57 protein-coding genes and 4 tRNA genes (2 of these 61 cut by a window edge) are annotated in these 54004 nt (G+C 72.2%); 22 read left to right on the forward strand and 39 right to left on the reverse strand.

Annotation, left to right across the window (positions count from 1 at the left end; all coding sequences use genetic code 11):
* Together secE and ABD709_RS07965 are read right to left on the reverse strand one after the other, a co-directional pair.
* Positions 1-158 carry the 5' portion of a preprotein translocase subunit SecE gene (gene secE, locus ABD709_RS07960; protein ID WP_344774087.1) on the reverse strand. The gene continues 88 nt to the left of window position 1, outside the view, so 158 of the gene's 246 nt are visible here — the first part of the coding sequence; the start codon lies at positions 156-158; its stop codon lies off the left edge, out of view.
* 39 nt (positions 159-197) lie between these two features.
* A tRNA-Trp gene (locus tag ABD709_RS07965) sits at positions 198-270 on the reverse strand.
* A 213-nt stretch (positions 271-483) separates the two neighbouring features.
* Here ABD709_RS07965 and ABD709_RS07970 point away from each other — a divergent pair.
* On the forward strand, positions 484-1326 hold the full coding sequence (locus tag ABD709_RS07970) for a universal stress protein (RefSeq protein ID WP_344774089.1): 843 nt from the start codon (positions 484-486) through the stop codon (positions 1324-1326).
* A 30-nt stretch (positions 1327-1356) separates the two neighbouring features.
* Positions 1357-2385 (forward strand): adenosine deaminase, encoded by a 1029-nt coding sequence (locus tag ABD709_RS07975; RefSeq protein WP_344774091.1) that lies wholly within the window; start codon positions 1357-1359, stop codon positions 2383-2385.
* Here the strand turns inward: ABD709_RS07975 and ABD709_RS07980 are convergent.
* Together ABD709_RS07980 and ABD709_RS07985 are read right to left on the reverse strand one after the other, a co-directional pair.
* Positions 2363-2698: a DUF4873 domain-containing protein gene (locus tag ABD709_RS07980; protein WP_344774093.1), complete on the reverse strand. Its 336-nt coding sequence runs from the start codon at positions 2696-2698 to the stop codon at positions 2363-2365. The two genes, ABD709_RS07975 and ABD709_RS07980, sit on opposite strands and share 23 nt — an antisense overlap.
* 38 nt (positions 2699-2736) lie before the next feature.
* Positions 2737-3615 (reverse strand): AurF N-oxygenase family protein, encoded by an 879-nt coding sequence (locus ABD709_RS07985; RefSeq protein WP_344774095.1) that lies wholly within the window; start codon positions 3613-3615, stop codon positions 2737-2739.
* 54 nt (positions 3616-3669) lie between these two features.
* On the opposite strand from ABD709_RS07985, the gene ABD709_RS07990 reads away from it, so the two are divergent.
* Both ABD709_RS07990 and ABD709_RS07995 read left to right on the forward strand, forming a co-directional pair.
* The gene (locus ABD709_RS07990) at positions 3670-4290 is read left to right on the forward strand and encodes a TetR/AcrR family transcriptional regulator (protein ID WP_344774097.1); all 621 of its coding nucleotides are present in this window, start codon (positions 3670-3672) and stop codon (positions 4288-4290) included.
* Positions 4291-4318: 28 nt separating this feature from the next.
* Complete coding sequence (locus tag ABD709_RS07995) at positions 4319-4771, forward strand: hypothetical protein (protein WP_344774099.1); 453 nt, start codon at positions 4319-4321, stop codon at positions 4769-4771.
* 1 nt (position 4772) lies between these two features.
* Here the strand turns inward: ABD709_RS07995 and ABD709_RS08000 are convergent, their stop codons facing one another.
* The 14 genes from ABD709_RS08000 to ABD709_RS08065 all read right to left on the reverse strand — a co-directional run bounded on the left by ABD709_RS08000 (position 4773) and on the right by ABD709_RS08065 (position 13963).
* Positions 4773-5825: a UDP-N-acetylmuramate dehydrogenase gene (locus tag ABD709_RS08000; RefSeq protein ID WP_344774101.1), complete on the reverse strand. Its 1053-nt coding sequence runs from the start codon at positions 5823-5825 to the stop codon at positions 4773-4775.
* Positions 5818-6234, reverse strand: a complete 417-nt coding sequence (locus ABD709_RS08005) for a MaoC/PaaZ C-terminal domain-containing protein (protein ID WP_344774103.1) — start codon at positions 6232-6234, stop codon at positions 5818-5820. Before ABD709_RS08005 ends, ABD709_RS08000 begins: the two co-directional genes overlap by 8 nt.
* Positions 6231-6623, reverse strand: a complete 393-nt coding sequence (locus tag ABD709_RS08010; protein ID WP_344774105.1) for an FAS1-like dehydratase domain-containing protein — start codon at positions 6621-6623, stop codon at positions 6231-6233. Before ABD709_RS08010 ends, ABD709_RS08005 begins: the two co-directional genes overlap by 4 nt.
* 115 nt (positions 6624-6738) lie before the next feature.
* Positions 6739-6909, reverse strand: a complete 171-nt coding sequence (gene rpmG, locus ABD709_RS08015; protein WP_344774107.1) for a 50S ribosomal protein L33 — start codon at positions 6907-6909, stop codon at positions 6739-6741.
* A gap of 43 nt (positions 6910-6952) precedes the next feature.
* A tRNA-Met gene (locus ABD709_RS08020) sits at positions 6953-7026 on the reverse strand.
* Between the two features lie 56 nt (positions 7027-7082).
* Positions 7083-7155: transfer RNA gene (locus ABD709_RS08025), tRNA-Thr, on the reverse strand.
* A gap of 50 nt (positions 7156-7205) precedes the next feature.
* Positions 7206-8606 carry an amidase gene (locus ABD709_RS08030; RefSeq protein ID WP_344774109.1) on the reverse strand — a complete coding sequence of 467 codons (1401 nt, stop codon included), beginning with the start codon at positions 8604-8606 and terminating at the stop codon, positions 7206-7208.
* 18 nt (positions 8607-8624) lie between these two features.
* Positions 8625-9752 carry a sensor histidine kinase gene (locus ABD709_RS08035; protein WP_344774111.1) on the reverse strand — a complete coding sequence of 376 codons (1128 nt, stop codon included), beginning with the start codon at positions 9750-9752 and terminating at the stop codon, positions 8625-8627.
* Entirely contained in the window at positions 9752-10432 is a 681-nt protein-coding gene (locus ABD709_RS08040; RefSeq protein ID WP_344774113.1) for a response regulator transcription factor, read from the reverse strand. The genes ABD709_RS08035 and ABD709_RS08040 overlap by 1 nt, the downstream gene beginning before the upstream one ends.
* Complete coding sequence (locus tag ABD709_RS08045) at positions 10407-10841, reverse strand: hypothetical protein (RefSeq protein WP_344774115.1); 435 nt, start codon at positions 10839-10841, stop codon at positions 10407-10409. The genes ABD709_RS08040 and ABD709_RS08045 overlap by 26 nt, the downstream gene beginning before the upstream one ends.
* Positions 10838-12004 (reverse strand): molybdopterin-dependent oxidoreductase, encoded by a 1167-nt coding sequence (locus tag ABD709_RS08050; RefSeq protein WP_344774117.1) that lies wholly within the window; start codon positions 12002-12004, stop codon positions 10838-10840. Before ABD709_RS08050 ends, ABD709_RS08045 begins: the two co-directional genes overlap by 4 nt.
* The gene (locus tag ABD709_RS08055) at positions 12001-12636 is read right to left on the reverse strand and encodes a methyltransferase domain-containing protein (protein ID WP_344774119.1); all 636 of its coding nucleotides are present in this window, start codon (positions 12634-12636) and stop codon (positions 12001-12003) included. Before ABD709_RS08055 ends, ABD709_RS08050 begins: the two co-directional genes overlap by 4 nt.
* Positions 12633-13307 carry a TIGR04282 family arsenosugar biosynthesis glycosyltransferase gene (locus tag ABD709_RS08060; protein ID WP_344774121.1) on the reverse strand — a complete coding sequence of 225 codons (675 nt, stop codon included), beginning with the start codon at positions 13305-13307 and terminating at the stop codon, positions 12633-12635. Before ABD709_RS08060 ends, ABD709_RS08055 begins: the two co-directional genes overlap by 4 nt.
* Positions 13304-13963 (reverse strand): glycosyltransferase family 2 protein, encoded by a 660-nt coding sequence (locus ABD709_RS08065; RefSeq protein WP_344774123.1) that lies wholly within the window; start codon positions 13961-13963, stop codon positions 13304-13306. Before ABD709_RS08065 ends, ABD709_RS08060 begins: the two co-directional genes overlap by 4 nt.
* A gap of 113 nt (positions 13964-14076) precedes the next feature.
* Between ABD709_RS08065 and ABD709_RS08070 the strand changes: the two genes are divergently transcribed.
* A complete protein-coding gene (locus ABD709_RS08070; RefSeq protein WP_344774125.1) occupies positions 14077-15399 on the forward strand; it encodes a hypothetical protein in 1323 nt (440 codons plus the stop codon).
* Here the strand turns inward: ABD709_RS08070 and ABD709_RS08075 are convergent.
* The 5 genes from ABD709_RS08075 to ABD709_RS08095 all read right to left on the reverse strand — a co-directional run bounded on the left by ABD709_RS08075 (position 15384) and on the right by ABD709_RS08095 (position 19708).
* Positions 15384-16451 carry an NAD-dependent epimerase/dehydratase family protein gene (locus tag ABD709_RS08075; RefSeq protein WP_344774127.1) on the reverse strand — a complete coding sequence of 356 codons (1068 nt, stop codon included), beginning with the start codon at positions 16449-16451 and terminating at the stop codon, positions 15384-15386. The genes ABD709_RS08070 and ABD709_RS08075 overlap by 16 nt on opposite strands.
* Positions 16451-17263 (reverse strand): S-methyl-5'-thioadenosine phosphorylase, encoded by an 813-nt coding sequence (locus ABD709_RS08080; RefSeq protein ID WP_344774129.1) that lies wholly within the window; start codon positions 17261-17263, stop codon positions 16451-16453. The genes ABD709_RS08075 and ABD709_RS08080 overlap by 1 nt, the downstream gene beginning before the upstream one ends.
* Before the next feature lie 69 nt (positions 17264-17332).
* Positions 17333-17890: a DNA-3-methyladenine glycosylase I gene (locus ABD709_RS08085; protein ID WP_344774130.1), complete on the reverse strand. Its 558-nt coding sequence runs from the start codon at positions 17888-17890 to the stop codon at positions 17333-17335.
* Between the two features lie 40 nt (positions 17891-17930).
* On the reverse strand, positions 17931-18308 hold the full coding sequence (locus tag ABD709_RS08090; RefSeq protein WP_344774132.1) for a VOC family protein: 378 nt from the start codon (positions 18306-18308) through the stop codon (positions 17931-17933).
* Positions 18305-19708, reverse strand: coding sequence for a DHA2 family efflux MFS transporter permease subunit (locus ABD709_RS08095; RefSeq protein ID WP_344774134.1), 1404 nt, complete (start codon positions 19706-19708; stop codon positions 18305-18307). Before ABD709_RS08095 ends, ABD709_RS08090 begins: the two co-directional genes overlap by 4 nt.
* Before the next feature lie 88 nt (positions 19709-19796).
* Between ABD709_RS08095 and ABD709_RS08100 the strand changes: the two genes are divergently transcribed.
* The gene (locus ABD709_RS08100) at positions 19797-20420 is read left to right on the forward strand and encodes a TetR/AcrR family transcriptional regulator (RefSeq protein WP_344774136.1); all 624 of its coding nucleotides are present in this window, start codon (positions 19797-19799) and stop codon (positions 20418-20420) included.
* Here the strand turns inward: ABD709_RS08100 and ABD709_RS08105 are convergent, their stop codons facing one another.
* Positions 20421-21383 carry a pirin family protein gene (locus ABD709_RS08105; RefSeq protein ID WP_344774138.1) on the reverse strand — a complete coding sequence of 321 codons (963 nt, stop codon included), beginning with the start codon at positions 21381-21383 and terminating at the stop codon, positions 20421-20423.
* 342 nt (positions 21384-21725) lie between these two features.
* Between ABD709_RS08105 and ABD709_RS08110 the strand changes: the two genes are divergently transcribed.
* From ABD709_RS08110 to ABD709_RS08120, 3 genes are all read left to right on the forward strand, one after another.
* Positions 21726-22571 (forward strand): DUF2189 domain-containing protein, encoded by an 846-nt coding sequence (locus tag ABD709_RS08110; RefSeq protein ID WP_344774140.1) that lies wholly within the window; start codon positions 21726-21728, stop codon positions 22569-22571.
* 75 nt (positions 22572-22646) lie between these two features.
* On the forward strand, positions 22647-23114 hold the full coding sequence (locus ABD709_RS08115; RefSeq protein WP_344774142.1) for a nitroreductase family deazaflavin-dependent oxidoreductase: 468 nt from the start codon (positions 22647-22649) through the stop codon (positions 23112-23114).
* 20 nt (positions 23115-23134) lie between these two features.
* Positions 23135-23443 carry an STAS domain-containing protein gene (locus ABD709_RS08120; RefSeq protein ID WP_344774144.1) on the forward strand — a complete coding sequence of 103 codons (309 nt, stop codon included), beginning with the start codon at positions 23135-23137 and terminating at the stop codon, positions 23441-23443.
* A 4-nt stretch (positions 23444-23447) separates the two neighbouring features.
* Here the strand turns inward: ABD709_RS08120 and ABD709_RS08125 are convergent, their stop codons facing one another.
* Positions 23448-24596, reverse strand: coding sequence for a PP2C family protein-serine/threonine phosphatase (locus ABD709_RS08125; RefSeq protein ID WP_344774146.1), 1149 nt, complete (start codon positions 24594-24596; stop codon positions 23448-23450).
* Positions 24597-24739: 143 nt separating this feature from the next.
* Here ABD709_RS08125 and ABD709_RS08130 point away from each other — a divergent pair, with 143 nt between their 5' ends.
* A complete protein-coding gene (locus ABD709_RS08130) occupies positions 24740-26716 on the forward strand; it encodes a PAS domain S-box protein (RefSeq protein ID WP_344774148.1) in 1977 nt (658 codons plus the stop codon).
* Entirely contained in the window at positions 26713-27465 is a 753-nt protein-coding gene (locus tag ABD709_RS08135) for a response regulator (RefSeq protein ID WP_344774150.1), read from the forward strand. The genes ABD709_RS08130 and ABD709_RS08135 overlap by 4 nt, the downstream gene beginning before the upstream one ends.
* 88 nt (positions 27466-27553) lie before the next feature.
* Here the strand turns inward: ABD709_RS08135 and ABD709_RS08140 are convergent, their stop codons facing one another.
* Positions 27554-29476, reverse strand: coding sequence for a hypothetical protein (locus ABD709_RS08140; protein ID WP_344774152.1), 1923 nt, complete (start codon positions 29474-29476; stop codon positions 27554-27556).
* A 241-nt stretch (positions 29477-29717) separates the two neighbouring features.
* Here ABD709_RS08140 and ABD709_RS08145 point away from each other — a divergent pair, with 241 nt between their 5' ends.
* Positions 29718-30335, forward strand: coding sequence for a hypothetical protein (locus ABD709_RS08145; RefSeq protein ID WP_344774154.1), 618 nt, complete (start codon positions 29718-29720; stop codon positions 30333-30335).
* Positions 30336-30402: 67 nt separating this feature from the next.
* Here ABD709_RS08145 and ABD709_RS08150 read toward each other — a convergent pair.
* Both ABD709_RS08150 and ABD709_RS08155 read right to left on the reverse strand, forming a co-directional pair.
* Positions 30403-30484: transfer RNA gene (locus tag ABD709_RS08150), tRNA-Tyr, on the reverse strand.
* Positions 30485-30574: 90 nt separating this feature from the next.
* On the reverse strand, positions 30575-30994 hold the full coding sequence (locus ABD709_RS08155) for a globin domain-containing protein (protein WP_344774156.1): 420 nt from the start codon (positions 30992-30994) through the stop codon (positions 30575-30577).
* A 38-nt stretch (positions 30995-31032) separates the two neighbouring features.
* On the opposite strand from ABD709_RS08155, the gene ABD709_RS08160 reads away from it, so the two are divergent.
* Positions 31033-31524, forward strand: coding sequence for a YajQ family cyclic di-GMP-binding protein (locus ABD709_RS08160; RefSeq protein WP_344774158.1), 492 nt, complete (start codon positions 31033-31035; stop codon positions 31522-31524).
* An 89-nt stretch (positions 31525-31613) separates the two neighbouring features.
* The gene (locus tag ABD709_RS08165) at positions 31614-31934 is read left to right on the forward strand and encodes a nucleotidyltransferase family protein (RefSeq protein WP_344774160.1); all 321 of its coding nucleotides are present in this window, start codon (positions 31614-31616) and stop codon (positions 31932-31934) included.
* Here the strand turns inward: ABD709_RS08165 and ABD709_RS08170 are convergent, their stop codons facing one another.
* The gene (locus tag ABD709_RS08170; RefSeq protein ID WP_344774162.1) at positions 31935-32558 is read right to left on the reverse strand and encodes a TMEM165/GDT1 family protein; all 624 of its coding nucleotides are present in this window, start codon (positions 32556-32558) and stop codon (positions 31935-31937) included.
* Positions 32559-32575: 17 nt separating this feature from the next.
* Here ABD709_RS08170 and ABD709_RS08175 point away from each other — a divergent pair, with 17 nt between their 5' ends.
* Complete coding sequence (locus tag ABD709_RS08175) at positions 32576-33052, forward strand: SRPBCC domain-containing protein (protein WP_344774164.1); 477 nt, start codon at positions 32576-32578, stop codon at positions 33050-33052.
* Between the two features lie 87 nt (positions 33053-33139).
* Positions 33140-33262, forward strand: a complete 123-nt coding sequence (locus ABD709_RS08180) for a hypothetical protein (RefSeq protein ID WP_344774166.1) — start codon at positions 33140-33142, stop codon at positions 33260-33262.
* A 2-nt stretch (positions 33263-33264) separates the two neighbouring features.
* Here the strand turns inward: ABD709_RS08180 and ABD709_RS08185 are convergent, their stop codons facing one another.
* Positions 33265-33897 carry a TetR/AcrR family transcriptional regulator gene (locus ABD709_RS08185; protein WP_344774168.1) on the reverse strand — a complete coding sequence of 211 codons (633 nt, stop codon included), beginning with the start codon at positions 33895-33897 and terminating at the stop codon, positions 33265-33267.
* Positions 33898-34018: 121 nt separating this feature from the next.
* Here ABD709_RS08185 and ABD709_RS08190 point away from each other — a divergent pair, with 121 nt between their 5' ends.
* Positions 34019-35770 (forward strand): hydroxysqualene dehydroxylase, encoded by a 1752-nt coding sequence (locus ABD709_RS08190; RefSeq protein WP_344774170.1) that lies wholly within the window; start codon positions 34019-34021, stop codon positions 35768-35770.
* Between the two features lie 184 nt (positions 35771-35954).
* Entirely contained in the window at positions 35955-38813 is a 2859-nt protein-coding gene (locus ABD709_RS08195) for a hypothetical protein (protein ID WP_344774172.1), read from the forward strand.
* A gap of 102 nt (positions 38814-38915) precedes the next feature.
* Here ABD709_RS08195 and ABD709_RS08200 read toward each other — a convergent pair whose 3' ends face one another.
* The 4 genes from ABD709_RS08200 to ABD709_RS08215 are packed head-to-tail and all read right to left on the reverse strand — an operon-like array spanning position 38916 to position 42652.
* The gene (locus ABD709_RS08200; RefSeq protein ID WP_344774174.1) at positions 38916-39947 is read right to left on the reverse strand and encodes a sulfate/molybdate ABC transporter ATP-binding protein; all 1032 of its coding nucleotides are present in this window, start codon (positions 39945-39947) and stop codon (positions 38916-38918) included.
* The gene (locus ABD709_RS08205; RefSeq protein ID WP_344774176.1) at positions 39944-40756 is read right to left on the reverse strand and encodes a sulfate ABC transporter permease; all 813 of its coding nucleotides are present in this window, start codon (positions 40754-40756) and stop codon (positions 39944-39946) included. The genes ABD709_RS08200 and ABD709_RS08205 overlap by 4 nt, the downstream gene beginning before the upstream one ends.
* Positions 40749-41597: a sulfate ABC transporter permease subunit CysT gene (gene cysT / locus ABD709_RS08210; RefSeq protein ID WP_344774178.1), complete on the reverse strand. Its 849-nt coding sequence runs from the start codon at positions 41595-41597 to the stop codon at positions 40749-40751. Before cysT ends, ABD709_RS08205 begins: the two co-directional genes overlap by 8 nt.
* Before the next feature lie 2 nt (positions 41598-41599).
* Positions 41600-42652: a sulfate ABC transporter substrate-binding protein gene (locus tag ABD709_RS08215; protein ID WP_344774180.1), complete on the reverse strand. Its 1053-nt coding sequence runs from the start codon at positions 42650-42652 to the stop codon at positions 41600-41602.
* Positions 42653-42897: 245 nt separating this feature from the next.
* On the opposite strand from ABD709_RS08215, the gene ABD709_RS08220 reads away from it, so the two are divergent.
* From ABD709_RS08220 to ABD709_RS08230, 3 genes are read left to right on the forward strand one after another with little or no spacing between them, the layout of a single operon-like run.
* Complete coding sequence (locus ABD709_RS08220) at positions 42898-44913, forward strand: 2-oxoacid:acceptor oxidoreductase subunit alpha (RefSeq protein WP_425575080.1); 2016 nt, start codon at positions 42898-42900, stop codon at positions 44911-44913.
* The gene (locus ABD709_RS08225) at positions 44910-45941 is read left to right on the forward strand and encodes a 2-oxoacid:ferredoxin oxidoreductase subunit beta (RefSeq protein WP_344774184.1); all 1032 of its coding nucleotides are present in this window, start codon (positions 44910-44912) and stop codon (positions 45939-45941) included. The genes ABD709_RS08220 and ABD709_RS08225 overlap by 4 nt, the downstream gene beginning before the upstream one ends.
* Before the next feature lie 7 nt (positions 45942-45948).
* On the forward strand, positions 45949-46971 hold the full coding sequence (locus ABD709_RS08230; RefSeq protein WP_344774186.1) for a hypothetical protein: 1023 nt from the start codon (positions 45949-45951) through the stop codon (positions 46969-46971).
* Here the strand turns inward: ABD709_RS08230 and ABD709_RS08235 are convergent.
* Entirely contained in the window at positions 46968-48392 is a 1425-nt protein-coding gene (locus ABD709_RS08235) for a phytoene desaturase family protein (RefSeq protein ID WP_344774188.1), read from the reverse strand. The two genes, ABD709_RS08230 and ABD709_RS08235, sit on opposite strands and share 4 nt — an antisense overlap.
* Positions 48389-48793 carry a hypothetical protein gene (locus ABD709_RS08240; RefSeq protein WP_344774190.1) on the reverse strand — a complete coding sequence of 135 codons (405 nt, stop codon included), beginning with the start codon at positions 48791-48793 and terminating at the stop codon, positions 48389-48391. Before ABD709_RS08240 ends, ABD709_RS08235 begins: the two co-directional genes overlap by 4 nt.
* Before the next feature lie 103 nt (positions 48794-48896).
* On the opposite strand from ABD709_RS08240, the gene rarD reads away from it, so the two are divergent.
* Positions 48897-49805 carry an EamA family transporter RarD gene (gene rarD, locus ABD709_RS08245; protein WP_344774192.1) on the forward strand — a complete coding sequence of 303 codons (909 nt, stop codon included), beginning with the start codon at positions 48897-48899 and terminating at the stop codon, positions 49803-49805.
* Between the two features lie 64 nt (positions 49806-49869).
* Here the strand turns inward: rarD and ABD709_RS08250 are convergent, their stop codons facing one another.
* The 3 genes in view from ABD709_RS08250 to ABD709_RS08260 are tightly spaced (each overlapping or abutting the next) and all read right to left on the reverse strand, a layout consistent with a single transcriptional unit that may run on beyond the window.
* Positions 49870-50901, reverse strand: a complete 1032-nt coding sequence (locus ABD709_RS08250) for a polyprenyl synthetase family protein (RefSeq protein ID WP_344774194.1) — start codon at positions 50899-50901, stop codon at positions 49870-49872.
* Positions 50898-52499, reverse strand: a complete 1602-nt coding sequence (nuoN, locus tag ABD709_RS08255) for an NADH-quinone oxidoreductase subunit NuoN (RefSeq protein WP_344774196.1) — start codon at positions 52497-52499, stop codon at positions 50898-50900. Before nuoN ends, ABD709_RS08250 begins: the two co-directional genes overlap by 4 nt.
* Positions 52499-54004, reverse strand: partial view of an NADH-quinone oxidoreductase subunit M gene (locus tag ABD709_RS08260; RefSeq protein WP_344774198.1) — the 3' portion only. The gene runs 24 nt beyond the window's last position; the window shows 1506 of its 1530 coding nt (coding positions 25-1530); the start codon falls outside the window, past its right edge; its stop codon occupies positions 52499-52501. Before ABD709_RS08260 ends, nuoN begins: the two co-directional genes overlap by 1 nt.

Here is a 54004-nt window from a genome sequence, read left to right on the forward strand (position 1 = left end):
ACGAAGACCATCACCACGATGAAGTACGTCGACAGCTGCTCGCGGGTCGGCCAGACGACCTTCCGGAGCTCCGCGACGACCTGGCGGTAGAAGGTCACCGGTCCGGTGCGCTTCTCGGCAGGCTTGCGGTCACCCTTGACCGCGGGTGCCTCAGCCACGTCCTTCTCCTCTACCAGTTCGTAGGTTCGGTTCTTCTGCAGGGCACGAGGGACTTGAACCCCCAACCTTCGGTTTTGGAGACCGATGCTCTGCCAGTTGAGCTAGTGCCCTCCGACAGCCTTCCCGGTCTCCGGCCCGGCGCCGGCTGACCGGCACGAGGGCGCGACTCACCATGGGGGAAAGCCACCAAGGTGGGAGTCTACGCACGCCACGCCAGGCGGGCCAAAAGCACCTCGGATCCCGCCCGAGGGAGGACCAATGGCTCTCCCGCGGAAGCTCCGGCGGCGGAACCGTGGTGACCGTCCCGAGCACGAGGAGTGAACGATGATGGTCACCAAGCGCATCCTGGTGGGGTACGACGCGTCGGCGCCTGCCGACGACGCGCTCCGCTGGGCCCTGGAGACGGGGCGCACGCAGCACGTACCGGTCGTCGCGGTCGTCGTCGGCGGCACCCTCGACATGATGGCGACCAACCCGCACGGGGATGCGCTGATGGAGGCCGAGGACCGCCAGCTGTCGGCGCGACGGCTCATGGAGGAAGTGCCGGACGTCGACGGCGAGGTGGACCTGCGCCTGGGCCACCCGGCGGCCGAGCTCGCGCACGCCGCCGGCCCGGGCGACCTGATCGTCGTCGGAGCCGTCGGGCACTCCCGCGGCGCCGGCCTGCTGATGGGCTCGGTGTCGCAGGAGCTGGTGCGGATCGCTGCCGGCACCGTGGTCGTCGTACGGCCGGCCGCGGCACCCGAGGAGCACCGGATCGGCGTCGGCGTCGACGGCTCCTCGGACAGCCTCACCGCCCTGGAGTGGGCGTGCGCACGAGCGGCCGCGACCGGCGAGCACGTGGTGGCCCTGCACGGGTTCCAACCCTCGCTGCACGCCGACCACCCCGGGGCGAGCGTCCGCGACCTGCTGGTCCACGACCTGCACCTGCACGAGCAGCGGCTCGCCGGCTGGACCGCGGACGTCCGGGCGGCGTATCCCGGCGTCGAGGTGACGCTGGAGGCCGCGGCCGTCCCGGCGAGAGGCCTGCTCACCGGCTTCAGCGAGCACGCGTCCCTGGTGGTGGTCGGAGCCCACGGGCACGGCGTTCTTGGCGGCCTGCTGGTCGGATCCATCAGCCAGCACGTCCTCAACCACGCACGCTGCCCGGTCGTCGCCGTCCGCTGAGCAGGGGTCGGGTCCTACGATGACCCGACCATGGCTGAGGTCGGCGAGCGCGGGACGCTGGAGTCCCTTCCGAAGGCACACCTGCACCTGCACTTCACCGGGTCGATGCGGCACCGCACCCTGCTGGAGCTGGCCGCGCGCGACGGCATCGCGCTGCCCGACCAGCTGGTGACCGAGTGGCCGCCCCAGCTCTCGGCCGCCGACGAGAAGGGCTGGTTCCGCTTCCAGCGGCTCTACGACGTCGCGAGGTCGGTGCTGCGCACCGAGGCCGACGTACGCCGGCTCGTGCTCGAGGCGGCCGAGGACGACGTCGCCGACGGCGGCCGGTGGCTGGAGATCCAGGTCGACCCGAGCGGGTACGCCGCGCGGTTCGGTGGCATCACCGCGTTCACCGACCTGGTGCTCGACGCCGTCGCGGACGCCTCGGCACGGACCGGCCTCGGCATCGCGGTCGTCGTCGCGGCCAACCGCACCCGGCACCCGCTCGACGCGCGCACGCTCGCCCGCCTGGCGGCGCAGTACGCCGGCCGCGGCGTCGTCGGGTTCGGGCTGTCCAACGACGAGCGGCGCGGCTCGACCGCCGACTTCGCCAAGGCCTTCGAGATCGCCGAGCGGGCGGGGCTGCTGCTGGCACCGCACGGCGGCGAGCTGCGCGGCCCGGACCACGTCCGCACCTGCCTCGACGCGCTGCACGCCGACCGCCTCGGCCACGGCGTGCGCTCGGCCGAGGACCCCGCGCTGCTGGACCGGATCGTCGAGGCCGGCGTCGCGCTCGAGGTCTGCCCGGTGTCCAACGTCGCGCTGGGCGTCTACTCCGACCTCACCTCGGTGCCGCTGCCCGTGCTCCTCGACGCCGGCGCGACCGTCGCCCTCGGCGCCGACGACCCGCTGCTGTTCGGCTCCCGGCTGAACGCGCAGTACGCCTGCATGCGCGCCGCGCACGACCTGCCCGACGAGCGGCTCGCCGACCTCGCCCGGATGTCCTTCCGTGCCAGCCGCGCGCCCTCCGACGTCGTCGCCGAGGCGGAGGCCGACATCAGCGCATGGCTGGGACGCTGACCTCCACCGGCTCGAGCGGATAGGGCGGCGCGCCCACGCCCGTGACCAGGACGTGGCCCCAGGCGTCGTACTCCGCGAGCCGCACGGCCGCGGGACCGCGGTCGCCGATCGCCAGCTCGCCGGTGACGGCACCGCCGTCCTTGAGCGCGACGACGTCGGCTGTGCGCTCGATCCGGCCGTACCAGTGGAACCGGCCGTCCAGGGGCTCGAGGTGCCCGGCCAGCCGGACCGTCACGTCCAGCTGGTCGCCGCCGAGGACCAGCCGCGCCGGGCCGGCGTACCCGCTCTCCTCCTCCGGCGGCAGCCACGCCATGCTGCGCGGGTGACGGCGCGGACGGCGGCGCGAGCGACTCACGCCAGGAACCCCGCCCTCTTCCAGAGCAGCCGGCTGAGCCGGCTCATCAGGCCGTTCTCCTCGAGGAACGCCGCCAGCGGCGCGAAGCCGATCACCGCCATCTCCCGGTGGTGCTCGTTGGCCCGGGCCTCGCGGAGCGCTCGGTCCACGTCGAGCCCCGCGCGGTGGTAGATGCCCTTGTGCACCAGGGCGCGCGCCATCACCGGGCCGCCGAGGCCGTTGAGGTTCGCGACCAGGAACCGCTCCAGGCGGGAGACGCTCTGCATCCGGTGCACGACGCCCTCGCGGGCGAAGCGGATGTGCCGCGCCTCCTCGGTGACGTGGATCTTCATCAGCTGGGCGACGACGGGCTGCAGGTCGGGGTCGCCCATGATCCGGCGCTGCTGGGCGTCGAAGATCTCCTCGCCGATCAGCGCGCCGACCCAGAGCAACGAGCCGTGCAGGAAGTGCGGAAGCACGGCCGCGAGGGCGCGGTCGACCCGCCCCATCCGGTAGGGACGGGCGCCGGCGTGGGCGATGACCTTGCCGAACATCGTCATGTGGCGGCACTCGTCGCCCATCTCGGTCAGCACGTAGTGGGCGTAGGGCGACGCGGGGTCTTCGCGCATCAGCTGCAGGAGCAGCCCGCGGTTGAGGATGTTCTCGAACCAGATGCCGACGGAGAGGACGTTGGCCATCTCCTCCCGGGACAGCGCGACCCGCTGCTCCTCGGTCAGCTCGTCCCAGTACGGCGTCCCGTAGAGCGAGAGCACCTCCTTGGGCAGGAAGTACTTGCCCTCCACCAGCGGCGCCTCCCAGGCGATCGCGACCTCGGGCTCGTAGGAGCGCCGGACGGATCCTCGGTTCAGGCGGGTGGCCACCACGTCCATAGTCATTTACACATCGTGACAGTTCGTCAACAACCGGTCAAGGGGTCGTAGCATTCCTCCATGACCGCCGCTCCGCTCCGCCCCGGCCCCGCGGCGCCCGACGCCGCCGCGCGGATCAGGGACCGGATCCTCGACGCGGCGACGGCCTGCATGCTCGAGGAGGGGCTGACCGGCCGGGTGCACGCGCAGATCGCCGAGCGCGCGGGAGTCTCGCGGCCGACCGTCTACAAGTACGTCGGCGACCAGGACGCGATCGTGGCGGCGATCTTCGACCGGGAGTTCGACAAGTTCGTCGACGCGGTGCTGCCCGTCCTCCGCACCAGCGACGACCTCCGGGCGCACCTCGTGGACGGCGTCGTGTTCATCGTCGACTACGCCCGCGGTCACGAGCTGCTCCAGAAGGCGCTCGCCGACCACCCCGAGCTCGTGCTGCCCGCGCTGACGACCGGGGCGGGTCCGTTGATCGAGCGGGCAACCGGCATCTTCGAGGCGCAGCTGGCCCGGGCCCTGGACCTCGCGGGCGCGACCGGGATCAGCGCCCGGGAAGCCGTCGAGTGGCTGTTCCGGATCATCGTCGCCCTGATCATCGCGCCCGGGACCGCCGGCGGGAGCTCGGAGGACACCCGGCGCTCGGTCCGCGCGCTGGCGCAGCTCGTCGCACTCAGCGGGGAGCGCGTTTGAGCCGAGCGGCGGACGGCAGACTGACGCCATGAGCGACCAGCAGCCGCCGTACGGCGACCAGACGCCGCCCTACCCGCCCTACAGCCAGCCGTGGGGCCGGCCCGCCGGCGAGGGCCAGCCCTACGGGACACCGCCGAACCCGGCGTACGGCTACGGCTACGGCTACGGCACCGCCCACGGCGGCGCCACGACGTCGCTCGTCGTCGGCATCATCAGCATCGCCGCCTCGGTCCTCGGCGCCTGCCTGTGCCTGTTCGTCGGCGCGCTGGGCGTGGTGATCGGCCCGGTGGGGATCGCTCTCGCCGTCAAGGCGCGCAAGGAGATCGACGCGGCGCCGCAGCTCTACACCAACCGCGCGAACGCGGTCGGCGGCCTGGTCTGCAGCATCATCGGCACCGTCCTCGGCGCGCTGGTGCTGGTCGGGTCGATCCTCGTGCTGGTGTTCTACGGGTTCGTGTTCAGCACCGTCGGCGGCTACTGATTCAGAGGGAGCAGCCGACGAGCACCGGCTCGTTCACCAGCTCGATCCCGTACGCCGACCGCACGCCCGCGCGGATCTCGCGGGCCAGCGCGAGCAGCTCCTCGGTGGTCGCGCCGCCGCGGTTGGTCAGCGCCAGGGTGTGCTTGGTCGAGAGCGTGACCCGGCCCGCGCCGTAGCCCTTCGCGAAGCCGGCGTGGTCGATCAGCCAGGCCGCGCTGGTCTTCACGCGGCCGTCCGCCTGGGGATAGGCGGGCGCCCCGTCGGGGACGGCGCCGGGCTCGACGAACGGGTTGGTGAAGAAGGACCCGGCGCTCCACGTGTCGTGGTCGTCGGCGTCGAGGACCATGCCCTTGCCCCGGCGGAGCCCGAGGACCGCCTCACGCACGTCGCGGAGCGGGGCGCGCTCGCCCTCGGCCACGCCGAGCGCGCGGGCCAGCTCGGCGTACGCCACCGGCGCGGCGAGCGTCGCCTGGCGGAGGAGGTAGGTCACCTCGAGCACGACGTAGCGGCCGGGCTCCTCCTTGAACCGGCTGGTGCGGTAGCCGAAGCCGCAGTCGGCCGCCGCGAAGGTGCGCAGCTCGCGGGTCCCGCGGTCCCAGGTGCGGACCCGGGCGACCGTCTGCGCGACCTCCTGGCCGTAGGCGCCGACGTTCTGGATCGGCGTCGCGCCGACCTGACCCGGGATGCCCGAGAGCGCCTCGATGCCGACCCAGCCCTTGTCGACGGCGAGCGCGACCAGGCCGTCCCAGCCCTCGCCGGCGGCGACCGTGACGGTGACGGCGCCCAGGCAGGAGAGGTCATCGGAACCCCCCGCGTGATCCGGGTCGGAGCTCACGCCGGCGGTGGCGACCTCGACCACGGTGCCGTCGAAGCCGGCGTCCGCGACGACCAGGTTGCTGCCGCCGCCGAGCACCAGGACGGGCTCGCCGCGCTGGTCGGCCTCGTCGACCGCCGCGACGAGCTCCCGCTCGGTGGTCGCGCGCACCCAGCGGCGCGCCGGTCCCCCGAGGCGGAGCGTGGTGTGGTCGGCCAGCCGCTCCCGGGCGTCAGGCACGGACCACCGCCGCCGGGCGGCCGAGGACCTTCGCGCCGGCGCAGGTGGCGGTCAGGGCGATGGTCACGGTGTCGTCGGTGGTGGCGGTGACCTCGCCGCCGAACTCGACCCGGGTGCCCTCCTCGGGCACCACGACCATCCCGGTGAACCGGCCGCCGAGCTCGACGACCTCGGCGTCGCCGGTCCAGTCGGAGACCGCCCGGGCGGCCAGCGCCAGGGTGAGCATCCCGTGCGCGATCGTGTCCGGCAGGCCGACCGCTCGCGCCACCTCGGGGTCGAGGTGGATCGGGTTCGGGTCGCCACTCGCCTCGGCGTACTCCCTGAGGTCCGCGCGGGTGACGTCGAAGCCGACCGCGGGGAGGACGGTGCCCACCGTCAGCCGCTCGGCGCCCGTGCGGGGTGTCTTCATGCCGCGGCCCGGTGCACGAGGGTGGCGCGGGCGGTGCAGACCAGGTCGCCTGCCTCGTCGGTGATCCGCGTCGTGGTCGAGTAGAAGCCGTTGCCGCTCACGTCGCGGACGTTGTCGACGGTCAGGGTGGCACTGAGCGTGTCGCCGATCCGGAGCGGCCGCTCGTAGGCGAAGTGCTCGTCGCCGTGCACCACCCGGCTGAGGTCGAGCCCGCCGGCCACGATGAACTCGGCCATCGCGTGGAAGGCCACCACGATGGGGAACGTCGCCGGCACGCGGTCGCCGCTCGCCCGGGTCGCGGCCGCGAAGGCCCGGACGGCCCGCTCGGTCACCTCGTAGGGCCGGGCCGCGGAGAACTCGCGGCCCGCGATGGACTCGTCGATCGGCATGCGCTCACCCTAGAGCTCGGTTGAATCGAGGGTCTTTCGAGGTTGAAATCGGGATCGCCGCCGTGGACCACGGCGGCGATCCCGATTTCAACCTCGAAAGACCCTCGATTCAACCTCAGCGGGTCTCGCGGTGCTCGGTGTGCTTGCGGCAGCGCGGGCAGAACTTCTGCAGCGACAACCGGTCGGGGTCGTTGCGGCGGTTCTTCTTCGTGATGTAGTTGCGCTCCTTGCAATCCACGCACGCGAGCGTGATCTTGGGGCGAACGTCGGAGCTCTTGCTGGCCACGGGAAGGTCCTTCTGCTGACTGTGTGCTGCTGGTCGTCTGGCGTAGCGGGGGCGGGACTTGAACCCGCGACACCACGATTATGAGCCGTGTGCTCTAACCACCTGAGCTACCCCGCCAGGGGGTCGAGGGCTCCAACGTCCGTCAACACGGCCGGCGGCTCCCTTGTTCCCAGAGCCCCTTTACGGAATCGAACCGTAGACCTTCTCCTTACCATGGAGACGCTCTGCCGACTGAGCTAAAGGGGCAACGACGGAGAACAGTACACGCGCGCCCAGCCGGACGAGAAATCGGTGGATCAGTCCTGGATCCGGGCGAAAGGACGGGCCTCCTCGAGCTCGTAGGCGAGCTCGATCAGGACCGACTCGTGGCCCGGAGGGGCGCCGATCATCATGCCCTGCGGGAGCCCGTTCGCGGTGGTCGCGAGGGGCAGCGAGACGGCCGGCGCACCGGTCACGTTCTGCCACGGCGTGAACGCCACCCAGTCCTGGAGGCGGTCGATGATCGTCTCGTAGGGAAGGGTCGGGTCGAGGTGGCCGACCCGCGGCGTCTCCGTCGCCAGGACGGGGGTGAGCGCGACGTCGTAGCGGTCGTAGAGGTGCTCGGCCTGGCCCTCGGCGCGCTTGAGCCGCGCGATCGCAGACGGGATCCGGTGGGCGTTGCGCAGCGCGTGCCGCGCGAGGCCGAGGCTGAGGTTGTCGTGGTGCGCCCGGCGCCAGCTGCGGCCGCGGGTGAGCCGGCCCGGACCGACCATCGCCAGCGCGAGGGTCCCCCAGTAGAGGACGAAGTCGTCGGCGAACGACGCCTTCACCGGCACCTCGGCCTCCACGACCGTGTGGCCGAGGTCCTCCAGCAGCCGCGCGACGTCCTCGGTGAGCGCGGTGACCTCCTTGTCGGCGCCGCGCCCGACGCCGGTGGTGTTGAGCGCCACCCGCAGCCGCTTGCGGCCCGGTCGGGTCAGGTCCCCGATCGGCTTCAGGTGCAGCGGCCGGTAGATCTTCTCGGCCTCGCGGTAGAACGCGGCGGTGTCGCGGACGCTGCGGGTCACCACGCCGTCGGAGACGATCCGGATCGGCATGTCCCGGAAGGTCTTGTCCTGCGCGAGCCGGCCACGGGTGGGCTTGAGGCCGACCAGGCCGTTGACCGAGGCCGGGATGCGGATCGACCCGCCACCGTCGTTCGCGTGGGCGAGCGGTACGGCGCCCGCGGCCACGAGGGCCGCGGAGCCCGAGCTCGAGGCGCCCGCCGTCCGCTCGGGGTCCCACGGACAGCGCACCGCACCGAGCCGCGGGTGCTCGGCGGAGGCGCTGAAGCCGTACTCGGAGAGCTGGGACTTGCCGAGCGGGATGAGGCCGGTGGCGAGGTACATCCGCGCGAAGTCGCCATCGGCCTTCGCCGGCCGCGGGTCCCAGGCGTCGGTGCCGTGCATCGTCGGCATCCCGGCGACGTCGACGTTGTCCTTGATCATCGTGGGCACGCCGGCGAACCATCCGGGGCGGGGGTCCCGCGCCTCGGCGCGGGCCCGCTCGTAGGCCGGGAACGCCACCGGGTTCAGCTCGGCGGCGACCTTCTCGACCCGGGCGATCGCCGCATCGACGACCTCCTCGACGCCGACCTCCCCCGCGTGGAGGCGCTCCACCAGACCGACCGCGTCGTCATCTCCCAGGGCGTCGTCGCCGAACGCGTGCACGTGGACCATGAGAGCGCAGGGTAGCGGTCAGGCGGGGAGCGTCACGAGGAAGCGGCAGCCGTTGCCGCCGTCCCTGTTCTCCACCCAGACCCGGCCGCGGTGCGCCTCCACGATCCCCTTCACGATCGCCAGCCCGAGCCCGGCGCCGCCGCCGAGCCCGGCCTCCCCAGGAGTGCGGGCGGCGCCGCCCTGCCAGGCGACGTCGAAGACCCGCGCCATCTCCTCGGGCCCGAGTCCGCCGCACCCGTCGGTCACGCTCAGCTCGACGCCGTCGTCCACCGTCCGTCCCGCCACCTCGACCACGCCGTCGGCCGGGGTGTGCCGGATCGCGTTGATGAGGAGGTTGGAGACCACCCGGGAGAGGCCGGTCGGGTCGGCCAGCAGCTCGATGCCGTCCTCGACCCGGCCGCCGAGCCGGACGCGGCGGGCCCGGGCGACCGCGTCGGCGCCGGCGACCACGTCGCTGACCAGGTCGCCGAGCAGCACCGGCTCCGGTGCGAGCCGCAGCACGCCCGCGTGGATCCGGGAGAGCTCGAAGAGGTCGTCGACCATCTCGCTCATCCGGTCGACCTCCGCCCGGATCTGGCGGTGGTAGCGCTGCGGGTCGGTGGCCAGGCCGTCCTCGAGCGCCTCCGTCATCGCCCGCAACCCGCTGAGCGGCGTGCGCAGGTCGTGGGAGACCCACGAGACGAGCTCGCGGCGCGACTCCTCCAAGCGCCGCTCGCGGGCTCGCGCCTGCTGCAGGTCGTGCTGGGTGCTCGCCAGCTCGTCGGAGAGATCGCGGATCTCGGAGGGCCCGCGCCCGGCGGCGGGCAGCGGCGCGGGCTCACCGAACCCCCGCACCTGGGCGCGGAGCGCCTCGGACCACCGTGCGGTCGCCATCCCCACGACCAGGGCGACCCCGATCGCGACCACCGCGGACACCGAGGTCACGACCGTCATCACGAGGAGGTCGTGGTGCGAGAGGAACATCATCCGGGCGACGGCGGTGGCGCCGGCGATCGCTCCGGCCAGCGGCACGATCGCGACGACCGCGAGCTGCCAGCGGAACGAGCGCCGTCGGACCAGCCACACGAGCGCGAGGCCGACCGCACCGACGACGAGCGCGGCGAACGCGGCGACGCCGACGATCACGAGCAGGTCGTGCGACTTCATCAGGCACTCTCCCAGCGGTAGCCCACGCCCCAGACGGTCAGCAGCCGCGACGGCTGCCGCGGGTCACGCTCGACCTTCTCGCGGAGCCGTCGCACGTGGACGGTCACCGTCGACTGGTCGCCGATGCTCCAGCCCCACACGTGCTGGAGCAGGTCGTCCCGCGTGAACGCGGTGCCGGGATTGGCGACGAGGAACCTCAGCAGCGCGAACTCCCGGACGGTCAGCGCCAGCGGGGCGCCGCTGCGGGTCGCCACGTGCCGGCGGCCGTCGATGACGAGGTCGCCGTCCTCGATCACGGCCGGCAGGCCGGCGGTGTCGCCGGTGGCCCGGCGCAGCACCGAGTCGACCCGGAGCACGAGCTCCCGGGGGCTGAACGGCTTGCCGACGTAGTCGTCGGCGCCGATCTCCAGCCCGAGCACCCGGTCGGCCTCGCGCCCGAGCGCGGTCAGCATGATCACGGGGACGTCCCCCATCGTGCGCAGCCGACGACAGACCTCGAGGCCGTCGATGCCGGGGAGCATGACGTCGAGGACGACCAGGTCCGCGGCGGCGTCGCGCATCTCGCGCAGCGCCTGCTCGCCGTCGCCCGCCTCGACGACGTCGTGGCCGCGGGCGCGCAGGTAGGACGCGAGCACCTCGCGCACGGTGAGGTCGTCATCGACGACCAGGATCCGCGCCATTCCGCCTCCTTGCCTCGTCCGAGCGTAGGACCGCCGCCGTCACGACCGCGGCGAGCACCAGGGACGCGCCGGCGAGCTCGAGCCAGCCCAGCGGGTAGTCGCGCACCAGGAGGGTCGGGTTGGTCTGCGGCCCGGCACTGTTCACGAGCACGGGCACCGCGACCAGCGACGCCGACCCGAGCACGACCAGGACGACGACGGCGCCGGCCGCGACCGGGTCCGGCAGCCGGCGGGCCACCGCCCAGCCGAGGACGATCGTGAGCGGCGCGAGGACGGCGTCGTGGAGGACGACCCCGGCGCCCAGCCAGACCCCGATCGTGAGCACCTCGCCGGTGTCCTGCGTGCGGAGCAGCAGCCAGCCGCCGTACGCCGCCAGTGCCACACCGAGCACGCCGAGCGCGACCCTCATGACAGCACCTCGATCCTGGCGACCCACTTGACCTGCTCGACCCCCGGCCGGTCGGGCGCGATGAGGCGCGCAGGGAACCCGTGGTCGAGCGACAGCGGGTCGCCGTCGAGCGCCAGGGCGAGCAACGTCTTCGGGTCGTCCGCGAAGCTCGCCGGCAGCACGGTGTCGTGGGGCGACTGCAGCGAGCTGACCCGCACCTCCTTGCCGGCCGGCGCGCCGACGAGGTCCAGCAGGTCGCGCATCCGAACGCCGGTCCACGAGCCCGACGCGCTCCACCCCTCCACGCAGGCGATCGGCAGCGTCGCGGTGCGTTGCGGCAGGGCCAGGAGCTGCTGGCGGGACAGGACCACCTGCCGCGAGCCGGCCGTCACCACGCAGCGGTAGGACTCGGCCGCTGCCGCCCCCACGACGCCCGCCTCCCGGGCGGTCCGGTTGATCGGGATCCCGCCTCCGGCCAGGTCGCGGGGCGCGAGCACGGCCAGCCGCCGGAGCGCCGGGACCGTCCCGGCCGCGGCCGCGACCGTGACGACACCCGCGGCGAGCCAGGTGACGCGGAGCAGGCCGCGACGGGTCAGCGGACCGGGGCGGACCGCCCCCGGGCGGTCGTGGGTCGTGTCGTCGACGTCCGCCGTGAGGACCGCGCGCACCACAGGCAGCTTGACCGCGACGTGCAGGAGGAGCGCGCCCGTCGCCACCCACGCGACGGCGTAGTGGGCGCTGCGGAAGCTGAAGTCCCAGACATACCACTGCGCGACGTTCGCGACGCCGGTCGCCAGCTCGAAGACCGCGGCCGCCACGAGCACGGCGATCGACCCGCGCTCGAGGACCGCCCGGACCAGCTCTCCGGCGCGGCGCGGCACGGCCTGGAACAGCCGCGGGAAGACGGTCCACAGCTTGACCAGCAGCAGCGGCACGGCCGCGGTGCCCGCGACCACGTGCAGACCCTGCGTCACCTGGTAGCCCCAGACCGGGCGGGTCGGCAGCGGGACCGGCTGGTGGTCGAGCTGCGCGTAGTGGCTGAGGACGCCGGTCACGAAGGCGACCGCGAAGCAGACCCCGAGCCACAGGCCCACCCGGGCCGTGACGGCGGCACTGCGCAACCGGGACGTGAAGGAGTCCTCGGTCGGGATCGGGAGACGTCGCAGGACCGGGGGCGTCCTCACCAGGTCTCCCCCAGGACCGCCCACCAGCGCACGCCGTGCTGGTAGCAGCCCAGCAGGGCGAGCCCGGCGCTCGCCGCCAGCGCGGCGACCCCGTCGACCCCCACCACCGACCACCGGAACCACCCGGTCTGCGCGCAGGAGCACTGCAGCCGGACGGGCACGGTGCGGGTCGGTACGCCGGGCCCGGCCACCTCGACCACGACGTGGCCGCGCGGGTCCAGCAGCTGCCGGACCCGCTCGAGCAGGCCGGAGGGATCACCGCCGATCCCGATGTTGCCGTCCGCGAGGAGCACGGTCTGCCACCGCCCCTCTCCCGGCACCCGGTCGAAGACGTCGCGCACCAGCGCCGAACCCCCGCGACTGCGCGCCTGCCCGACCGCCTCGCCGACCACGTCGATCCCGAGCACCACCTGGCCGCGTGCGGCGAGCTCGGCGGTCAGCCGCCCCGGCCCGCAGCCGATGTCGAGGGTGGCGCCGGAGCAGTGCGCGAGCAGCGCGAGGTCGGACCGGTCCGGTGTGGCCGTCCAGTCCTCGACGGGGAGGCGCAGCGGCCGCCCGTCCGGAGGGACGAGGTGGCACTCCTCGCCGCGGAGCGCGTGGCCGAAGACGAGCTCGAACGACGCGATGCTCACGAGCCACCACCGGGGAGGTCGACCAGGCCCGGCGCCGCGAACCGCGCCGCGGGCGCGAGCCGGCGTACGGCGAGCAGGTCGTCGAGGTGGTCGATGTCGCGCAGCCGGGGCGCGGTCGCCACGGTCAGCCCGGCCGCGAGCAGGGCGTCGCGGGTGTCGGTGCCGGTCGTCGGCGTCGACATCGGCACGTCGGCGATCGCGGCGGCGTGGGCCGGCTCGCGCAGGCCGAGCACCCACCACCCGCCGTCGACGGCGGGACCGAGCACGGCGTCCGTCTCGTCGAGCGCTGCCGCGACCTCCGCGAGGAGGCGTACGCCGACCTGGGGCGTGTCCATGCCGACCTGCACGACGGGCCCACCGGCCCCGGCGCACGCGTGCGCGATCCGCGCGCCCAGCGTGTCGCCGTGCTGCGGCACGACGGTCCAGCCCGCCAGCGCCGCGAGCAGGTCCTCGCCACCGACGGCGTCCTCGAGACGGCCGTTCAGGGCGAGCCGGCAACGGGCCGGCCCGAACGCGGCCGCCATCGCGTCGAGCGTGTCGAGGAGCGCGGCAGCGGCCAGCCGAGCCGCCGCGGCCGGTCCCACGGACGCGGCGAGCCGGGTCTTCACCCTCCCGGCGACCGGCGCCTTCGCCAGCACCAGGCCGGTGACACCTGCGCACGGCGGGGTCACCGGGCGAGGACCTTCCAGAAGTCGTGCGCCGCTCGCAGGGTCCCGCGCACCGAGCCCGACACCTTGGAGCGGGTGCCGGCCGCGCGGGGCAGGTAGGCGACGTCCCGCTCGACGATGTGCCAGCCGGCGCGGGTCGCCCGGTCCAGCAGCTCCACCGGGTAGCCCGACCGGCGGTCCTCGACGCTCAGGGCGATCAGGTCGGCGCGCCGCGCCACCCGCAGCGGCGCGATGTCGTGGACGACGACGCCGATCCGGCGCCGGAGCCACGCGAGCACCAGCGCGTTGCCGAGCCGGGCATGCCAGGGCCAGATCCCGCGTCGTACGGCGACCCGGCGGCCCACCGCGAGGTCCGCCTCGCCGGCGCGCACCAGCTCCAGCAGCGGCAGCACGTCGGCCGGGTCGAAGGAGCCGTCGCCGTCCATCACCGCGACGTAGGGGGCGGTGGAGGCGACCAGCCCGGCGTGCACGGCGGCGCCGTAGCCGGGGCGGGCCTCGCTGACCACCGTCGCCCCTGCCGAGCTCGCCACCCGGGCCGTCCCGTCGGTCGACCCGTTGTCGACGACGATCACCCCGAGCGAGGCCGGGACCTTCGGAAGCAGCGCGCGCAGCGCGGCCTCCTCGTCCCGGCAGGGCAGCACCAGCTGGCAGTCGTGCACGTCCTCAACGCTAGGGACGGCGGAGGCCGCACCGGCCTGCGAAATCCTTACGGTCGGGTGACGACGGCGGCACGCCGGCCGACGGCCGAGCGCGTCGCCCCTACGGTCGGGACATGTCCGACGCCCGGCAGGAGCGCGCCGCGGCGTACGGCCTCGCCAGCGCGCTGGTCCTGGTCGCGCTGGCCTGGCTGGTGCCGACCGTCACCGGGTGGCAGGTGCACCCGCGCGCCGACCGCGACGGTGGCGTTCCCCCGCTGCACGGCCTGTGGGACCCGAAGGTCGCTCCGGCCTCCGTCGCCGCGCTCGCGCTGGCCGTCGTGGTCACCTGGCGCGGGGCCGCGTGGGCAGCCGCCCTCCGGTGGCGACCGCTCCTGGCCGGGTCCTTCGCCGTCGGCGCCGCCTGGATGCTCGCGCTCGCCCTCGTGGACGGCACCGCGGGGATCTCGCGGGTGCTCGGCAACCCCGACGAGTACCTCCGCACGGCGCGGAGCGTCACGTCGGTGCACGCCCTCCTGTCCGGGTACGTCGACCGGATCCCGCTCTCCGCCCCGGACAACTGGCCGATCCACGTGGCCGGGCACCCGCCCGGGATGCTCCTCTTCTTCGTCGCCCTCGTGCGGCTCGGCCTCGGCGGCGACCTGGCAGCCGGCGTGGTGGTCACCCTCGTCGCCGCGACCCTCCCGGCCGCGGTGCTCACTACGCTCCGCGCGCTCGACCGCGAGCAGCTGGCGCGCCGCGCGGCGCCGTACCTGGTGCTCACGCCGGCCGCCGTGTTCCTCGCGGTGTCGGCGGACGCCGTGATGGCGGCGACCGCGGCCTGGGGGGTGGCCGCGCTCGCCGTCGCCACCCGCCGCGGGGCGGGCCGCGGCTGGCCGTGGGCGGTGGGGGCCGGGCTGCTGCTCGGCTCCGCGTGCCTGATGTCCTACGGCCTGCCGCTGATGGGCGTCCTGGCGCTGGCCGTCCTGGCGGCCGGACGGTCGTGGTGGCCGCTGCCGGTGGCCGCCCTGGCCGCCATCGCGGTCGTCGCCCTGTTCGCGCTCCTGGGGTTCTCGCTGCTCGAGGCCTACCCGGTGCTGCGCGACCGCTACTGGGCCGGCGTCGCGCGCGAGCGGCCGGCGGCGTACTGGGTGTGGGGAGACCTCGCGGCGCTCGCGCTGAGTGCGGGACCGATGGTCGGCGCCGGGCTGGCCCTGGTCGCGCGGACCGGCCCTCGCGACCGCGTGCTCACGCTGCTCGTGGGGGCGGGTACGGCGATGGTCGTCGCGGCGGATCTCTCGCAGATGAGCAAGGGCGAGGTCGAGCGGATCTGGCTGCCGTTCGTGCCGTGGCTGACGCTCGGCCTGGTGCTGCTGCCCGAGCGCTGGCGGCGGCCGGCGCTCGCTGTCCAGGCGGTGACCGCGCTGCTCCTGCAGCACCTGCTCTACACGAGCTGGTGAGCGCCGCCGTCGCGCAGCGGAGCGGTCGCGAACGCCGGCAGCCCGTCCTCCGGCGGCACCGCCGCGGTGAAGCCCAGCTCCGCGGTGGCGCGGGCCGGTGAGGCGACCACGTGGCGGACGTCGCCGGCCCGGTAGCGGCCCGTCACCGCGGGCGGCACCGGCCGCTCGGCGCCCGAGGACACCAGCTGGGCGACGCGCAGGATCGTCACGGGCCGTCCGGACGCGACGTTGTAGGCGGCGAACGGCGCGGCCGCGGACCCGCTGACGGCGTCCACCGCCAGCACGTTGGCCCGCGCGACGTCGTCGACGTGCACGAAGTCACGCACCTGCGCACCGTCCTCGTAGACCTGCGGCGGCTCGCCGCGCTCGACCGAGGAGCGGAACATCGCCGCCACCCCGGAGTACGGCGTGTCCCGCGGCATGTGCGGGCCGTAGACGTTGTGGTAGCGCAGCGCGACCACCGCCGAGCCGCTCTGCCGCGCCCACGCCGACGCGTAGTGCTCCTGGGCGACCTTGCTCGCGGCGTAGCCGCTGCGCGGGTCCAGGCGGGCGGTCTCGTCGACCGGCGCCCACGCGAGGTCCTGCCCGCAGTCGGGGCAGTGGTTGTCGAACTCGCCCGCCTCGAGGGCCTCGGGCGCGCGCGGAGGTGGCACCCGGTCGCCGTGCACCGGACACGCGTAGCGGCCCTCGCCGTACACGACCATCGACGAGGCAAGCACCAGGCGAGCGACGCCCTCGGCACTCATCGCAGCGAGCAGGGCGGCGGTGCCCACGTCGTTGTGGGACGCGTACGCCGGGAGGTCGGCGACCGTGACCCCGGCCCCCACCACCGCGGCCTGGTGGCACACGACGTCCACGCCGCGGAGCAGCCCGCGCCACCGGTCGGCGTCCCGCACGTCGAGCCGGTGGGTCCCCGGCGGGGCGGCCGCGTCCGGCCCGTGCGCCGCCGGCGTCAGCAGGTCCACCCGCACGACCTCGTGGGCGGCCGCGGCCAGCGCTCGGTCGACGGCACCGCCGATGAAGCCTGCCGACCCGGTGAGCAGGACGCGCATCAGAGCGCCGCGACCCTGGGGCGCGGCACCTGGTAGGTGAGCTCGATCCCGTCGGCCCAGGTGGCGCAGGCGCACCCGCTCGGCTCCCCGGGCAGCCTTGCGATCGTCGCCGCCAGCAGCCCGGTCAGCCGCTCGAGGTTGGCGCGGAAGAGGCGGAACACCTCCTCCTGGCCGACGCCCTCGCCCTCCGAGGCCCCCGCGTCGAGGTCGGTCACGAGCGCGATCGGCGCGTAGCAGAGGAGCAGCTCGCGGGCGAGGACCGCCTCGGGGTGCCCGGTCATGTTGACGAGGGTCCAGCCGGCGGCGGCGTAGGACTGCGACTCGGCGCGGGTCGAGAAGCGCGGTCCCTCGATCACCACCATCGTCCCGCCGCGGCGCACGGAGGGATCCGCCGCGACGACCGACCCGGCGAGCCGGGAGCAGTACGGGTCGGCGAACGGGACGTGGGAGGCCCCGGTCTCGACGTAGGTCTGGACGCGACCCTGCGTGCGGTCGACCAGCTGGTCGGGCACGACCACGTCGCCGGGGCGTACGTCGCGCAGGCCACCGACGGCACACGGCGCGAGGACCTGCCGGACCCCGAGGGATGCGAGAGCCCACAGGTTCGCGCGGTAGGGGATCGCGTGCGGCGGGTGCTCGTGGCGCGGTCCGTGGCGCGGGAGGAAGGCGACCCGGCGCCCGGACACCGTACCCACCGTCACCGGACCGGACGGCGCACCGAAGGGTGTCTCGACCACGGTCGGCTCGCCGTCGTCGAGGAACTCGTAGAAGCCGGTGCCGCCGATGACGCCGATCGTCGGGGTCTGGTCCATCCCGCCACTGTTGCAGCGCGACCGCCGGCATCCGTCCCCCGGCGGCGATCCGTCATCGCTCGGTAAGAACTAGGACAGCGCTCGGTGGCAGCCGGGCACGTGCGGGTCGAAGATCCCCAGCGCCTGCATCAGCGCGAACATCGTGGTCGGCCCGACGAAGGCGAACCCGTGCTTCTTGAGCGCCCTGGAGAGGGCGACGGACTCCGGCGACGTCGTGGCGGCGGGATCCGGCGGCCGGTCGGGCGCGAACCCGAGCACGAGCTGCTCGAGGCCGCCGTCGGCTCGCAGGTCGACCGTGGCCCGGGCGTTCGTGATGGCGGCCTCGACCTTGCGCCGGTTGCGGACGATGCCCGCGTCCGCCATCAGCCGCGCCACGTCGCGGTCGTCGTACTTCGCGACGCGGTCGGCGTCGAAGCCGGCGAAGGCCGCGCGGAAAGCCGACCGCTTGGCGAGGATCGTGCTCCACGAGAGGCCGGACTGGAAGGCCTCGAGGGTGAGCCGCTCGAGGTAGGCGCTCTCGCCGCTGACGCGGACGCCCCACTCCGCGTCGTGGTAGTCGCGCATCGCGCCCGGGCCGCCCGCCCACGGGCAGCGGGCGACGCCGTCCTCTCCGGTCACCGCAAGCATGCGGTCATCCTGCCGGTGGGCGCGGACATCCGGCGGCGCCTCAGCCGCCGTAGGGCACGGTGATGATCTCCAGGACGTGGCCGTCCGGGGCGTCCCAGTAGAGGCCCCGGCCCCCGTCGTTGGTGTTGACCCGCCCCGGCTCGCGATGGAACGGGTCGGCCCAGAAGGGCAGGTCGCGCGCCACGATCCGGGCGTGGATCTCGTCGAACTCGTCCTCGCCGACGAGGAAGGCGTAGTGCTGCGGCGCAATCGTCCCGCTGTCCGCCATGACGTCGAGGCTCACGCCGTTGGCCACCTCCACGACCCGGAAGGGGCCGTAGACCGGCGCCGGCGGAAGACCCAGCACCTCGGTCAGGAACGTGGCCGTCCGATCGCGGTCGGAGGCGTGCACGATCGTGTGGTTGAGCTGGACGCTCATCGGTGGGTCTCCTTCGCGGGCAGCAGCAGGGCGGGTACGACGGCGAGCGCGGCCAGCGCGAGCGGCCACCAGAACGAGCCGCCGAACGCCGATGCCGGATCCGGCGCGGAGGTGAGCCGGTTCTGCAGCACGACGGCGAAGACGGCTGTCGCGACCGCGCCGCCGGTGCGCTGGGCGATGCTCAGGGTGGTGGTGGCGCGCGGGATCGCGCTGCGCTCGAGCGCGGCGTACGCGGCCGCGCTGGTCGGCGCGAAGATGCAGCCGGCACCGACGCCGATCAGGAACAGGGCGGGCACGAGGACCGCCGGCGAGGACACGTCGGCGACCCGCGTGTAGCCCAGGAAGCCGGTCACCATCGCCACGATGCCACCGATCACGACCGCCCGCCCCCGGCCGCGGTCGACGAGCCGCCCGGTCGCCGCCATCGCCGCGGCGGCGCCGACGCCCTGCGGGACGAGCAGCAGGCCGGTGGCCAGCTCCGACTCCCCCCGGGCGAGGAGGTAGAGCGGCAGCAGGAACATCGCACCGGTCAGCACGCCCACGGCGAGGAGCTGGACGCTCGCTGCCGTCGCGAAGCCGCGCTGCTTCAGCAGCCGGAGGTCGACCAGCGGCTCCTGCGCACGCAGGGCATGGGCGACGAACGCGCCGAGCAGGGTCAGGCCGGTGCCGCACCAGAGGAGCACGTCGGTCCCGAGCTCGCCGTCGCCGGCGAGCGACGTGACGCCGTACACGAGGGCGGCCAGACCGGGAGAGAGGAGCGACAGCCCGAGCAGGTCGAGCCGTGCCCGCCCCCGGCCGGGCTCCCGCACGAGGACCCGCCGCGACAGCACCAGGCAGGCGGCGCCGATCGGGAGGTTGAGGAAGAAGATCCAGCGCCAGTCGACGGTGTCGACCAGGACGCCTCCGACGACCGGGCCGAGGATCGGCCCGAGCATCATCGGGATCCCGACGACGGCCATCGCGCGGCCCATCCGGTGCTGGCCGACGGCCTGCGCCACGATCGTGACGCCCACCGGGCTGACCATGCCCGCGCCGATCCCCTGGAGCACGCGGAACGCGATCAGCGACTCCGCCGACCAGGCGAGACCGCACAGCAGCGAACCGGCCGTGAACAGGCCGACCGCGGCCAGCCAGACCGGCCTCGACCCGAACCGGTCGACCGCCCAGCCGGTGACGGGGATCGCCGCTGTGAAGGCGAGCAGGAAGCCGGTCATCACCCACTGGACCGTCGTCAGGCCGACGCCGAACCCGTCGGCGAGGCGGTCCAGGGCGACGCTCACGATCGTGGCGTCGAGGACCGTCGTGATCATCCCGAGCACCACCACGACGATCACGGTGCGGGCGGCGCGGTCGAGCGGCTCTGCGGCTGACCCGGCGGGCCGGGTCGGGGTCTGGGTCATCGGAGTCACCTCGTTGTTGTTGATCCGGTCGAACCTTAGAGTGACACTAAGTTTGTAGTCGCACAAAAGTCAAGGCTATGCTGTCGGCATGACCCAGCCCGGGCTTCGTGAGCGGAAGAAGCAGGCGACCCGCCAGCGCATCACCGACGTGGCGATCGCGCTCTTCGCGGAACGCGGGTTCGAGAGCGTGCCGGTGGCCGACATCGCGGCAGCAGCGGACGTCTCGCCGGCGACGGTCTTCAACTACTTCCCGGCCAAGGAGGACCTGGTCTACGACGGGATGGCGGCGTTCAACGCGAGCGTGATCGACGCGGTGCGCGGCCGGCCGGCCGGTACGTCGGTGGTGGCCGCGTTCCGCGCGCACGTGCTGCAGCCGCGGGGCGTGCTCGCCGATCCGGACTCCCCCGCGCTCGAGACGCTCTCCCGGGTCGCGCCCATCGTCCACGCGAGCCCGAGCCTCCAGGCCCGCGAGCGGCTCGAGGCCGACCGCGCCACCGAGCAGCTTCGCACGCTGCTCGACCGAGAGCTGGGGGTCGGCGACCTACGGGCGTGGGCCGCCGCGGCGGCGCTGGTGGGCGTCACCCGAGGCATGGTGCGCGAGGTGCAGCTCGCGGCGGCCGAGGGCCGGGTCGACGCGGCGTTCGCGGAGCGACTGCTGGCCGCCGGGGAGGCCGCAGTCGACGTCGTCGAGCGGGGCCTGCGCGAGGACTGATCAGCGGCGCTCGCGCAGCCGCGCGTTCGGCAACGGCGGCGCCGGGATCCAGGGCAGCTCGCCGGGCACGACACCGAACCGGCCGTCCCGGCGCTCACCGACCTGGTCCTGCCAGGCCTTGCGGTAGACCTCGATCTCCTCGTGGCTGCGGCCGACGAAGTTCCACCACATCACGATCGCCTCGCCGAAGGGCGGCCCGCCGAGAACGAGGACCCGCGCGCCGTCGTCGCCGGCGACCAGCTGCAGGGTGCCGGTGCCGGGCGGCACGTAGGCGAGCTCGCTGGTGGCGACGTCGGTGCCGCAGACGGTGAGGGACCCGAGGTCCACCAGCACCCCGTGCTCGTAGGACGGGTCCACGGCCACGGGCAGGCTCGCGCCGGGGTCGAGCACGACCTCCGCGCCGAGCAACGGGGTGAACGTGGTGACCGGCGACGTGCTCCCCAGCAGCGACCCGAGGAACACCAGCGCCCGCCAGCCGTCGCCGGAGACCGGGTCCGGCGCATGGTGCTCGAACCCCGGAGCGGTCTCGCGGTCGGCGTCCGGCAGGGCGACCCAGAGCTGGGCGCCGTGCAGCGTGCTCGTGCCGGGCGTCGAGATCTCGGAGTGGCTGATCCCGTGCCCTGCGGTCATCAGGTTCACCTCGCCGGGCACGACCAGCGCCTGGTTGCCCGCGCTGTCGCGGTGCTCGATCTCGCCGGTGAACAGCCAGCTGACGGTCTGCAGCCCGGTGTGCGGGTGCGGCGCGACGGACATGCCGCCGCTGTCGACCACCGGGTCCGGGCCGTAGTGGTCCAGGAAGCACCACGCCCCGATCAGCGACCGGTGCCGCTGGGGCAGCGTCCGGCGTACGGTCATCGCCCGCGGGCCGCCGAGCGGCACCTCGCGCGGCGTCATGATCTCGACCTCGTCAGCGGGTGCGGCGGAGCAGACGACCTCGTCCGGGCGCGCCTCCGGGTTGCTCATGGCTCCATCTTCCCTCCGCCCGCGGGCCGGTGTCCGCTTCCCCGTCGGCCGCTCCGCCCGGCGGTCGGGCCGTGGGCGCCGCGCCGAGTTACCCCACCACCCGCCGGCCCGCCTCTGCGCCACCGCGGGCGTACGTCGCGACCTGGGGCAGAAACACAGCCTCGACCACGAGCGAATCCGGGACCGAACCCCGTCTGACCTGCGGTCATCCAAACGGAGGAGAAACGGAGATGTGCGGGGTTTCCCCCCTCCCGGCAGGGGCAGGAAGGTCTAGATTGTGGCCACCTGAAGGTGGTGTGCGCCTCGGAGCACCTACACCCCTGCGTCGAGAAAGAGGATCCCATGTCGGGAAACCAGCCGCCTCCCCCGCCGAACTTCGGCAATCAGCCGCCGCCTCCTCCCGGGCAGGTGCCTCCGCCCGCCGGCCAGGTACCCCCGCCGGCCGGTGGCTACCAGACCCCCCCGCCAGGTGGCTACGGCACCCCGCCGACCCCGGGTGACCAGCCCTGGGACATCGGCTCGGCGTTCAGCTACGGCTGGGCGAAGTTCCAGCAGAACGTGGCCCAGCTGATCATCGCGGCGCTCGCGATCTTCGCGGGGGTCGTCGTCTACGTCATCGCCTACATCGTCATCACGGCCGTGTCGTCCAGCGACGTCAGCTGCGGCTACGACAACGACTTCAACTACAGCTGCGACACCTCGGGCGGCCTGCCCTGGATCGTCCAGTTCGGCCTGACCTTCCTCCTCCTGGGCGTCCTGTTCCTCTTCATCACCGTGATCCAGGTCGGCATGACCCGCGGCGCGCTCGGTGTGACCGAGGGCCGTCCGTTCAAGGCGGCGGAGGTCTTCAAGTTCCAGAACCTCGGCCAGGTGATCCTGCTCGGCCTGATCTACGCCGTCGGCTACCTGCTGTGCGTGTTCCCCGGCGTGATCCTGGCCTTCCTGGGCTCCTACGCGCTGTTCTTCATCGTCGACAAGAACATGGGTGCGATCGACGCCCTCAAGGCCAGCGCCAACATGATCACCAAGGACTTCGGCCGTGCCGGCGTCTGGGCCCTGCTCGCCCTGGTCATCACCGCGGTCGGCGAGGCCATCTGCGGCGTCGGCCTCCTGGTCGCCTTCCCGGTGGCCCTGCTCGGCTCGGCCTACACCTACAAGAAGCTGAACGGCCAGCCGGTCGCGGCCTGACCACCTCCTCAGCTCCTCGACGGGGCGCCACCCGCGCGGGTGGCGCCCCGTTCGCTTCTCGGTACGCTCCGCGCCATGGGCCTCCTCACGCCACTCGCCGTACGGATCGGTTCCTTCTCCTGGATGCCGAAGCTGCTGCCGCAGATCACGTGGACCGACACCAAGCTCCAGCAGCTGAGCAGGGGCCGGGTGAGCATCCTCGACGTCGCGGGCCTGCCGAACCTGATGCTCACGGTCCCGGGCCGCAAGTCGGGCATCCCACGCACCACGCCGCTGCTCTGCGTGCCGCACCAGGGCGGGTACCTGATCGCGGGCTCCTACTTCGGCGGACCGAAGCTGCCGGCGTGGGCGACGAACCTGCGCGCGGCCGAGACCGCCAAGGTCCGCTACCGCGGCCGCGAGCAGACCGTCGTGTGGCGCGAGCTCGAGGGCGAGGAGCGGGCCAGGGCGTGGGACGTCATGAACGTGACCTGGCCCAATTACGCGATGTACGCCGAGCGCACCGACCGTCTCATCCCGGTGTTCCTGCTGACCCCGGCGTGAGCCTTTACTAATCTGCCGCCATGGACGACAGCGTGCTGACCTTCGAGTTCGACGACGAGAGCCGGACGCTGTTCGTGACCGGATCGGTCGACGAGCTCTCCGGCGTGCCCCTGCGCGAGGCGATCGGCAAGTACTCCGACGGCCACAAGGAGGACCTCGCCGTCGACCTCGGCGAGGTGGACCTGCTGCCGAGCGCCGGCGTCGGCGTCCTGGCCGTGGCGATGCGTCAGGCCGAGGAGAACGGCGCCACGATCGAGCTGGTCGCCAAGCGCGACACGATCGTGCAGCGGGTGCTCAACATCTGCGGCCTCCCCTTCCGCGAGCGCTGAGACCTCAGGTCGCGACCTCCGCGAGGAGGAGCGCGACGTCGTCCTCGGGACCGTGGGGAAGCATCTCCGCGGTCAGCTGCCCGGGCAGGGTCGTGAGCGGACCGGTCAGCCGGCCGACCGTGTCGCGGAGGGCGGCGATGCCCATCTCGACGTCGCGGTCCCGCCGCTCGACGAGCCCGTCGGTGTAGAGCACGAGCACGTCGCCCGGCCGCAGCGTCGCCTCCGCGGGCTCCGCGAAGGGACGGCCCAGGCCGAACGGCGGGTGCGTGGTGAGCTCCAGGCGCCGGGTGGTGCCGCTGGGCTCGCGGACGATCGGGGGCACGTGGCCCGCCGTCACCATGCGCACGACCAGGGACCTCGGGTCGAACTCGGCGTACAGGCACGTCGCGATCTGGTCCGGGAAGAGGTCGAGCATCAGGCGGTCGACGGACTCCATCACCACGTGGGCCGGCATCCCGATCCGGGCGTAGGCGCGGACCGCCGTCCGCAGCTGTCCCATCACGACGGCGGCGTGGATGCCGTGGCCCATCACGTCGCCGATCACCAGGGCGGTGCGGCCGTCGGCAAGTGAGATCACGTCGTACCAGTCGCCGCCCACCTCGGTTCCGACCTGGCCGGGCCGGTAGAGGGTGGCGATCCGCAGGTGGTCGACCTCGAACGACGACGGCGGCAGCAGGCTGTCCTGGAGCTCGGCCGCGATCTGGTGCTCGCGGGCGGCGACCTCGGCCGTCGCGTGGGCACGTGCGAGCGTCTCGTCGGCGAGGCGACGATCGGTGATGTCCTGCAGCCAGCCGTGCACGACGACCCCACCCGCCGCCCGTGCGGCCGCCTCCCCGCGAACCGCCGCGTGGAACGCGGTTCCGTCGGGCCGGCGCATCCGCACCTCGAGCTCGATCTCGTCCCCGGCGGTCGCCTCGTCGAGCACGGACCGGACGAGCTCGGCCTCCTCCGGGTCCACCAGCCGGGAAAGGAAGGCCGGGTAGCCCAGGCCTGCGAGCTCGGCGAGGTCCCGGCCGACGATCCGCGAGAACTCCGGGGAGACCCGCAGCTCCTCGCCGACGAGGTCGTAGGACCAGCTGCCGATCCGGGCCATCCGTCGCGCGGCGTTCATGAGGTCGGCGCTGAACTCCTGCTCGGGCCGTACCTCGCGCATCGCTCCTCCGGCATCGGTCATCGCCTCGGCCGGCCCCACACCGCCCCCGCGCCGCGATTCTATGACGAGCGACACGCTTCGAATCGCCGCATTCGGTTACCTTCCTGTCTGCGTCGGAGCATTCGGCGCGGAAGGGATGGCGAATGGCGCCCGATGCCCACCACGGGAAGACCGAGCCCACCGATCTGCCGACCGTCGTCATCGTCGACGACGCGGTGGAGGTGCGCACGCTCGTGCGCACCCGGCTCCGGCTGTCCCGCAAGGTGACCGTCGTCGGCGAGGGGTCGACCGGGCGGGACGCGATCGAGCTCGCCGGACGGCTGCGGCCCGACCTGATGCTCCTCGACGTCTCGATGCCCGGCATGGACGGTCTCGAGGCCCTGCCGAAGGTGCGGGCGTCGTCGCCGGACACCCGGGTCGCGATGTACAGCGGGTTCGAGGAGACCGGGCTCGCCGACCAGACCCTCGAGCTCGGCGCTGCGGCCTTCTTCGAGAAGTCCACCCCGCTGGAGACGCTCGCCGACGACCTGCTCTCGCTCCTCCCCGGAGAGGACCGGACGGTCCAGCTGTCCGCACCCGACGACCGGCGCGCGGCGGCGGTCGAGCCCGTGCTCAAGGAGCACCTCGAGCGGTTCCGCGAGGTGTTCGAGGACGCGGCCATCGGCATGGCGACGATGACCCTCTCCGGCCGGATCGTGCGGGCGAACCCCAGCTTCGGCCGACTCGTCGCGCGCGACGCCGACGAGCTGGTCGCGGAGTCGTACGCCGACCTGGCGGGCGAGGACGCCGGGCTCGTGGGCGATGCCCTGGCGAAGGTCGTCAGCGGCGACCGCGACGTGCTGCAGATCGAGCACCGGGTGGTCACCCGCCTGGGCGACCGCCGCCTCCTGTCGACGATCTCCTCCGTGCGGGACGCGGCTCAGCGTCCCGTCTACCTGTTCCTCCAGGTCCAGGACGTCAGCGCCCAGCGGGAGGTGGAGGAGGAGCTGCGCCTCAGCGAGCAACGGTTCCGGTTGCTCGTCGAGACCGTCCAGGACTACGCCATCTTCATGCTCGACCCCGACGGCCACATCGCGAGCTGGAACGCCGGCGCCCAGCGGATCAAGGGCTGGACCGCCGACGAGATCGTCGGCAAGCACTTCCGCAACTTCTACCCCGAGGAGAAGCAGCTCGAGCGGCACCCCGAGCACGAGCTCGAGCTCGCGATCCGCGACGGCCACTACGAGGAGGAGGGCTGGCGGGTCCGCAAGGACGGGTCGACGTTCTGGGCGCAGGTGACGATCACCGCGGTGAGGGACGCGACCGGCGAGCTGATCGGCTTCGCGAAGGTCACCCGCGACATCACCGAGCGACGGCAGTGGCTGCTCGAGCAGGAGCAGGCCGCCCGGGCACTCGCCCAGGCGAACGCCGCGCTCGAGGAGGTCAACCAGCAGCTGTCGCACGCCGCCGAGGACCAGTCGCAGTTCCTCGGCGTGACCGCTCACGAGCTGCGGTCGCCCGTCGGCGTCCTCGGCGGCTCGGCCGAGCTGCTCCGGCGCCACTGGCCGGACCTCCCCGACGAGGAGCGGGTCGAGCTGCTCGACGGGATGACGTCGAGCGCCGCGCGGCTGCAGCGACTTCTCAAGGACCTGTTGACGGCGTCGCGGATCCGCAGCAGCTCGATCGAGCTGAAGCAGTCCGACGTCGACCTCGCGGGGGCCCTCGAGCGGATCGCCCGGTCGATCGGCCGCGCCCGCCCCGGCGAGGACATCGAGCTCCGCGTGCCACCGGACCTGACCGTCGTCGCCGACCCGGACCGGTTCGCCCAGATGGTCGAGAACCTGCTCGACAACGCCCTGCGGCACGGCGCGGCGCCCGTCGTCGTCGAGGCCAGGCCCCACCACGTCACCGTCGACATCCTGGTCACCGACAGCGGCGCCGGCGTGACCGATGCCATGCGCGACCGCCTCTTCGAGCGGTTCGCGACCAGCAGCGAGGGCGGCACCGGCCTCGGCCTCTACATCGTCCGCGCACTCGCACGCGCTCACGGCGGCGACGCGAACTACCTCCCCGACGACGGAGCGTTCGTCATCACCCTGCCGCTGGCGTCCGCCGGCGCCACCGAGAAGAGGACACCATGACCGCAGGCGCCCGCGTGCTGCTCGTCGACGACGTGCCGGAGGTCCGCACGCTCGTACGTCGCGCGCTCGAGCTCCGCGGCGGGTTCGAGGTCGTCGGTGAGGCCAGCCGCGGGGTCGCGGCAGCGACCCTGGTCCAGGAGCTCGCACCCGACATCGTCGTGCTCGACCTCGGTCTCCCGGACATCACCGGCCGCGACGTCCTCACCCACGTCCACGAGGGGCAACCCGACGCGAAGATCGTGATCTTCTCCGGCGTCGACCCCGCCGACCGCACCTGGTACGAAGAACGAGCGGAGGGCTACGTGCTCAAGGACGCCGACATCGACTACCTGGTCGATCTGCTCGAGTCGATCGTCCGCGCCGACGCCGAGACCGAGGCGGTGCTCGCGCTGCCGGAGGACCTCGCCAGCATGCGCGACGCGCGGCACTTCGTCATGCGGACGCTCAGCGACTGGGGCGTGGACAGCGTGGTCGACGAGGCCGCGGTCGTCGTCACCGAGCTTGCGGCCAACGCCGTGCTGCACGCGCGCTCCGACTACCAGGTGCGGCTCTCCCTCACGACCCAGTCCGTGCGGATCGAGGTAGCCGACCGGGGCCCGGGCACACCCGAGCCGCTGCCACCGACCCCCGGCGGCGAGTCCGGACGCGGACTGATGATGGTCGCCGCGCTGTCGGTGTCGTGGGGCGTGGACAGCGACCGCGACGGGCTCAAGGTCGTCTGGTCCGAGCTCTCGCGGACCGGCGCGTAGAAGGACGCCTGCGCGAGCAAGGGCCCCCGCGGTCGGCGGGGGCCCTTGCCTGCTGGTCACCGGGGCAGCGGGATGTCCCGCCGCCGGATCACGGAAGCGCCGACAGCGGGAGCGAGCCCACCACCTGCGACAGGACGTCCGCGACCACCGGGTTGGCGCTCGCGTCGTCGATCGCCGTACCGGCCGCACTGTCCACCGCGGACATCACCGTGCGCACCTGCGCGTTCGGGTGGCTGATCGGGTCCATGAGGTCGTCGAAGCCGACGCCCAGCGGGTTGTCGAAGATCGCCACGCCGGTACCGAGCATGAAGTCGACCGACAGGCAGCCGACCCCGGCGATGACCGGCTTCTCGCTCGCCGACCACGTCGCCGTGCCGAGGTAGTCCATCCGCTTCGGGTTGGCCACGTGCGTCGGGCTGCTGACGAACGGCTCGACCCACACCGGGTAGCCGTTCGGCTCGTCGGCGGCGGTGTCGAGGCCGATCACGGCCGAGGCCGTGTCGATCAGCGGCGAGGTGGCGCCGACGAAGTCGCCGGTGATGTTGAACACCGGACCACCGACGAGCGCGGCCAGCGGCCCCGCTGCGGGCACCGACGGGACGAAGTCCGAGGTCGTCACCGTGTACCCGGCGTCCTCGTTGGGCGTGTACCGCCGGTCCCCGTTCGCCGACGACCCGACGTTGGTGACGCAGGCCGGACCCGACAGCCGCAGGTGGCTGTAGATGTCCAGCAGCACGCCGGCCTGGACGGTGCCCTGGGTGCGGATCTGCACGCCACCGCTGCGACCCGTGGGGTCGACCTGGAGCCCGTTGAGCAGGCTGAGGCTGGTCGTGCTGCCGTTTCCGCTGAGCTCCACCTGGGTCGCGAGGATCGACGGGAGGTCGATGTTCTTCGCTGCGAGGCTGGTGCTCAGCTTGTCGAGGATGGAGTGGTAGTAGGCGTCGTTCGGCCCGAGCGACATCAGGGTCCGCTGGTGGCCGTCGACCGCGGCCAGCGCGATGAACGCGTTGGTGTCGAGGTCGAAGATGCCCTGCAGCCGGTTGACCTTGCCGTCGACCCGGGTGGTGGGCTGGTTGACGACCATCAGTCGCGGCGTGCAGCCGGCGTCGGGGTTGCAGGGCCGAGCAGACGCGGGCACGCAGCTGCTCGGGTCGGTAGCACACGCCTCCGGGTCCGAGGGCAGCGCGAAGTCCGTGGCGTCGAGCGCGTAGAACTTCTGGCGCCCGGTGAGAACGGGCGACGAGCTGCCGTCGACGCGCACCGCGACCTCGGCGGGCGTGATGTTCGCCTGCACCTTGCCGTGGCCGAGCACGTCGGTGAAGGTCTTCTGCCACGGGCGGTACACGAAGGTGTGGGTCTCGACGACGGGGCCGGCGACGACCGTGCCGCTCGGGCCCGGGGAGCCGAACTGGCAGGCGCCGGTCGTTCCCGTCTTGACGGTGTTCTTGTTGGCCGTCGTGACGGTGTAGGTGCCGGCGGGCCGACCCGTCAGGTCCAGCGCGATCGACATGCCGTGGTAGGCGTTGCCGGAGATGTCACCGCGGTAGTTGGTGTTCGACGGCGCGGGCTGCGGGTTCAGCGGCTGGTCCGGGGGGCTCTGGAACGCGCCCGACAGGCTGATGTTGCGCACCGGGCTGGTCTGGTCGACCACGGTGGCGCCGGTCGGGTCGGTGACGGTGACGATCGTGCGCGGCGAGGCGTTCGTGCCGGCCGGGTTGTCGCCCCGGCAGACCGTGCTGGTCACCAGCGCGCTCCCCGCGGTGGTCGCGGAGAACGCGGCCGAGGCGTTCGAGCGGAAGTAGTTCAGGGCGGCGACGTCGACCTTGATGGTCACGCTGCCGTCACGGACGACGGGGGGATTCCCCGCCTCGACGGGCGTCACGGTGGTCACGGACGTCGCAGGGGTCGACGTGGCGACCACCCCGACCATCGAGACGACCACTGCGGACATGGTCAGCAGGGCTACGCGCGCGGGCGTACGGCGCTTCGCGCGCCAGGACGAGAGGTGCAAGGCAGTACTCCTCGGTCGGTCGGCTCGCCGGAGAGCTGGGCGAGGAAACCCCCGAGGGATTCAGCCGTCGAACGATGTCAGAATCGAGCCGTTACGAGGTTCGTTGAAACCTGTTCCACCATCGCCGATCGGTCTAGGCCGGTGCAGCTCGTCCGCGAAGCGGGCGATCCTCGTCATCCCTGCGGATGATTCCGTCCGGAACTGCGCATCACGGGGCCGCCCGACGGGGACAGAATCCGGCATGCCCCCGTCGCTCCGGCTGCTGTCCCTGCCCGCGCTGCTGGTCGCCCTCGCCGCCTGCGGCGACGACTCCGATCCTCGACGTGACACGGGGCCGGCCCCGGTCGCCCCGGTCGCGAGGGACGCGGCGCTGGCGTGGACGGTCCAGCTCGAGTCGGACTGGTCGCCGACCGACGCCGTCGCCGTCGGTGGCGTGACGGTGCTCTCGACCTCCTGGGAGATCGACGAGGGGACCGATGTGGTGGCCTACGACGAGGACGGCGAGGTCGCGTGGGATTACGGCGGGATCTACGGCGCGGCCCTCCTGGCGATGGTCGGGGACGACCAGGTGCTGGTGTGCGGGGACGACGACGCGGTCCTGCTCTCGACGACGGACGGCACGGTCGTCGACGAGGTGGGTCCTGACGACGAGCGCTGCCCCGTCGCCGACGACGACGCCGGCATCCCGGTCGACCACCACGACGAGGCCTACACGGTCTCCGGCACCGAGCTCGCCGTCAGCAGCGCGGGCGAGGAGTACACGGTCGCGCTGGACGTCAGCGACCCGGAGATCTGGGGCGTCGACGCCGGCGTGGTCGCCTTCGACGACGACACCGATCGGGTCCTGGTCTACCGCTGAGCCGTGCCACGCCGTACGCAGAACCGCCCCTGACCTGCGCTGCAGGCCAGAGGCGGTTTCCGTGCCGTGGCAGGTAGTGGATTCGAACCACTGTAGGCAATGCCGGCTGATTTACAGTCAGCTCCCTTTGGCCGCTCGGGCAACCTGCCAGGGGGTCGTCACCCGGCGCCTTACGGCCCCTGAGGACGATCGGAAACGATAGCGCAGGCGACCGGGGCGGCCTAACCGGGAGCGCGTCCTCAGGCCCGGTTGAACGGCAGGTCGTCCGGGACCAGGTGGGGACCGTCGGCGTACGCGCGCTGGGCCTCGGTCGCGCGCCGGAAGTACGACGACAGCCGGCGCCCGGCCTCCGGGTCGATCCCGGACTCCTCGACGGCCCGGTCGAACAGCGTCAGGCAGGCCTCGTCGAGCTCGACGTGCTCGCCGTTGCCGGCGTGCAGCCGCTGGACGTAGGTCTCGTCGCCGTACCCGCCGGTGAACAGGGCCGGACCGCCGAGGGCCTCGGCGAGGTAGGCGGCGAGCCGCTCGTTGTGCTGCGGGTGCCCGGGGTGCTCGAAGGGGTGCGCTGCGACCGGGTCGGCGAGGCAGAGGTCGTGCCAGCGGCAACACAGCGCGAGGAGCACGTCGAAGCCGCCGACGTCGTCGTACAGGCTGGTCACCGCGCCAGCGTCGCACAGGAGGCGGCACAATGGTCGCCATGGCCGACTCCTCCTTCGACATCGTCAGCAAGATCGACCGCCAGGAGGTCGACAACGCACTCGGGCAGGCGGCGCGCGAGGTCGCGACCCGCTTCGACTTCAAGGGCACCGGGGCGAAGATCGAGTGGAAGGGCGAGCACGCGATCGAGATCGAGGCCTCGGCCGACGACCGCGCGAGCGCGGTGCTCAGCGTCTTCCAGGACAAGCTGATCAAGCGCAACCAGTCGCTGAAGATCCTCGACGCCTCCGAACCGCGCCAGTCCGGCCAGGTCTCGAAGATCTCGATCAACCTCAAGGAGGGCATCACCTCCGAGGACGCCAAGAAGATCAGCAAGCTGATCCGCGACGAGGGGCCCAAGGGCGTCAAGGCCCAGGTGCAGGGCGACGAGCTGCGGGTGTCGTCGAAGAAGCGCGACGACCTGCAGACCGTGATCGCGCTGGTGAAGGCGCAGGACTACGACTTCGCGGTGCAGTTCACCAACTACCGCTGAGGTCCTGTCTTTCCGGGACCCTGGTCCCGATCGCCGTGACCAAGAGCGCGCTCGCTCGATGACTGGTCATGGGCGGGAAGCGAACACGGGTGGTGGAGCACGAGGCCTTCGCCGGCGACGGGCCGCGCGCCGAGGCGCTGATGCGGCACCGGGCGCGGGTGATCGATCTGGTGCGGGCGTACGGCGGTCGCGACGTGCACGTGTTCGGCTCGGTCGCGCGCGGCACCGACACCGAGGGCTCCGACATCGACCTCGTCTACCTCGAGGACCGGCCGGTCAGCCTGCTGGCCAGCCTGACCCTGCACCGCACCCTGGGCGAGCTGCTGGAGTGCTCGGTCGACCTGTTCGCCGCGCGCGAGCTGACCCCGCGCACCCTCGACCTGATCGCGGCGGACGCCGTACCGCTGTGATCAGATGACGCCGGCGACGCCGAGCCCGGTGTAGATCGCCAGCCCGAGCATCACCACCGCCGCGACGCGACAGATCCACTGCATCGGCAGCACCCGCAGCAGGGCGTTGCCGCCGAGGATGGCGAGCAGCGCGACGCTCCAGAGGCCGAGCGCCGCGCCGACGGCGACCGAGACCGGATGGTCGTACTTGGCTGCCAGGTTGGCGGTCATGATCTGGGTCAGGTCGCCCCACTCGGCGACGAAGATCGTGGCGAAGCCGAGCGAGGCCACCCGGCCGAAGCCGGCGGTGGTGGGCACCCCGGCGAGCTCGTCCTCGAGCTCGTGCTCCTCCTCGGCCTCCCGCTCCTCCTCGGTCTCCATCCCCTCGCGCCAGATCAGCACGGCGCCGACCAGGAACAGCACCGTGACCACGATCTCGACGACGTCGTGCGGCAGCAGGGTGATGAGCGAGCCCGCTGCGACGGCGATGACGACGTGGACGAGGAACGCCGTCGCGACGCCGACGAACACCCACTTCCACGGGAACCGGGTGCTCAGGACCAGGGTCGCGATCGCGGACTTGTCCGGCAGCTCACCTACGAAGATGAGGCCGAACACGATCGCGGTGACGCCGAGATCCAACATGCGCGAAAGTGTTCCCCATGGACCAGAACCCCTCCGCATCGGTGGTGATCGACGCTCCCATCGAGGTGGTCTGGCAGGTCATGCTCGACACCGCGTCCTACGGCGAGTGGAACCCGTTCGTCGAGCGCGCCGACACCGCGCAGCCGGCCCAGGTCGGCAACCCGATCGTGCTGCACGTGGTGTGGGCGAACGGGAAGCGGACCCGGTCGCCGGAGCGCATCACCGCGATCGAGCCGCCGTCCGCGGGCGGGGACGGTACGGCGACCGCGTGCCTGTCCTACGTCTACGACGGACTGCCGTCCCGGCTCGGCCTGGTCCGCGGCGTGCGGCACCAGCGCCTGACCCGGCCGCCTGACGGGCCGACGACGTACGACACGGTCGAGGAGTTCTCCGGGCCGCTGGTCCGGCTGGCGGGGCCGGCACGGGTGGCCGACGGCTTCCGGCGGCACGCCGAGGGGCTGAAGCGGCGGGCGGAGGAGCTCGCCGGCAGCTGAGGGAGATCTAGTCCCGGACGGCCACCCCCGACCCTCCTCATGGGCCATCCGGCAGCGGCGTCGGCCTGGCTAGGCGCGAGCGGGGCCATGCCGGCGATCGTTCCCGACATCGAGGGCGACGCCCTGCTTCCGTTCGCGGCGGCCGCAGCTGCCGCGATCGAGCGGATCGGGGTCGACGGCGCTCCCTGGGCGCCGAACTTCTCGGGCTGAGCTCAGCGCTCGCCCGGGTCGGCGTACCGCGGCAGTCCCTGCCACAGCAGCCGGAGCACCGACCCGACCACCTCGTCCTGGTCCGCCGCCGGGTGGTCGGCCGACCAGCGAGCGACGCCGTCGACCCCCGCGATGAGGAGCTCGACGACGACGGGGACGGCCGCGCCCGCGATGCCGGCGCGCGCGAGGTCGGGAGCCAGCAGGGTGGTGACGACCTGGGCCCGGGCGTCGCGGTAGCCGCGGATCACCTGGTCGAGCTCGGGATCGCCGGAAGGCACCGGGTCGACCAGCAACCGCCTGCCGGCGGGCCGGTCCCGCGTGTAGGCGAGGTAGGCGGCGATCGTGGCGTGCATCCGGTCGCGGCCGTCGCCTGCGCCGGTGATGCCGTCGGCGACCTGGGCGAGCATCGCGTTGCTCTCGGTGCCGAGCACGTGCAGGTAGAGCCGGCGCTTGTCGGGGAAGTGGTCGTAGAGCACGCTCCGCGCCACACCGGCCGCCGTTGCGATCTCGCCCAGCGTGGTGGCGTCGTAGCCGCGCTCCGCGAAGACCTCGACCGCGGCGGACTCGATCCGCTGCCGCCGCGCGGCGGCCGACAGCCGCCTCCGGGGCGCGGATCCGGTCTCGACCTGGGTCATGCCACCACACAACCGACAGCCACGTCGGTTGTCAATCACGGCCCTTGACCTGCGCGGCGCCTGCCGCAAGACTCCCGATCGAGCGTTAACCGACACGGGTGTCGGTTGAAAGGAGTGCCGCATGGGGGCCTTGATCGATCGCCGGACCTTGCTGACCACCTCGCTGGCGGCCGGGGCCGTCGCCACCGCAGGCTTCGCCGCGCCCGCCTTCGCGGCACGGCCGGGACGCAGCGTCGCCGTCCTCGGCGGCGGCATGGGCGGACTCGCCGCGGCCCACGAGCTGGCGGAGCGCGGCTTCCGAGTCACGGTCTACGAGCCGAGCGCGTGGGGTGGCAAGGCCCGCAGCATCCCGGTCCCCGGCACCGCGACCGGCGGCCGGGACGACCTCCCCGGCGAGCACGGCTTCCGGTTCTTCCCGGGCTTCTACCACCACGTGCCGGACACCATGCGCCGGATCCCGTTCGGCAAGGGCACCGTCGGCGACCACCTGATCGACGTCCAGGCGTCCGGCACGAAGTTCCTGCGGGCCGGCGACCACGCCGATGCCTTCATCTTCGGCATCGGCCCCGACCCGACCCAGCTGCTCAGCGTCGACTACCTGCGCCGCTTCCTCGCCGACAACCTCAGCGGGTCCGGCGTACCGCCCCAGGAGCTCGCCTACTTCGTCGAGCGCCTGCTGGTGTTCCTCACCAGCTGCGACGAGCGCCGCGACGGCGAGTGGGACGACGTCAGCTGGTGGGACTTCATCAAGGCCGGCCAGCACTCCGAGGCCTACCAGCGGGTGCTCGCGGCCGGGCTGACCCGCAGCCTCGTCGCGGCCAAGGAGAAGATCGCCAGCACCCGCACGATCGGCAACATGGGCGAGGCATTCGTCTACACGGCGATGGGCCGGGGCAACGACGGGACCCTCGACCGGGTGCTCGACCTCCCGACCAACGAGGCGTGGATCGACCCGTGGCTGCGCTACCTGCGCGGGCTGGGCGTCCGGTTCGTCAGCGGCCAGCGGCTGGTGCGGTACGACGTCGCGGGAGGCCGCGTCACCGGGGCGTGGCTGCGCGACGCGGCAGGTCGGCGTACGCGCGTGGAGGCGGACTGGTTCGTCAGCGCGATGCCCGCCGAACGCGCGCGGGAGACCCTGACCGACGCCGTGTACCGCCACGACCCGCACCTGCGGAAGATCGACGAGCTGTTCGTCGACTGGATGGTCGGCATCCAGTACTTCCTGCGGGAGTCGCCCGACATCACGCGCGGCCACATCTCGTTCCTGGACTCGCCGTGGGCACTGACCGGTCTGACCCAGGGGCAGTTCTGGTCGGGGCGGGACATCCCGGCGGACTACGGCGACGGCGAGGTGGCCGACATCCTGTCCGTCGACGTCTCCAACTGGGACGCTCCCGGCCTGCTGGTGAAGAAGCCGGCCAAGGAGTGCACCCGGCCCGAGATCGCCCGCGAGGTGCTGCACCAGGTCCGGACCCACCACACGGCCGGCGACCAGCTGCCCGACGGCATCGTGCACTCGTGGTTCCTCGACCCGGGCGTCCAGTGGCACCCGCGCCGTCGGCGCAACTCCAACGCCACCCCGCTGCTGGTCAACACCGTCGGCTCCTGGCGCAACCGACCGACCGCCCGGACCAAGCTGCCCAACCTGGTGCTCAGCGGCGACTACGTGCAGACCGACATCGACCTCGCGACCATGGAGGGCGCGAACGAGTCCGCCCGCGAGGCGGTCAACACGATCCTGGCCGAGTCGGGCTCGAAGGCCACGCCCGCGACGAAGTACAAGCTCTACGACCCGCCCGAGTTCGAGCCGCTCAAGCAGGTCGACCGCCAGCTCTACCGCGCCGGCCTGCGGAACGCCCTCGACCTCGGCTGAGGTCGAATCGAAGGTCTGTCGCCGTTGAATCGAAGGTCTGTCGACGTCGAATCGAAGGGGCGGGCGAGAGCCGGCGAGCGGCCTCACTTCAGGGAGTTTGTTCGCTTTCCCCACGGCTGACGTCGAGACTTCCTACTCTGCAGTGACCTGTGTAGTCCGCCTGACTGCCGCCGCGAGGTGCGTCGTGAATGTTCCGGTCAGCTCCCTCCCGCTGGGCCGCGTCCTGCGACTCCTGGCCGTGCTCGCCGTCGCGGCCACGACGACGCTCACCGCCGTGGGCGCGCAACCAGCGTCCGCGGCCGTCGTTCTCGGCTTCGTCGACCCGGCGACCGACAACTACAAGACGTGGCTGGAGGACCGGCAGGCCAATGCCGCCGTCACCGAGAACGCGACGTCCCTGCTCTTCAGCGGAATCACCGTCGGCGACCAGACCTACGTCGTCCCGCAGAGCGAGCGCACGTCCCACGGCAGCAGCAACGGGGCACCGGTCGAGTACGACGCAGCCGGCGGCATTCCCCTCGCGACCAGCGTCGGTGGCCCGGTGGTGGCGCGCCTGAGGTTCGACCACGACGGGGCCAACGCTTGGAGCTACTTCAGGCTCTGGCCCGATGGCACTTTCGGCCCGTTGATGACCATCGATCGCCCAGCGTTCGTCGCCGCCCCGCACAGCCCGGTGGCCGGCACCTTCACGCTCACCAGCACGGCTCCCGGCGGCGGCGTCCTCGGGACCCGCCAGGTGACCTACCGCTACGACCCTGCTGTGGCCGCCCTGCCCGAGAGCTCCGTGGAGTGGCACGGGCCGCTGGGTCGCTGGCACCTCGCCACGGACTCCGGGGCGCCCACCCCCCTGAACTGGCCGGCCGGGATCGCGGTCTCAGCGACCGCTGGTGGCACCCACCAGACCCAGGTGGCCGTCGTCGCAGACCAGGCCGCCTCGCTGTACGTGGCGGCAACCGACATCGTCGGGCTCCCCGTCCCGCGCGCGACCGAGCCTCTCGACCTCGCCTGGAACCCGCCGGGACCGGGGCGCCCGACGACGACCACCATCGGGCCCACCTGGCGGCCGGTGAGCGTCACCGTGCCGGAGGGGTCCTATGCCCTGCAGGCGAGCGGCAGCTGCGCGTCGGCGTGCCGCTACGACTACCAGCCCCAGGCGCTGACTACCGCGAACACCACCATCACCTCCTCCGACGCCCCCACTACGACCTTCCAGCCGGACGCCGCGATCCGCCCCGTCGGCGGTGAATTCGTCGGGGCTGGCACCTACGGCGCCGGCCAGACCGTGACCGCGACCGTCCCGGCCGGATCGAGCCGCGACTTCGACGTTCGTGTCACCAACGCCGGTGCCGCCACCGACACCTTCGGGCTTGCCGACGCCCGCGCGGGAAGCGACACGGCCTTCGACTACACCTGGCACTACGCGGGTGCCGATGTCACCTCTCAGGTGCACGACGACGGCTGGTTCGTCCTGCCCGACGTACCCGTCGGAGACTCGCGCACCCTTCTACTGACGGTCACGGCCAAGCCGGACACGATCGAGGGGACCACCGCCCAGTACGCCCTGCACGCCTACCACTCGCCCAGCAGCGCCGGGATCAAGGACGTGGTGGGGCTCGCGCTGACCGCAGGTCCGCCGACCACCGACGACTACGTGCGACCGGCGGCCGCTCCCGAGGTGCCCATCCAGCCGTGCAGGCGTTACGCCGCGCCCGGCGGCAGCGACGACAACCCCGGCACGCGAGCGAGACCCGTGCTGAGCCTCCACGCGCTGACGGCCGTGCTCCTGCCGGGAGAGACGGGCTGCCTCGCCGACGAGAAGAAGATCGTCACACCGGAGGGAGGCAGCGGCATCATGAGCGGCGGCTCCGCGGGTGCACCCAAGATCATCCGCCCGGAGACGCTCGGCGCCCGGGCCACGGTGCTGGCGCCCACGAAGTTCCTGGTGGGAGGTGACCAGAGCGACCTGATCCTCAAGGACATCAACCTCCGCGGCTCTCCGGACGCCGGTGGCGGCAACCTGCTTCAAGTCAACGGCGACCGCGTCATGCTCGACGGCGTCGACATCTCGTGGACGCGCAACATCTGTCTCGGCGTCGGTGCGGGCGACGGTCAGGTCGCTCACGACTTCGTGCTCATCGACAGCCGGATCCACGACTGCGGCACCACCCACACCAACGATCCGCAGGATGTCGGCGGTGCCCACGGTGCTTACCTGCAGTACGTCGCCGACGGACCCGACACGGGCACTCCGGACGACCTCTGGGGTGCGGTCGTCTACAACTCGGTCCTCGACCACAACGACGCCCGCGGGCTCCAGCTCTACCCCGACGTCGACGACGCCCTGATCGACCACATCGTGCTCTACGCCAACGGGTCCAACCTCAACGTCGGCTCCAGCTCAGCTGCCGAGCGCTCGGAGGGCAACCAGATCCGGAACAGCCTCATCGCCGACGCGCGCCTCGACTTCGACGACCCGACCGACCCCAACCCGAGCGACAGCAACGATGTCGTGGGCAACTTCCCGGGGGCAGACAACGACGGCGCCGGCAACGAGATCGTGCACTCCTGCCTGTCCAACACCCTGCGCCCCGGGCACCTCTTCGACGCCGGGGGCACCGGCAATCTCGTCCTCGACGACGTGACCGAGAACCAGCCTCCGACCTTCGTCGACGCCGCGGCCCACGACTACCGCCTCACCTCGGAGAGCACCTGCCAGGGCATGGGCCTCACCGACGCTTCCCGCCTGCCCGGTGCGACCGACCTGCCCTTGGAGCAGCAGACCGCCGCCTCGATCGGCGGCAAGCTGCGGGTCGGCCGGACCCTGACCGCGCGGCCCGGCGCTTGGAGCCCGACCCCGGAGCGCTATGGCTACCGATGGTTCCTGGACGGCGAGCGGGTCAAGGGATCCGCCGGCGCCGGCCGGACCCTCAAGCTGGTCGTGGCCTACCGAGGCAAGAAGGCCTCGGTCCGCATCGACGTCGTCGCACCCGAGGGCTATCGGAACGCTCAGGTCACGGCGTCGCGCGCCACGCGGATCCGCTAGTCCGCGCACGCTAGGACGTCGGAGCCTCCTCTACGACCCGCCGGAGGTCGAATCGACAGCCTCTCGAGGTTGGTTCGACAGCCGGCGGGTCGATTCGACGAGTCAGACGGCGGCGGCCACCATCGAGGGGACGGTGGTGGCGCCGGCGGCGGGGGTCAGCCAGACCCGCGAGCCCGTGTCGATGCCGAGCGACCGGGCGTGGGTCCGCGTGAGCACCACCGACACCGGCTCCGGGCCCGTGGTCGCGTGGACCTCGTCGCCCAGCTGGCTCCAGCCCTGGGCGGACCGGTCCGGCTCGACGGTCAGCCGCACCTCGAACCCGACCCGCAGCATCCGGGTGACCACACCGGGCAGCGCGCCGGCGTGGACCGGCGTGACCGCGACCTCGATGTCGTGCGGCCGGAGCTGGATCGGGCCGAGCCGGGTGACGTCGCCGAGGAAGCCCATGACGAAGTCGTTCGCCGGCTCGTCGTAGAGCTGGTCGGGCGTGCCGACCTGCTCGACCCGGCCCTCGTTGATGACGACGATCTCGTCGGAGACCTCCATGGCCTCCTCCTGGTCGTGGGTCACGAAGACGGTGGTCACGTGCACCTCGTCGTGGAGCCGGCGCAGCCAGTCGCGGAGCTCCTTGCGGACCTTGGCGTCGAGCGCGCCGAACGGCTCGTCGAGCAGGAGCACGCTCGGCTCCACCGCCAGCGCCCGGGCGAGCGCCATCCGCTGCCGCTGCCCGCCGGACAGCTGCGACGGAAGCCGGTGGCCGAACTGCGAGAGGTGCACCAGGTCGAGCAGCTCCTCGACCTTGCGCCGGACCTCCGGCTTGGGGGTCCTGCGGATCTCGAGACCGAACGCGACGTTCTTCGCGACCGTCATGTGCTTGAACACGGCGTAGTGCTGGAACACGAATCCGACGTTCCGCTTCTGCGGGGGCAGCTTCGTCGCGTCGGTGCCCTCGATGGCCACCGACCCCGAGTCGGCGGTCTCGAGGCCCGCGATGATCCGCAGCAGGGTGGACTTCCCGCCGCCGGACGGCCCGAGCAGGGCGGTCAGCTGTCCGGTCGGCAGGGAGACGTTGACGTCGTCGAGCGCGACGAAGTCGCCGTACTTCTTGGTGACACCGGTGACTTCGATGCTCATGAGTGACTCGCTTTCGGTCGGAGGAGAGAGACGACGACGATGCAGAGCACGCTGACGAAGGCCAGCACGAACGCGATCGAGTACGCCGCGGGCTGGTCGAAGCTCTCGTAGCGCGACTCGACCAGCAGGGTCGCCGTCTGGGTCTGGTTGATGACGTTGCCGGACACGACCTTCACCGCGCCGAACTCGCCGAGGCTGCGCGCGAGGCTCAGCACGACGCCGTAGACGACCGCCCACTTGATGCTCGGGAGGGTGATCCGCCAGAACGTCTGCCGGAAGTTCGCGCCGAGGCTGCGGGCCGCCTGCTCCTGCTCGTCCCCGACCTCGGCGAGGACCGGCACGACCTCGCGGATGACGAGAGGGAGCGCCACGAAGCAGGTGGCCATGATCATGCCGGTGCCGCTGAAGATGATCTTCAGGCCCCAGCTCTCCAGGGTCGGCCCGAACCAGCCGGTCCGGCCGTTGTAGACGAGCAGCAGGGACAGACCGACGACGACCGGCGAGACCGACATCGGAAGGTCGATCAACGCCGACAGCACCCGCTTGCCGGGGAACTCGTAGCGGACCAGCAGCAGCGAGATCGTCACCCCGAACACCAGGTTGATCAGCACCGCCTGGACCGCGATCTGGCCGGTCAGCACGAGCGCGTGGACGACCTCGGGGTCCGAGAACTGGTCGAGCACGACACCGGGACCGTCCGCGAACGCGGACTTCACGATCGTCTCGACCGGCCAGCCGACCAGGAAGAAGACGTAGCCGACGGCCACCAGTCGCAGCAGCCACTTCAGCCAGGTAGGTGTCTCAAGCACGCGAGCTCACCCGCCTCTGGAGGATGTCGAGCGCCACGATCACGACCAGGGCGACGATCAGCATCAGGCTCGCGACGGCCGCCGCGGACGCGGGGCTGCCGTTCTCGATGTGGGTGAGCACCCGGACCGACACGACCTCGGTGTGGAACGGCTTGTTGCCGCTGAGGAGCACCAGCGAGCCGTACTCCGCGATCGCCCGGGCGAACGACAGCGCCGCACCTGCGGCGATCGCCGGCGTCAGGCTGGGCAGGATCACCCGGCGGAAGACGGTCAGGCGGTTCGCGCCGAGCGACGCGGCGGCCTCCTCGACGTCGTGGTCGAGCTCCTCGAGCACGGGCTGCACCGTCCGGACCACGAACGGGAGCGTCACGAACGCGAGGGCGAGCGTGACCGCGTTGCGGGTGTAGGCCCAGTGCAGGCCGATGGGGCTGTGGTCGCCGTACAGGCCGAGCAGGACCAGGCCGGCGACGATCGTCGGCAGGGCGAACGGGATGTCGATGACGACGTCCAGCACCCGCTTGCCGAAGAACCGGTCGCGGACCAGGACCCAGGCGATGAGCGTGCCCATCACGACGTTCACCAGGGTCACGAGGAGGGACTGGCCGACGGTGAGCCGGACGGCAGCCATGGTCTGCGGGTTCGTGAGCGTGTGCACGTAACCCGACCAACCCCGGTCGCTCGCACTGACGACGACCGCGGACAGCGGGATCAGCACGAGGAGGCTGAACCAGACGATCGCGATGCCGAGCGCCAGCGAGGAGCCGGGGGTCAGGGTCGTGCCGCGGCCCGCCCTGCGCCGAAGCGCAGGACGGGCCGGGGCATCGAGGGCGGATGCCGTCACGCTCAGTCTTCCTGGGCGTCCGAGCCGGACTTGGCGATCAGGTCGGTGATGATGCCGAGCGGCTCGCCGTCCTCGCCGTCGGCGAAGAACTCGTCGGCGGCCTTCGACCAGCCGCCGAAGTCCTTCTCGATGGTGTAGAGCGTCTGCGGCGCCGGGAACGGGTCGCTCGGGTCGTTGGCGCCCTCCACCTCGGGGACGGTCACGCCGTCGATGCCCTCGACCGGACGGAAGCCGTACTTGGCGTAGATCTCCTGGCCCGGCGCGCTCTCCATGAAGTCGAGGAAGTCCGACGCCGCCTGCGGCGCGTCCTTGGTGACCGCCGCCGGGTTCTCGATCAGCAGGTTGTCGTCCGGCAGGACGTAGTCGATGTCCGAGCCGCTCTGCTTGGCGAGGATCGCCTCGTTCTCGTAGGTGATCAGCACGTCCTGGTCACCCTCGAGGAACGCCGACGTCGCGTCGCGGCCGCTGGCCGGGAGCACGGGCGTGTTGGAGAGGAGCTTGGAGACGAAGTGCTTGGCGTCGTCCTCGCTGCCGCCGGCACCGACGACGTGTGCCCACGCGCCGAGCATCGACCAGCGCGCCGCGCCGGAGGAGCCGGGGTTCGCCGCGACGACGGTGACGCCTGGCTTCACCAGGTCGTCCCACGAGGTGATGTTCTTGGGGTTGCCGCTCCGCACCACGAACGCGATCACCGAGGAGGTCGCGATGCCCTTGGTCGGGCCGGAGTTCCAGTCGTCGGCGACGAGGTCGTCGTCGACCAGTCGGGTCATGTCGGTCTCGAGCGAGAAGTGGACGACGTCCGCGTCCGCACCGGCCTCGACGGCGCGGCTCTGGTCGCCCGAGGCGCCGTACGACGGCGCGAACTCGACGTCCTTGCCCGGGTCGGTGTCCTGGAAGGCCGAGAACTCCGCCTTGTTGGCCGTCTCCAGCACCGAGAACCCGACCACGTTGATGGTCGAGGCGCTGTCGCTGCTGGCGCCACCTGCCGATGTGCAGGCGGTCAAGGCCAGCACCCCGGTCAGACCTACGACCGCAGCCTTGATCGTCTTCTTCATCCCTAGCTCCTTGTTCGGGGCAACCTCAAGCGGCACCCACTGACTAATCTCGGGTAGATTACTAGTCTTTACTGGATTGAAGAAGCAAGTTGACGAAGTTCGGCGGGTCGGGTGACCGACATCACCGCGGACGGCATGCTCAGGAGCGGAGACGAGCGTGAGTGCCGCGCGGTCGCGAACTATCGTGGGGGCCCTGCGCCGTGAGGCGGAGAACACGCTCCGTCGAAGTGGAACACGTTCTAGTATTGGGCGGTGGCGGCGCCGGCGACGAAGAGAGTGACGAAGTGAGTCAGACCAAAGAGGTCAAGCAGCTCGACCGTGTGATCATCCGGTTCGCCGGTGACTCCGGTGACGGGATGCAGCTGACCGGCGACCGGTTCACCCAGGAGTCGGCGGTCTTCGGCAACGACCTGGTGACCCTGCCGAACTTCCCCGCCGAGATCCGTGCACCCCAGGGCACCCTCCCCGGGGTGTCGTCCTTCCAGATCCACTTCGCCGACCACGACATCCTGACCGCCGGCGACCGGCCGGACGTGCTCGTCGCGATGAACCCGGCGGCGCTGCGCGCCAACCTGGCCGAGCTGCCCAAGGGCGCGACGATCATCGTCGACACCCACGACTTCACCAAGCGCAACCTCGACAAGGCCGGCTACGACGCCAACCCCCTGGACGCGCTCGGCGAGGCGGGCTCCGCGCTCGCCGAGTTCCAGGTGCACGCGCTCGACCTGACCGGCATGACCGTCGAGGCGGTCAAGGAGTTCGGCCTCAGCCGCAAGGACGCCGGTCGCGCGAAGAACATGTTCGCGCTCGGCCTGCTGTCCTGGATGTACGGCCGTCCGACCGAGCCCACCGTGGCGTTCCTCGAGCGGAAGTTCGCGAAGGCAGCGGCGATCCGCGACGCCAACGTCACGGCGTTCAAGGCGGGCTGGAACTTCGGGGAGACCACCGAGACGTTCGTGGTGCAGTACGAGGTGAAGCCCGCGGTGCTGCCCTCCGGCACCTACCGCAACATCACCGGCAACCTCGCGCTGGCCTACGGGCTGGTCGCGGCCGGCGTACGCTCCGGCCTGCCGATCATGCTGGGCACCTACCCGATCACGCCGGCCTCCGACATCCTCCACGAGCTGAGCAAGCACAAGGCGTTCGGCATCACCACCTTCCAGGCCGAGGACGAGATCGCCGGCATCGGCGCCGCCATCGGCGCCTCGTTCGGCGGGGCGCTGGGCGTCACCAGCACCTCCGGCCCGGGCATCGCGCTGAAGTCCGAGGCGATCGGGCTGGCGGTGATGACCGAGCTCCCGCTCATCGTGATCGACGTCCAGCGCGGCGGCCCGTCGACCGGCCTGCCGACCAAGACCGAGCAGGCCGACCTGCTCCAGGCGATGTACGGCCGCAACGGCGAGGCCCCGGTGCCGATCGTCGCGCCCCAGTCGCCCGGCGACTGCTTCGCCGCCGCGGTCGAGGCCGCGCGGATCGCGGTGACCTACCGCACGCCGGTGATGCTGCTCTCCGACGGCTACCTGGCCAACGGCTCCGAGCCGTGGCAGATCCCCTCGATCGAGGACCTGCCGACGATCGACCCGGCGTTCGCCACCGCCCCCAACCATGTCTCCGCCAAGAGCGCGGCGGAGGGATCGAGCGAGCCGGACGAGTTCTGGCCCTACCTGCGCGACCCCGAGACCCTCGCCCGCCCGTGGGCGGTGCCCGGGACCGCCGGGCTGGAGCACCGCATCGGTGGACTGGAGAAGGCCGACGGACACGGCAACATCTCCTACGACCCGGCCAACCACGACCTGATGGTCCGCACCCGCCAGGCGAAGATCGAGCGGATCGCCGACTCTCTGCCGCCGCTGCAGGTCGAGGACCCCTCCGGCGAGGCGAGGGTGCTGGTCATCGGCTGGGGCTCGACCTACGGTCCGATCGGCGCCGCCGCCCGGCGCGTCCGCCGCGCCGGCTACAAGGTCGCCACCACCCACCTGCGCCACCTCAACCCGCTCCCCAAGGACCTCGGCGACATCCTGCGGTCCTACGACAAGGTCCTCGTGCCCGAGATGAACCTCGGGCAGCTCTCCAAGATGCTGCGTGCGGAGTACCTGGTCGACGCGATCGGCTACAACCACGTCCGTGGACTGCCACTCAAGGCCGCCGAGCTCGCCGAGGCGATCGGCAACCTGGTCGGCGAGGCCGAGGGCATCGACGTCGACCTGGGCGAGCACGGGCTCAACCTTCCCTCCGACCACGAAGAGGCTCCGACCCGATGAGCACCTCGACCAACGCCGACCTCGGCCTCCCGACCCTCCGCTCCGGCACCGAGCTGGTCCCGGCCGTCGAGGAGGGCACGACCCAGACCGCGAAGGAGTTCTCCAGCGACCAGGAGGTCCGCTGGTGCCCCGGCTGTGGCGACTACGCCGTGCTCAAGGCCGTGCAGTCGTTCCTGCCCGACCTCGGCCTGCGCCGGGAGAACATCGTCTTCGTCTCCGGCATCGGCTGCTCCTCCCGGTTCCCCTACTACCTCGACACGTTCGGCATGCACTCGATCCACGGTCGCGCGCCGTCGATCGCGACCGGCCTCGCGACCGCACGCGAGGACCTCTCGGTGTGGGTGGTGACCGGCGACGGCGACGCGCTGTCCATCGGCGGCAACCACCTGATCCACGCGCTGCGCCGTAACGTGAACATGACGATCCTGCTGTTCAACAACCGGATCTACGGCCTGACCAAGGGTCAGTACTCCCCCACGAGCGAGGTCGGCAAGATCACCAAGTCGACGCCGGTCGGCTCGGTCGACCACCCCTTCAACCCGATCTCGCTCGCGCTCGGCGCCGAGGGCACCTTCGTCGCCCGCACCATCGACTCCGACCGCAAGCACCTGACCGCGGTGCTCGCCGCCGCGGCGGCCCACCGCGGCACCTCGCTGGTCGAGATCTACCAGAACTGCCCGATCTTCAACGACGGCGCGTTCGACGCGATCAAGGGACCGGAAGCAGCCGACCACCTGCTGCGCCTGGAGCCCGGCGTCGAGGTCACCGTCAACGGTCGCACGTGGGCCCACGACCCCACCGCCGTCGACCCCGGCGACCAGTTCGCCATCTCGCGGCTGGGCGAGACCGCCGGTCCCCTCGGCCACGGCGGTCCGATCCCGATCGGCATCTTCCGGCAGGTCGAGCGGCCGACGTACGACGACCTGGCGCGCGGCCAGGTCGCGCACGCCCAGGCAGGCGTGTCCGGCTCCCCCGACGACCGGCTCACCGCTCTCCTCCGCGCCGGCGACACCTGGAACGTCGGCTAGCACCCGCGTGCCCCCGACGAAGCGACCCCTCGCGGAGCAGCTGCTCGACGCCCAGGTGGCGTTCCACCTCGAGCGACTACGCGGCGAGGACCTCGACCGGACGGCGTCCGAGGTGGCCGACGAGCTCCTCGACGCGATCGGTCAGCACCAGGTCGCCGACCTGGTCGACGCCGAGGTGGTGAAGGACGTCGTCGCACGAGTCCTCGCCACCACGCCGAGGAGTGCGGCGGTGAGCGGGATCGTCGAGCTCGTGCTCGACGTCGTGCACGAGGGACCCAGGGACCCCTACCCGCTCGGCGACGTGATCGACCGCGACCGGGTCGCCACGCTCGTCGACGCCCTCCTGGAGCTGAGCCCGGCGGTCGAGCGGTCGGTGTCGCGGTTCGCCGACAGCCCGCTGGTCGGCATGGTCGCCACCCGGTTCATGGGCCGGATCGTCGGCGAGGTGCTCCAGGCCAACAAAGCGGTCACCGACCGTGTCCCCGGCCTCGGGACGCTGATGTCGTTCGGGACCAGCACCGCGGCGAAGGTGGTCGGCGCGGCCGACCGGCAGTTCGAGGGGCTGCTCGGCGACACCGTCGGCAAGAGCGGGGCCTACGCCGTCCGGCGGCTCGGCCGGATCATCGTCGAGACGATGCAGGACCCGACCACCCGCGAGGCGCTCCTGCAGGCATGGGACGTCTCCGCCGCGGAGCCGATCACCGGGCTCGGCCGGCACACCAGCCGTGAGGAGCTCGCCGAGGTCGCGGACGCCGTGCACGAGATCGCGGCCGACGCGCTCGCCAGCGACCGTGCCACCGAGCTCGCCGCCGTGCTCGTCGACGCGTTCCTCGACCGGTTCGGCGGCTACACCGCCACCGAGTTGGTCGAGTCGCTCGACCTGCAGCGCGACGACGTCCGCGAGGACGTCTCCCGCGTCGCGCCCCGGATCGTGCGGCTCCTCGATGCGACCGGCGACCTGGAGCGACTGCTGCGGGCGCGGCTCGAGCCGTTCTACTCCTCCCCCGAGGTCGCCGCGCTGCTCTCCTAGAGCTTGCGCAGGGCCGTCTCGGCGGCGTTGAAGCCGCACATGCCGTGCACGCCGCCGCCGGGCGGCGTCGACGACGAGCACAGGTAGACGCCCTCGACGCCGGTGGCGTAGGGGGCGAGGGTCGCGCGCGGCCGGAGCGCGATCTGCCGGGCCGTGTTGGCACCGGCGCTGATGTCCCCGCCCACGTAGTTCGCGTTGTAGGCCTCCAGGTCGGCCGGACCGCGCGTCGCCGTGGCGAGGATCCGGTCCCGGAACCCGGGCGCGAAGCGCTCGATCTGCCGGACGACGTGCTCGGTGGCGTCGCCGCCGTAGCCGTGCGGCACGTGGGCGTAGGCCCAGAGCGGGTTGGCGGCTGCCGAGGACCGGGACGGGTCGGCGAGGTACTGCTGGCCGACGAGCACGAACGGCCGCTCCGGCATCTCACCGCGGACCACGGCGGCCTCCGCAGCCGCGATCTCCGTCGACGTACCGCCGAGGTGCAGGGTGCCGGCCCGGCGCGCGTCGGCGTTGGTCCAGGGCACGTCTCCGTCGATCGCGAGGTCGACCTTGAAGACCGCCGGCCCGTAGCGGAACCGCCGGTAGGCCCGCCGCACGCGGCCCGGCAACCGGTCGCCGAGGATGCGCACCACGGCGTCCGGCGCGGTGTCGAGCAGGACGACGTCGGGCGCGCGGCCGTCCAGGTCGTGGAGCTGGTCCAGGCTGGTGACCGGGACGCCGGTCCGGACCTTCCCGCCGACCTCGGTGAGCAGGCCGATCATCGCGTCCGAGATGGCCTGGGTCCCGCCCTTGGCCACCGGCCAGCCGGCGCGGTGACCGGCCGCGATCAGCATCAGCCCCACCGATGCGCTGAGCGGGGTGTCCAGCCGGCCGAACAGGTGGGAGGCGGCCCCGGTGAAGAGTGCCCTGGCGGGCTCGTCGTCCCAGCGGCGGGCCGTCCAGGTGGCGGGCAGCAGCGCCCGCATCCCGAAGCCGGTCAGGGCGAGCGGGTGCTCCGGCACGTGCACGATGGGCCGGAAGATGTCCTCGATGAGGCCGTCGAACCGGCGCGTCAGCGGCCCGAAGAGCCGCCGCCACGCCTCGCCGTCCGGCCCCAGCGACGCGACCGTGAGCGCCATGTCCCGCGACAGGACGCCGCCCCGGCCGTCGTCGAGGGGGTGGACGAGGTCGAGCTCGGGCCACAGCCACTCGAGCCCGAACCGGTCGAGCCCGAGCGTCGAGAGGTACGGCGACACGACCCCCGTCGGGTGGAACGCCGCGCAGTCGTCGTGCAGGACCCCGGGGAGGGTCCGCTCCGACGTACGGGTCCCGCCGCCGGGGCGCTCGTGCGCCTCCAGCACCGTGACGTCGAGGCCCTCCTGGGCGAGGCGGATCGCGGCGGCCAGTCCGTTCGGTCCGCTGCCGACCACGATCGCCGACGTCATTTCAGCCTGTAGGTGCGCCAGACGTCGGTGTCCGCGCCGGCGACCCGCGCCTGCCAGAACAGCGCGTGCTGGAGACCGGTGGCCTTGGGGACCTGGAGCTCGGCCCGGTAGGTGCCCTTCTCCAGGTCGACGGTCCCGGCGCGCTGGAAGTCGCAGCGGACCTCACCGGACTCGAGCTGGTCGCAGTGCGCGGCGCGGTAGAGCACCACGGGGTCCTTGCTCCCGACGACGGTGCCGGTGAGGAAGAGCCGGTCCCCGGCGGAGACGATCCGGGCGTCGATGGAGACCTGGTGGTCCGCACGCGTCGGCCCGGCCGAGGGGTTCGCGGCCGGGTGCCCGCCGAGCAGCCCGGCGAGCAGGACGAGGCCCGACCCCACCGCGGCGACACGAACGACCGGCATGACTCTCCTCTGCTCAGCTCTGCAACATTCTCACCCGTCGGACCGGGTTCGGAGAAGCCGGGGTCTCGCCGCGGTCGCCCCGGCCGGACCGTAGGCTCTGCTGGTGAGCGCGACGCCGAGCCGGACCGGATTGGGGCTGGGTGTCGCGGCGTACGTCCTGTGGGGCGCGTTCCCGCTCTACTTCCCGCTGCTCGAGCCCAGTGGCGCGGTCGAGATCCTCGGTCACCGGATCGTCTGGTCGGCGGCGACGATGGGCGTGCTCGTCCTCGCCCTTCGCAAGGTCCACGGCGTCCGCGCGATCCTGGCGGACCGGCGCACGACCCTGCTGCTGGTGGTCGCCGCCGTGACGATCACGTCCAACTGGGGCACCTACATCTACGGCGTCACCAGCGAGCACGTCGTGGAGACGTCGCTGGGCTACTTCATCAATCCGCTCGTCACCGTGCTGATGGGTGTGCTGATCCTGGGCGAGCGGCTCCGGCCGCTGCAATGGGCCGCGCTGGGGATCGGCTTCGTCGCCGTGGTCGTGCTGACCTGGAACTACGGACGGCTCCCGTGGATCGCGCTGGTGCTGGCGTTCTCGTTCGGCACCTACGGCCTCGCGAAGAAGTCTGCCGGCGTCGGAGCCATCGAGAGCCTGACCTTCGAGACCGCCGTGCTCGCGCCGTTCGCGCTGGCCTACCTCGTCTGGCTCGGGCCCGAGGGCCACTTCACCGACCAGGGAGCCGGCCACCTGGCCCTGCTCCTGTCGACCGGCATCGTGACCGCCGTCCCGCTGCTCTGCTTCGGCGGCGCCGCCACCCGGATCTCGATGACGTCTCTCGGCCTGCTGCAGTACCTCGCGCCGATCCTCCAGTTCGCCCTCGGCATCACCGTGCTCGGCGAGCACATGCCGGCCACGCGGTGGATCGGCTTCGCCCTGGTGTGGCTGGCGCTGGCGATCTTCACCGCCGAGGCGCTGCACATGCACCGCCGTCAGCTCGCACTGGTCGCGGAGGCCTCCGCCGCCTGACTTTATGTACGTACATCAACCTTGATGTACGTACATCAAGGTTGATGTACGTACATAAAGGTGCTCAGGCGGTGCGGGTGGCGACCACGTCGGCGAACGCCTCGAGCGCGGAGCGGACCGCGCCGGCCGGCAGCACGTCGAGGAGCTTCTTGGCCTCCTGGGCGCGTGCGACGACGTACGTGCGGGCCTCCTCGAGCGCGGGGTGCTTGCGCAGCAGGTCGAGCGCCTCGGCGTGGAGGGCGTCGTCGGTGAGGTCGGAGCGCTCGGGGTCGAGCAGCTCGAGCAGGCGCGCGTCGGCGGGGTCCGTGGAGGAGCGCGCCATCAGCACCGGCAGCGTCGGCACGCCCTCGCGCAGGTCGGTGCCCGGCGTCTTGCCGGACTCCTCGGACTCGGAGGCGATGTCGAGGATGTCGTCGGAGAGCTGGAAGGCGGTGCCGACCAGCTCGCCGTACTCCGTCAGGGCGGTGACGACCTCGGGCGCCGCGCCGCCGAACAGCGCGCCGTAGTGGGCGGAGGTGGCGATCAGCGAGCCGGTCTTGCCCGCGACGACCTCGAGGTAGTGCTGCAGCGGGTCGTCGTCGGGGCCGGGCGTGACGGTCTCGAGGATCTGGCCCTCGACCAGCCGGGTGAACGTCTCCGCCTGGATGCGGACCGCCTCCGGGCCGAGCTGCGCGGTGAGCTCGGAGGACTTCGCGAACAGGAAGTCGCCGGTGAGGATCGCGACCAGGTTGTCCCAGCGGGAGTTGGCCGAGTCGGCCCCGCGGCGCAGCGCAGCCTCGTCCATGACGTCGTCGTGGTAGAGCGATCCGACGTGGGTGATCTCGACGACGCACGCAGCGGTGAGCACCTCGGGGTTGGCCGGGCGGTCTCCCGCCTCCGCGGCGAGCAGCACCAGCAGCGGCCGGAACCGCTTGCCGCCCGCGGCGAGCAGGTGCCGCGCGGCCTCGGTCACGAACGGCGCGCGGCTGGTGGCGTGGCCGAACAGCGCGCTCTCGACGTCGGCGAGGCGGACGCGCAGTCGCTCCGCCAGGGCGGCGTCGACGATCGGCAGCGCCAGGTCGGCAGCGGCGCTCGAGGCCTGCGCGGGGGTGGTCACCTGATGAATTCTCCCGCATGGGTCACGAGGTCGAGAACCGGGCCGGGTACGACGCCCAGCAGGACCGTCACGAGCAGGCAGACGGCGACCGTCGCCGTGGTCATCACCGAGGGCATGGTGACGGTGGCGCCCTCGCCCGCGGCCGGCTCGCTGAAGAACATCAGCCGGATGTAGCGGACGTAGAAGAAGACCGCGACGATGCTCGACCCGATCGCGACCAGGACCACCGGCCACGCACCCGCCGACATGGCCGACGTGAAGACCGCCCACTTGCCGACGAACCCGGCGGTGAGCGGGATACCCGCCATCGAGAGCAGGAAGAAGGCGAACGCGCCCGCCACCCACGGCGCGCGCTTGCCGAGGCCGGCCCAGCGCTCGTAGCCCGTCGCCTCGCCGCCCGCGTCGCGGACGAGCGTCACGAGGGCGAAGGCACCGATCATCGCGAAGCCGTAGGTCGTCAGGTAGAACAGCACGCCCTGCAGCGAGGAGTACTGGCCGTCTGCGAGGTCGCCCGCGCTCTGCACGCCGAGCACGCCGGTCAGCAGGAAGCCGGTGTGGGCCACCGAGGAGTAGGCGAGCATCCGCTTGACGTCGGTCTGCACGACGGCGAGCACCGCGCCCAGCACCATGCTGCCGATGGCGACCACCCAGAGCATCGGCTGCCAGCTCCACCGCTCGGCGCCGAACGCCACGTAGAGCAGTCGGACCAGAGCGCCGAACGCGGCGATCTTGGTGCCGGCGGCCATGAACGCGGTGACCGCGGTGGGGGCGCCCTGGTAGACGTCGGGCGTCCACGCCTGGAACGGCGCGGCACCGACCTTGAAGAGCAGGCCGACGCACAGCAGCGCGATGCCGGCGAGGAGCAGCGTCCGGTCGCCGTTGCCGGCCACGACCGCCGCGTTGATGCCGGCGAACGACATCGATCCCGCATAGCCGTAGGTGAGCGCGGCGCCGTACAGGAAGAAGCCGGAGGCGAACGCCCCGAGCAGGAAGTACTTGAGCGCGGCCTCCTGGCTGAGCAGCCGGCGACGACGGGCGAGCCCGGAGAGCAGGTAGAGCGGCAGCGACAGCACCTCGAGGGCGACGAACAGGGTCAGCAGGTCGCCCGACGCGGGGAACAGCAGCATGCCGCCCACGGCGAACAGCAGCAGCGGGTAGACCTCGGTGTGGTCGAGACCGCGGGTCGACGCCTCGCGCTCGGCCTCGGACCCGGGCAGGGCCGCGGCCTGGCCCGCGAACGCGGAGACGCCGCCCTCGAGCCGCCGCTCCGAGAACAGCGCGGTGCCCGCGAGGGCGAACAGCAGGATCAGGCCCCAGAGATAGATCGTCGGACCGTCCACGATCACGCTGCCCTCGGCGCCGACGAGGCCCCGCGCCGACGCGTCCCCGTAGTCCTTGAGGTTCGTGTCCTGCCAGATCCAGACGGTCGAGCCGAGCGCGGCGAGCACCGTGGCCATGGTGAGGACCACCTGCGGCAGGTGCCGGCGACCACGCGGCAGGAACGCCTCGAGCAGCACGCCGAGGCAGGCCCCGCCGAAGACGATGAGCAGCGGCAGCAGGTGCGCGTACTCGATCGACGGCTTGGAGAAGTCCGGCATCAGTCATCACTCCCGGTCGCGGCAGCGGGCACGGTGGGCCCGTCGTCGGGCGCCCCCACGTGCGAGAGAAGGCCCGTGATCATCGGGTTCGCGGCGTCGAGCAGCGGCTTGGGGTAGAAGCCGAAGAACACCAGGGCGGCCACGATCGGCGCCACCGCGAGGACCTCGCGCAGACCGAGGTCCCGCGTGGTCGTCTGGTGCTCCTGCAGGGCACCCGGCTCCGGGTGCGGGCCGACACCGGTCATCGTGCGCTGGTACATCCACAGCACGTAGACCGCCGCGAGCACGATGGTCGTCACGGCGATCGCTCCGACCCACCACGAGTAGTCGAAGGCCGAGGCGAGGACCAGGAACTCCGACACGAACGTGCTCAGGCCCGGCAGGCCGAGGGTCGCGAGCCCGCCGACGAGGAACAGGCCGGCCAGGACCGGCGTGACCTTCTCCATCCCGCCCATCTCGCTGATCAGCGTCGTGCCGCGCCGCTGGACCAGGTAGCCGGCGACGAGGAACAGGACGGCGGTGCCGAGCCCGTGGTTGACCATGTACAGCACGGCCCCGGAGCCGCCCTGCGGCGTGAGCACGAAGATGCCGAGCGTGATCAGGCCGAAGTGGCTGAGCGAGGTCAGGCCGATCAGCCGCAGGATGTCGTCCTGGCCGATGGCGAGGAAGGCGCCGTAGACGATCGAGATCAGCGCGAGCGTGATCACCAGCGGCGTCGCCCACTGCGAGGCCTCCGGGAAGATGCCCAGGCAGAACCGGAGCATCCCGAAGGTGCCGATCTTGTCAAGCACGCAGACCAGCAGCACGGAGGTGCCGGGCGTCGCCTTCTCGGTCGTGTCGGCGAGCCAGGTGTGCAGCGGGAACAGTGGCGCCTTGACGACGAACGCGAACAGGAAGCCCAGGAACAGCCAGCGACCGGCGTCGGTGCCGATGTCGAGCGAGGTCAGGTCCGAGAGCAGGTACGACGGCGTGCCCTGCGAGGCGGACACGACGTACAGGCCCACGACCGACGCGAGCAGCACCAGGCCGCCGGCGAGCTGGTACATGAGGAACTTGAGCGCGGCCGCACCGCGGCCGTAGCGGCCGAAACCGCCGACCAGGAAGTACGCCGGGATCAGCGTCGCCTCGAAGACCACGTAGAACAGGAAGACGTCGGTCGCGCAGAACACGGCGAGCGAGAGCGCCTCCAGCGCGAGCGCCCAGGCGACGAACGCCCGCGGGGCCGTCTCGGTCTGCGGCGAGGACCACTCGGCGACCAGCACCAGCGGCACCAGCAGCACGGTGAGCAGCACCATCAGGAGCCCGAGGCCGTCGACGCCGAGCGCGAAGTGGACGCCGAACTGCTTGATCCAGGTCCAGTCCTCGTTGAACTGCATGCCGTTGTCGGGATCGAACCGTACGGCGACCACGGCACCGACGACGAGGGTCGCCAGCGCGACCCCGAGCCCGAGCATCCGGCTGAGGTCCTTGGGCAGCGCGGCGACCGCGATCGCCCCGACGAGCGG

The sequence above is a fragment of the Nocardioides panacisoli genome (assembly GCF_039537325.1).
Classification (GTDB): Bacteria; Actinomycetota; Actinomycetes; order Propionibacteriales; family Nocardioidaceae; genus Nocardioides; species Nocardioides panacisoli.

Excerpts from the sequence above, each read along its gene's own strand:
- ABD709_RS08090 (WP_344774132.1), bottom strand. The coding sequence starts at position 18,308 with ATGAGCGTCCAGCTCAACCACACGATCGTGCACGCCTCCGACCGCGAT.
- ABD709_RS08175 (WP_344774164.1), top strand. The coding sequence starts at position 32,576 with ATGGACCAGAACCCCTCCGCATCGGTGGTGATCGACGCTCCCATCGAG.
- ABD709_RS07990 (WP_344774097.1), top strand. The coding sequence starts at position 3,670 with ATGACCGCCGCTCCGCTCCGCCCCGGCCCCGCGGCGCCCGACGCCGCC.
- ABD709_RS08200 (WP_344774174.1), bottom strand. The coding sequence starts at position 39,947 with ATGAGCATCGAAGTCACCGGTGTCACCAAGAAGTACGGCGACTTCGTC.
- ABD709_RS08105 (WP_344774138.1), bottom strand. The coding sequence starts at position 21,383 with ATGAGCAACCCGGAGGCGCGCCCGGACGAGGTCGTCTGCTCCGCCGCA.
- ABD709_RS08115 (WP_344774142.1), top strand. The coding sequence starts at position 22,647 with ATGGGCCTCCTCACGCCACTCGCCGTACGGATCGGTTCCTTCTCCTGG.
- ABD709_RS08170 (WP_344774162.1), bottom strand. The coding sequence starts at position 32,558 with ATGTTGGATCTCGGCGTCACCGCGATCGTGTTCGGCCTCATCTTCGTA.
- nuoN (WP_344774196.1), bottom strand. The coding sequence starts at position 52,499 with ATGCCGGACTTCTCCAAGCCGTCGATCGAGTACGCGCACCTGCTGCCG.
- ABD709_RS08215 (WP_344774180.1), bottom strand. The coding sequence starts at position 42,652 with ATGAAGAAGACGATCAAGGCTGCGGTCGTAGGTCTGACCGGGGTGCTG.
- ABD709_RS08100 (WP_344774136.1), top strand. The coding sequence starts at position 19,797 with ATGACCCAGCCCGGGCTTCGTGAGCGGAAGAAGCAGGCGACCCGCCAG.
- ABD709_RS08040 (WP_344774113.1), bottom strand. The coding sequence starts at position 10,432 with ATGGCGCGGATCCTGGTCGTCGATGACGACCTCACCGTGCGCGAGGTG.
- ABD709_RS08190 (WP_344774170.1), top strand. The coding sequence starts at position 34,019 with ATGGGGGCCTTGATCGATCGCCGGACCTTGCTGACCACCTCGCTGGCG.
- ABD709_RS07980 (WP_344774093.1), bottom strand. The coding sequence starts at position 2,698 with ATGGCGTGGCTGCCGCCGGAGGAGGAGAGCGGGTACGCCGGCCCGGCG.
- ABD709_RS08045 (WP_344774115.1), bottom strand. The coding sequence starts at position 10,841 with ATGAGGGTCGCGCTCGGCGTGCTCGGTGTGGCACTGGCGGCGTACGGC.
- ABD709_RS08185 (WP_344774168.1), bottom strand. The coding sequence starts at position 33,897 with ATGACCCAGGTCGAGACCGGATCCGCGCCCCGGAGGCGGCTGTCGGCC.
- ABD709_RS08005 (WP_344774103.1), bottom strand. The coding sequence starts at position 6,234 with ATGAAGACACCCCGCACGGGCGCCGAGCGGCTGACGGTGGGCACCGTC.
- ABD709_RS08130 (WP_344774148.1), top strand. The coding sequence starts at position 24,740 with ATGGCGCCCGATGCCCACCACGGGAAGACCGAGCCCACCGATCTGCCG.
- ABD709_RS07995 (WP_344774099.1), top strand. The coding sequence starts at position 4,319 with ATGAGCGACCAGCAGCCGCCGTACGGCGACCAGACGCCGCCCTACCCG.
- ABD709_RS07970 (WP_344774089.1), top strand. The coding sequence starts at position 484 with ATGATGGTCACCAAGCGCATCCTGGTGGGGTACGACGCGTCGGCGCCT.
- ABD709_RS08075 (WP_344774127.1), bottom strand. The coding sequence starts at position 16,451 with ATGCGCGTCCTGCTCACCGGGTCGGCAGGCTTCATCGGCGGTGCCGTC.
- ABD709_RS08030 (WP_344774109.1), bottom strand. The coding sequence starts at position 8,606 with ATGGTCCACGTGCACGCGTTCGGCGACGACGCCCTGGGAGATGACGAC.
- ABD709_RS07985 (WP_344774095.1), bottom strand. The coding sequence starts at position 3,615 with ATGACTATGGACGTGGTGGCCACCCGCCTGAACCGAGGATCCGTCCGG.
- ABD709_RS08135 (WP_344774150.1), top strand. The coding sequence starts at position 26,713 with ATGACCGCAGGCGCCCGCGTGCTGCTCGTCGACGACGTGCCGGAGGTC.
- ABD709_RS08070 (WP_344774125.1), top strand. The coding sequence starts at position 14,077 with ATGTCCGACGCCCGGCAGGAGCGCGCCGCGGCGTACGGCCTCGCCAGC.
- ABD709_RS08125 (WP_344774146.1), bottom strand. The coding sequence starts at position 24,596 with ATGCGCGAGGTACGGCCCGAGCAGGAGTTCAGCGCCGACCTCATGAAC.
- ABD709_RS08085 (WP_344774130.1), bottom strand. The coding sequence starts at position 17,890 with ATGCTTGCGGTGACCGGAGAGGACGGCGTCGCCCGCTGCCCGTGGGCG.
- ABD709_RS08145 (WP_344774154.1), top strand. The coding sequence starts at position 29,718 with ATGCCCCCGTCGCTCCGGCTGCTGTCCCTGCCCGCGCTGCTGGTCGCC.
- ABD709_RS08010 (WP_344774105.1), bottom strand. The coding sequence starts at position 6,623 with ATGCCGATCGACGAGTCCATCGCGGGCCGCGAGTTCTCCGCGGCCCGG.
- ABD709_RS08110 (WP_344774140.1), top strand. The coding sequence starts at position 21,726 with ATGTCGGGAAACCAGCCGCCTCCCCCGCCGAACTTCGGCAATCAGCCG.
- ABD709_RS08160 (WP_344774158.1), top strand. The coding sequence starts at position 31,033 with ATGGCCGACTCCTCCTTCGACATCGTCAGCAAGATCGACCGCCAGGAG.
- ABD709_RS08035 (WP_344774111.1), bottom strand. The coding sequence starts at position 9,752 with ATGAAGTCGCACGACCTGCTCGTGATCGTCGGCGTCGCCGCGTTCGCC.
- ABD709_RS07975 (WP_344774091.1), top strand. The coding sequence starts at position 1,357 with ATGGCTGAGGTCGGCGAGCGCGGGACGCTGGAGTCCCTTCCGAAGGCA.
- ABD709_RS08080 (WP_344774129.1), bottom strand. The coding sequence starts at position 17,263 with ATGGACCAGACCCCGACGATCGGCGTCATCGGCGGCACCGGCTTCTAC.
- ABD709_RS08120 (WP_344774144.1), top strand. The coding sequence starts at position 23,135 with ATGGACGACAGCGTGCTGACCTTCGAGTTCGACGACGAGAGCCGGACG.
- ABD709_RS08235 (WP_344774188.1), bottom strand. The coding sequence starts at position 48,392 with ATGACGTCGGCGATCGTGGTCGGCAGCGGACCGAACGGACTGGCCGCC.
- ABD709_RS08095 (WP_344774134.1), bottom strand. The coding sequence starts at position 19,708 with ATGACCCAGACCCCGACCCGGCCCGCCGGGTCAGCCGCAGAGCCGCTC.
- ABD709_RS08240 (WP_344774190.1), bottom strand. The coding sequence starts at position 48,793 with ATGCCGGTCGTTCGTGTCGCCGCGGTGGGGTCGGGCCTCGTCCTGCTC.
- ABD709_RS08180 (WP_344774166.1), top strand. The coding sequence starts at position 33,140 with ATGCCGGCGATCGTTCCCGACATCGAGGGCGACGCCCTGCTTCCGTTC.
- ABD709_RS08225 (WP_344774184.1), top strand. The coding sequence starts at position 44,910 with ATGAGCACCTCGACCAACGCCGACCTCGGCCTCCCGACCCTCCGCTCC.